Origin of the sequence: Gilliamella sp. CG25 (assembly GCF_046635705.1) — a bacterium.
GTDB lineage: Bacteria > Pseudomonadota > Gammaproteobacteria > Enterobacterales > Orbaceae > Gilliamella > Gilliamella apicola_I.
In genome coordinates this window covers 1-57,671 of record NZ_JBIDFJ010000005.1, presented here as the reverse complement: position 1 = coordinate 57,671, position 57,671 = coordinate 1, and the positions used below count along the sequence as shown (strand labels likewise).

Here is a 57,671-nt window from a genome sequence, read left to right as displayed (position 1 = left end):
CATTTGACCAACTACACATCCTCTATCTATGTTACGAGCTCTTAATAGCAGATCTGAAAGTTTATTATATGCATTTTTATCTGTATTTAGCACTGAAGCATTAAAACTTATTAGTTGATCTACGTTATATTTTATTGCATATAGGGACAGATCCTCTTTACCATTAAAATAATGGTAAAGGCTACCTTGACCGACTTCAGCACGAGTTAAAATATCTCTTGGGCTAGTAGCAGCTAGACCTTTTTCTAATAGAAGATCAGCCATAGCTTTAATTAGTTTATCTTTGGAATTTTGTTTATTATTCATTTTCACCATAAAAATCATACCATCAGTCGATAGTATGATTTTAATTAATTATTTATTTAATCTGTAAAATAGTATCCACTAAACGGTTTGAAAACCCCCATTCATTGTCATACCAACTAACAACTTTGAGTAGTTTTCCATCAATAACCTTAGTGAGTTTAGAGTCAAAAATAGATGAAGCTGAATTTTTAATAACATCTGATGATACAATTTCATCTTCTGTATAAACGAGAATACCATCTATTTTTTTAGAGCTGGTTGCTTGTTTAATGGTATCATTTACTAGTTGTTCTGTCACTTCTTTCTCTAGATTTAGAGTTAGATCTATCATTGATACTGTAATTACCGGAACCCGTACAGAACTACCATCTAATTTTCCATTCAACTCAGGGATGACAATACCAATTGATTGCGCAGCACCTGTTGATGTAGGAACAATATTTTGAGCAGCACTACGCGCTCGCCTCATATCACGGTGTGGAGCATCCTGTAGATTTTGATCTTGTGTATAAGCATGAATAGTTGTCATAAATCCCGATTTAATACCAAACTGCTCATGTAATACTTTAACTAACGGAGCTAAACAGTTTGTAGTACATGAGGCATTTGAAATAATGTGATGTTCATCTTTATTATACATGTGGTTGTTAACACCTTGAACAATAGTCAAATCAACATTTGATGCAGGCGCAGAGATGAGAACTTTTTTAGCCCCAGCTTTGATATGGGCTTGAGCTTTTTTTCCATCATTAAAGACACCTGTTGATTCTAGTACTATATCGATCTTGTGTTTCGCCCATGGGAGATTTTCAGGATTGCGCTCTTGATATACCACAATCTCATGACCATCAATCACCAAGCAACCTTTTTTTACTTCGATACTTTTAGCAAAACGTCCAAAAGCCGTATCATATTTTAAAAGATGTGCTAGTTGTTCAATCGAACCTAAATCATTGATCGCAACAATTTTGATATTATGCGAACTCTCATACAACGCACGCATAAAACTACGCCCAATACGACCAAAACCATTAATAGCTACATTTATCATAATTATCTCCGTTTATGTTTATATTACTTTTAATAAATACATATTAGTATGTATATTATGTAATAATATACCACGACATTTTAAAAGCAACAATTAGTTAAATTATTGTAAATATTAAAATATATTATTTTGTTTTATTTGTGTACAAGTTATTGTTTGTGTGATTTAATACATACCAGTATGTATGTTATTTTAAAAAAAGAGGGTAAAATGAGAAAAATATCTATACTGGATACAACGTTAAGAGATGGGGAACAAGCGCCACAAAATGCGATGAATCCAAAACAAAAACTTAATTTAGCTTTAGAGTTAGAGGCCTTGGGAGTTAATCATATTGAAACGGGGTTTCCTGCTTCATCTAAATTTGATTTTGAAGCTACAAAGTTGATTAGTCAGGAATTAACTTTATCAGGGATTGCAACATTTTCTCGAACGTTGGAAAAAGATGTACAACTTGCGTTTGATGCAGCTGGTAGAAGTAAAAACCATACTATTCAGATCGTGGCTACAGGTAGTGATATTCACTTAAGGAATAAACGTAATATTACTCGCGCACAATCTATTGATGAAATGATGAATACCGTTCGTTTTGTTTATCAAAATAGTGATTGTCGTATTTCTGTTGGTATTGAAGATGCTAGTCGTGCTAATTATGATTTTATGAAAGAAATGGCTCATGCCGCAGTAGATGCTGGTGCTAATCAGATTATTTTAGCTGATACCACTGGATTCTCTTCCCCCTTCGAATTTGGAAATCTTATCCGGTTTATTAAATCAGAAGTGGGGGAAAATATCAGTGTTTCAACTCATTGTCATAATGACTTGGGTCTTGCATTAGCGAATACTCTTGCTGGTATTGAAGCTGGTGCTGATGAAGTGCAGGTAACGCTAGGCGGTATCGGAGAACGAGCTGGAAACGCATCTTTAGAAACCGTTGCCTCAACGTTATTTTTTAAACGCGATATTTATCATGTTTATACCGATATCATATTAAGTAAACTATATAATGTATACCAATTGCTTTGTAGCACTATTTTTATGGATACAGCTCGAAATCAACCCATTTTTGGACCTTATGTATTTGGTACTGCTGCGGGAATACACCAACATGGTATTCTCGCTGATCCAAACACCTATGAGTTTGTTAAACCAAATATTTTTAATCGCCAACGTGAATTATTTGTTTCACGCCATTCAGGTAAGTCGATAATAAAACATTTACTCGATAAAAAGGGTATTGCAGCTAAGCCTAAGTTACTTGATGATCTTTATGAGAACTGTATTAATAATCGATTCGAAAATACTTGTTTAACGCTTTCTGAATTAGAAATAAAAGTTGAGAACTTTGTTTCTCAATACAGCAGGGACTAAATGATGACTAAAAAAGCTGTATTGGTTCTGGATGTTATTAATGAACTTGTTCATCCAGAAGGTAGTGTTGGACATGATGGGTTTTATGAGCAATCAAAAGAACGCAATATCATTAAAAATATTACAAGAGTATTAGATTTAGCAAGAAAATATAACATGATGATCATTTACGTAGTTTTTGGTTTTAGTAAAAATTATGCTGAGTGGTTACCTAACTCTAAACTATTTAAACATGTTAAAGGGCAAGAACAAGCAATCTTGGGCAGTTGGGCAACACAAATTTGTGATGAACTTTTGCCAAAAGAAGGAGAGTCAGTTATTACCAAGCATCAAATTGATCCATTTTTAAATACCAATTTAGATATGTTGCTTCGCCTGAATAATATTGAGGAAGTTATTTTAACAGGTGTTTCATCAGAGTTTGTAGTCCTTTCAACAGCGCTTTCTGCGCATGACAGAAATTATAATGTGCAAGTCCTTGAAGATTGTATTGCTTCATCGGATAAACATAGCCATGAATGTGCCGTCCACATTATTAGCAAAATTGCAAATATTGTTACCATTAATGAATTAACTTTTAAATAGGGAAATATGCATGAAATTAAATTTTACATTTGCACAGAGTGAAAAAGAACAGCTTGATCAACTTTTAACATTAAATACAAATAATCCCTATAGTGATTATCCTGCATTTAAGAAATATATTTCCACAATTATTGCTAAAGGTGTTGTGCCAGAAAGCTTGATATATGCCTGCAATGCAATCATAACTGATCGTACAGAGAAAGGTAATCATGTTCATATCTTGGGTAATTGCCCAATAGAGCATGAATTACCTGAGCTTAATTTAGATAATCCAACAGAACATAAATATCTAGCCAAAAATACATTCATTAGTGAAGGTTTCATGGAACTCATATCCCAACTTCTAAGCGCCCCTTTATTTTCATATCAAAGCCGTAATAATGGTGATTATTTTACCGATCTAGTTTCTTTCAATAAATTCAAAGGTAAAAAAACAGGTTTTACCGATGGTGACTTAATTTATCACTGCGATCGTTCTTATCATATGGTAAGAGCTGATTATGTATCTTTGTTAGGTTTACGTGTTAACGAATCTGAGCTTATTTATACTAACTACATCGATGCTAAAGAGTTAAAAAAACATTTGAGCGAAAAAACCATCTCAATATTATCTCAAAAAATATTTCAAACGGATGTCGATGACCGTTCTCGAGAAAGTAACAAAAATTGGCATAGTTCCACTATACATGCAATTTTACTTGAAAAAGATGAAATTCGTTATCAAGACACATTCACACGCCCTCAAGATCCTAATGATATTAGAGCAATTAAAGCTCTGCTGGAACTAAAAGATGCAATGAGTCAATCTGAAAAATTACGTCATATGATTAAAAAAGGAGAAATGTTAATTTTTGGTAATCAAACAGGCATCCATAATCGAGAGTGGATAGATGTCAACGATCCAGAACAAGGACGTAAACGTTGGTTACTAAAAACTTATAGTTTTTCTGATACGTCTAAAGTTCATGAATATTCAAACTGGGCAACAGTGAACGATCCAACTTGCTTTATCGATAATTGAGGTAAGGATAAATTATGACCTTACCATTCAAAATTGATCAGTTACCTGAAATTTTACCAAGGCTCCTAATTGGAACGCTCCGTGAAAGACTACGCAAAGAAGACATTAAGTTCGAACCTATTGTTACTAATGGGCGTGCAAATGCAGAAGTCCATTGGTTGTTTAAAGGTGAAGAATCAAATGGAGCCTCAGGAGCAATTATTCGTTATAACAAAGGTGGATATAGCCCTCTGCATTTACATACAGGGTTTGAGTTAATGTATATATTGGAGGGTGAAATGCATACATCAATGGGTACAGTGAAAAAAAATGATCTGATATTACTTAGACCTGGTTCTGTGCATGAGTCATGGGCATCAGATATTGGATGTATCAGCTTGATTATTTGGTTAGAACCCGTAAAAAAAATTGATTGAACTATATATTTAGGGGATATAAGCCCTAAATATAACCAACTATTTTTAATTGCAATTGACTATATTTAATTGAGGAAAAAATGAATAAAAAAGATAATTATCGTTGGTTTGTGCTTGGCGTTGGTGTGCTCGCACAAGCAACATTTGCAATGGGATTTGCTGGTATTCCTATAACAGGAATTTTAATGCGAGATGCTTATAATTTTTCATTATATGAACTTGGTTTTGTTTTAGGTGCTATGGGGCTGGGTGTTGCGGCTTCAGAGATAATTTGGGGAATCCTCACAGATAAGTTAGGGGACAAGACAGTTCTAACTCTAGGTTTATGGTCATCAGCAGGAGTATTTGTTGTAATAGCTGTATCACTTACTCCGGAGGCTTCGTATGATGGTGTTAAATATTTACACTTGGCAGGAACTTTAGCAATAGCAGGAATCTTTGGTGGTAGCATTAACTCATCATCAGGTAGAACGATAATGTCGTGGTTTGATGATAGTGAGCGTGGCTTTGCTATGAGTATACGCCAAACTGCAATCCCTGTTGGAGGCGCAATTGGAACAGGTTTGTTTCCTTGGTTAGCCTATACATATGGTTTTGAAGTGACTTTTATTGTATTAGCCACTATAGGTTTTATTGTCGGCCTTGTTGTTGTATTCTTTATCAATTCTAAGCATACCGAATTAAAATATACAGACAAATCAACTCTCTCAGTATCTTCACCATTAAAAAGTTTTGAAGTATGGAAAATTGTTATGTCTGCTGGTTTTCTAACTGTACCTCAAATGGCAGTACTTACATTCGGGGGAGTCTATATGCGAGATGTTCTAAATATAGATTTAGCATCGATTTCTATTATTCTCATTGGTGTTCAGATAGGTGGAGGAATACTTAGGATTTGGTCCGGTTACTACACTGACAGAAAAAAGAATCGTATTCCTTTGTTAAAGTATTTCGCTATCCTTGGTGGAATTACTTCTTTGGTGCTTTGTTTAATGGTAAGTAACACGTATATGGGAGTTGTATTTCTTGTGTTAACCGGCTTGTTTGGCCACGCCTGGCATGGTATTGCTTACACCGAAGCGGCTGTTAGAGCAGGCGTTAATCGTGCAGGTACTGCATTAGGTATGGTAGGCACCACTGTATTTATCTCATCGTTTCTAACCCCTATTCTAGTTTCCCGTGTCGCATATGTCTACGGATGGAGAGCTGTATGGGCAACTGTAGCTATTTTAACATTTTCGGCTTTATTATGTTTTATTTTATTTCCTAGAAATAAAGAGCCTTTAGCATCTATTGGTGAAGTCGATGAATCCTAAGACAATTGTTCAGAAAATTTGGCAATCACATATTGTTGACTCTTTAGGAGCGGGAGAAGTTCTTATCTATATAGATTTGCATCTTCTTCATGAAATTAATACTCCACCTGCGTTTGAAGGATTAAAAGAAAAAGGTATAAAGGTCCATAGACCCGATAGAACATTATCAACTGAAGATCATAATACACCTACAACGTCTGTTATTGATATGAATAAAGATTCTTTAACATGGACTCAAATTGACCTCTTACGAAGAAATTGTGAATTACACGGCATCAAGCATAATAAACTGGGTTCATACGAGCAAGGGATAACCCATGTTATTGCACCTGAGCAAGGCAGAGTGATACCTGGAATAACATTAGTCTGCTGTGATTCTCATACAACAACACACGGTGCATTTGGTGCTTTAGCATATGGTATTGGAACTAGCCAAGTAGAACATGTTTTAGCTACCCAAACGTTACGAGCAATCCCTTTTAAAACAATGTGTATACAAGTTGATGGCAAATTATCAGTGAATGTTGATGCTAAAGACTTAGCACTTTCGATCATTCGAAAAATAGGAACTGGAGGTGGGCAGGGTTATATTATTGAATATACAGGTAGTACAATCTCATCACTTTCGATGGAACAACGCATGACACTTTGTAATATGACCGTTGAGACTGGTGCAAGTGCAGGAATTATCTCTCCTGACGACACTACTATTAGCTATCTTCAAAAAGCTTTAGCAAAGCGTCAAATAAAAGTTTCTCAAGAAATGATTCAAGAATGGATGTCTTATGCCACTGATCGAGAAGCAAAATTCGATAAATATGTCCAAATTGATGCCGAACAAATTCAACCTATGATTACATGGGGGACAAATCCCTCTCAAGTAATATCACTAGGAGAAAAGATCCCTTTTATTGAAAAAATTGATGATCCAAGCGAGTGTCTAGCTGCTAGACAGGCTATTGAATACATGGGATTACATGAAGGAGAAACTGTTTCCATGTTACCAATCACTAATGTATTTATTGGGTCTTGTACCAATGGACGTATTGAGGATCTTAGAGTTGTAGCATCTCTTCTTAAATATCACGAAGTTCATTCTAATGTAAATATGTTGATTGTACCTGGTTCAATGGCTGTTTATAGACAAGCAGTGAAGGAAGGATTGGATAAAATTTTTGAAAGAGCAGGCGCCGACTTTCGCCGCCTTTCTGGATGCTCTCTTTGTGTAGGTTTGAATAGTGATAAATTAAAATCAGGTAAACGAGTTGTTTCAACCAGTAATAGAAATTTTGAGGGAAGACAAGGAATTGGAGTTAGGACACATATTACTTCCCCACGAATCGCAACACTTTCGGCAATCAAAGGCCACATTCCAACAGTAGATGATCTAGAGTTACTAAATAATGAATAGACAATTTTATCGCGGCAGAGGGATGCCACTGCTTAAAAACAATATTGATACAGACCAAATTATGCCTGCCAGATTTTGCTACAAACCTACTAGATTTGGGCATGAAAATTCGTTGTTTGCTGATTGGCGAGAAGATCCTAACTTCATTATGAATAATCCTAAATATCAACGTGCTACGATTTTAGTTGCAGGTCGTGAGTTTGCGACTGGTTCTTCGCGTGAGTTTGCTGTTTGGGGGCTGAAAGATTGGGGATTTAAAATCATTATAGCCCCAAGCTTTGGCGATATATTTTATAAAAATGCTTCGATTAATGATCTATTACCTTTAATTTTAAAAGAAGATGATATTGAAAGACTTTGGTCACAATTACTTAATGATCATTACATGGAAATCGGAATAGATCTAGTCAAAGAACAGGTCTCTACCAAAAACGAAATATTTCAATTAAAAATTGAGCCAATCGTTAAGAAACGTTATATAGATAATCTTGATGATGTAAAAGAAACCATGAAATCATTAAATAAAATAAAATTATTTGAATATAGGAATAAAAAATGACAATAAATACTATTACTATTATCGGGCTTGGTCCGCGTGGAATGTCTGTTCTTGAAAGACTAGTTGCTCGTCTTAATAAAATTAAATTAACAGAACAATTGAATATCATTGTAGTCGATGATCGGTGTATTGGACAGGGGCGAATTTGGGATAGTTCGCAAAGTAAAAGTTACATTATGAACACACTATCTACGGAAATTTCTGCATTTTCTGGCCATGGGCCTATTGAAGGAGCAGCACCCGGATGTGGTCCTTCTTTTGCCGAATGGTGGAAAAATGAATATAGCGACTTTGATGATTATCAGGGATTTGCCCCAAGAAAGTATTATGGTGAGTACTTATATTTTTTATATAAAACAATATTATCTAACCTTCCTAAAAATGTACAACTAATTGAATACAAGGATACTATTATTGATATTGAAAAGCAGAATGAAAGCTATCTTGTTGTATCAAAGCAACATGGTTCTTGGATTAACAGAGCGGTAGTAATAACTACTGGTCACTCTACTAACAAATATCAAGGATATTTTAAAAAGCTGGAAGACTTTGCAAAAACTGATAATAAAGTAACATTTTATGCCAGCGATTCAGCAAATGAAATGGATTTTACATCTATATATCCCCAAGAGAAGGTGGGTGTTATTGGTATAGGTCTTTCATTTTTTGATATTATCGCTGAATTAACAGAAGGGCGTGGTGGTAAATATATAGAATCTGATAATAATCAAATAATTTATTTTCCTTCAGGAAAAGAACCGATTTTATATTGTGGTTCGCGAAGTGGTTTACCCATTTTAGCTAGAGGACGCAATCAGAAACCAGCTGATTATAAATTCAGTGGTATCATTTTCACAATTGAGAAGATTGCGGTTTTACGTCAGAAAATGGCAGATAACTTAGATTTCAATTATGATGTTTGGCCTTTATTAGAAGCTGAAGTTAACTTAATTTATTTTCGACAACTTATTTTTAATCAACTCGGTCGGATAGCTGCAGATCAATTTATTACAATGATCCAAGAACAGCAAGTTGAAGATAGTGTTTTATTAGCATCAATTGCCTCGGAGATATTAAGTAAAAAAATTACACCGCTTGATCTCAAACGGCTAGCAAGACCTTTTGATGAGCAAATTTTCAATAGTGTTGAGGAATGGGAAAAAAACTTAATCGATTTATTATTGTCTGATTTATCAGAAGCTATCGATGGGAACGTAAATTCACCTTTAAAAAGTGCATTAGATGTATTGCGTTATTCTCGTGATAGTTTACGTGAGGCTATTGATTTTGGGGGATTGACTCCAGACACACATCAATCGTTCCTCCATGATTATGTTCCTATCATCACATTGCTTTCAGCTGGTCCACCTTTGTTTCGCATAAAACAACTTTTGGCACTGATTAAAGTTGGGATAGTTTCGATAGCACCGCCTAAAGCACGATTTGAAATAGGTGAACACTGCTATATTCTATTATCAGATATGCTTGAGCAGTATGAACAAAAAGTCACAACATTAATCGATGCTCGAGTTCCTATTGCTAATCTCCAGCAGGACAAAAACCCGCTAACTATTAAATTATATGAACGTGGAATTTACACTCCCTTCATAAATAGAGACGAAGAAGGCAATGTATTCGAAACGGGTGGCGTTAATGTAACTCCCTCCCCTTTTAATCCAATTGGTGCAGATGGGACAATTCATAACCATCTGTTTGTATTAGGTATTCCCACAGAGCATGTACGTTGGTTTATGCAATCAGGAAGTAGTCGTCCATCACACTGGATTGATTTTATGATTGATGCTGACTCGATTGCAAAGGCTGTGCTATCAATTTGCGTGAAAAATAAATAACGTATTGAAATAATCTAGGAACAATTAGTATGTTTTATATTGAAAATAAGATCACACTTGATCCCATAGCAGAGATTGCATCCCTAATCGCTAAAGATAATCGAGAGAATATAATGAATTTATGTCTTGGGTATTTTGAAAGTGAAATTAATAAAACAACGGGATTTACCGTCTTAAACAGTCCTAATGCTTCAATCATAGATGAAGAAAACATTGATTTCTCTATACTTGGCGAAAATACATTTCGTAGAGAAATTGCTTCTTTGTTGAGCATTCAAACATCCAACCAGTATTATCAATCTGTTGTTCAAACAATAGGAGCATCAGGAGGAATATGGTTAATTTTCTCTATTCTCAAACGATTTGAGCAGTGCCGTAGAGTATGGTTTAGCAGTCCTACTTGGGGTAACCATATTGAAATTGCCAAAAATACTAACTTAGATTTTTCCTATTATCACTATTCTCTGAATGAGAATGGGGAACTGGATTTCGAGCTAATGTTAAAATCTATTTCTCGAATGGAAAGTGGGGATATTCTTCTCATTCAAGGTTGTTGTCATAACCCTTTAGGCGTTGATTTAAGCTTAGAACAATGGGAAATTGTAGCAATTTTAGCAAAAGACAAAAAAGTGTCGGTTGTTGTGGATTTTGCCTATATGGGATTGGCTAATGGTATAGAACAAGATAAAAATGTTCTGTTGCCGTTGTATAAGCACTTAGATTATTTTTTTGTTGTTAATTCATTCTCGAAAAGCTTGGGACTTTATGGTGAGAGGCTGGGCACATTGACTTGTTTTGCTAAGGATAACAAAATTGTAGAGGGTTTTGAAATATATGCTAAACAGATTGTGCGTTCAACATACTCAATGCCTCCTCAGAATATCGCAAAGAAAGTTGCAAAAGTCATTGGAAGTAAAACATTAGCAACTATATGGTATGAAGAATTAACTCAATTATCTAATAGTTTACATTTACGTAAGAAAGCATTACTCGAGGCTCTTTTTGAAGTGGGATTAGATAAATTAGTGACAAATCAGAACAGTAATGGGATGTTTATCAATCTTAACCTTACAACCTTAGAAATTTCTGAATTAGCAAAAAAATACGCTATTTATATTCTTACTAATGGAAGGTTGAGCTTAGCTTGTCTTCAATTGGTTGATATCTCAAGGCTTGTTGAAGCATTGAAAATGATAAAATATTACCAAGAATAATTTTTTATGGATTCAAATATTGCTGATTGTAAAATGACTTCCATTTTTCGTTTAATTAAGTATTTATAGATAATAACAAGCGTTTAAAATGGATTTTGGCGTTGGTATTTTACAAGATAAAAAATGTAAAACATCAGACATGAAAGCGGTTAAACTTGCTGAGCATTAGATTAAAGCTTAAGAAAACTTAAAAGTTTATAAAGATTTTGTCGGAAATGGAGAATACAAAAATAGCGAAGGCATAGGCATGCAATGAATGTTTGTTTCTTTGTAGCCATGCTGAGCTCGGAATAGGACTAAGTCGTAGAATGCAAGTTTAAACGAATTTCGTAGGAGAGCTGATCCCATTCGTTTCAGTGGGTTTACCCTAACACATCACTGAGGTGTTCAAGAAATTTAGGGCTTGGGATTGTGCATTACATTAGCTAAGATGTGAAAGCTACCGCGAAGGCCATAAGGCTTAGTTATCCGTAATATAATACAACCTGAAGATTGGCTATCATGGTACATATTAATCATCATTTTTTGTTTTTCTGCAATTTTCTGTAAAATATAGTAAAGAATTTGCTACTAGATCAGGAAAAATAGTAAGGTTGTTATCGAAATAATATCAACTGTGATGTTATTTAGTTCATCCCCCTTTAGGCTTTCAGGCAATGTTAATTTAAATTTTATTGTTCTACTTGCTTGCTCAACAATTTTTTCTCTATAAATGAATCTTGTTTATTCTATTTTTTCTTTCAAGATCAGATTCATTAAAAATTCAATAAAATACTGGTCTTTATATGCTTATAGTTTTCTCAAAATAAATAGTTTAATTAAATTTGGTAGTATTTGATGGGATTAATAAAAATCACTTAAATATTAATAGTACCTACCAATTATGTGCCCTCATTTTAATGGACGTTTTAAGTAATATAACCTCGACTAATTTAAGTGCAATTTTGCAAAGGTAGTTTATATGCCAAATTAATATTTTTGACCAATAATTGCGTACTGGTTATTGCATTTAAACTGGGGAATTTTTCCTAAGTTTTATCCTAAGGTGATTTTGGGTAAGAATGAATTTGTTATTATTAATATAACATAATTTTATGGAATAGAAGTCATTGATGTTATAAGTTTATATGAAGAAATGGTATAGGTCTAACGTCCAATTAAAAAGAATTGAGGTAAATTCGATGTTGTTAAAAAATTTACTATATACAGATTCTAAAATTATTATGACTATTTAATAATTATTAACGATTTTAGCATGGATAGAAAAATGGGGAAATACTCGACGTTACTAAAAACTTCACCTTTTTCAATACATTGAATTGAAAAATGGCGGAAGCGCAGAGATTCGAACTCTGGGAGGGTCGCCCCTCGCCGGTTTTCAAGACCGGTGCTTTCAACCGCTCAGCCACACTTCCGCAATGGCTGTGAATATTAAAGGAGTCGGACTTATTTGTAAATAGCTATTTTTGAAAAAAAGCTTGTTTGCTTTAATTTTCGTCAATTTTAAGCATTATTGGCTCCATACTGTGACTTTAAACATCAAAATTAGTGTTGGATTGCATATAATTGAGTATAATATCCAGAAAATAAAACAGCGTACTAAAAAAATGTTAGAACAGATAAAAACAGATGATAACGGTTATTTAAAAAATTGGCAGGATTGGTCTGTTGAACTTGTGCCAGAACTGGCGTTACAAGAATCGATCGAATTAACTCAGGCGCACTGGGATGTTATCTTGTTTGTTCGTGATTTCTATTTGGAATATAAAACGTCACCTGCGATTCGAGCATTAGTCAAAGCATTAGAAAAAAAATTTGGACCAGAAAAAAGCAATAGCCGTTACTTATATAAATTATTCCCAGAAGGACCAGCAAAACAAGCAACGAAATTGGCTGGATTACCTAAACCAGTAAAATGTATCTAGATTAAAGGTAAAATTAAACGTATGAGGCAATGGAAAATAGTATTAATATTGCTGGTGTTACTTGGTTATCTGCAATACTCTTTATGGTTTGGAAAAAATAATGTCTATGATTATCAAGAAAATGTGCAAATGCTTGCAAGCTTGCATGAACAAAACAATAAACTTAAAGTCCGTAATGAACAGATGTTTGCCGAGATTAATGATTTGCAACGTGGTTCAGAAGCGATAGAAGAGCGAGCACGTAGCCATTTAGGCATGGTTAAGCCTAATGAATATTTTTACCGAATCATTATCGACTCAAATTCTCATCAATAATAAGGCATTATGTGAACAACACGAGTAATATTATTGCAATCGTTCCGGCAGCTGGGATTGGTAGCCGAATGAATAGCCAAACGCCTAAACAGTATCTTAAAATTGGTTCAATGACCATTTTAGAACATACATTACAAAAGTTACTATCTCATCCACGAATAGGCAAGATTATTGTTGCTATCCATGCTAAAGATCATCTTTTTGCAACTCTACCTATTGCAACTCATCCTCGAATTCATGTTGTCAAAGGTGGTTCAACTCGTGCTGATTCAGTCTTAGCTGGGCTACAGGTTTTAAATGATGAACAATGGGCTTTAGTGCATGATGCAGCCAGACCTTGTGTTGATCATAATGATATAAATCGTTTGATAAACACCGTGTTTGAAAAACAACAAGGTGCTATTTTAGCAACGCGTATCAGTGATACTGTCAAACGAGCTTACCAGACCAATGACAACGTTATCGAATCTTCAGAAGATCGTACGTATTTGTGGGGGGCTGCAACGCCTCAACTATTTAAGGTTGGTGAGTTGAAGTCTTGTTTACAACTTGCTTTAAATAATCATGTGCCAATTACTGATGAAGCCTCAGCGATTGAATATGCTGGTGGACATCCTCTATTAGTTGAGTGCCGTCGGGATAATATAAAAATTACACATCCAGAAGATTTAGCGCTGGCCTCATTTTATTTAACTAACCAAATGCAAAAAGGTGATTTATGCGAATAGGGCACGGATTTGATGTTCATAAATTTGGAGGGGAAGGGCCCATCACCTTAGCTGGTGTAAAAATACCCTATCAATATGGTTTGGTTGCACACTCTGATGGTGATGTTGTGTTACATGCGATTACTGATGCGCTAATTGGCGCATTAGCACTAGGCGATATTGGAAAACTTTTTCCTGATACTGATTCTAAATATAAAGGTATTGATAGTCGAATATTACTCAAAGAGGTCTATGGCATTGTTCAAGCAAAAGGTTACAAGTTGGTCAATTTAGATACCACTATTATTGCACAAGAACCCAAAATGCGTCCTCATGTTGATCAGATGCGAGTTAATATAGCTGAAGATCTCAATGTTCATTTTGATCAAATCAGTGTTAAAGCCACCACGACTGAACAACTAGGCTTTACTGGGCGCAAAGAAGGTATTGCATGTGAAGCGGTAGTATTACTCTCTCAAAAACGTTAAATTGATTCATTTACTTAATAGGCATTACACGTGTTAGCAGAACTTAATTTTTTATATGGAAAGCCGAAAACAACGGGACAATACAAGCAACAATATGAAGACTTTGTGGTAACAGAAGATCTTGGTTTTGAATTAACCGGCGAAGGTGAACATGTTTTAGTTTATCTTGAAAAAAAAGATTGTAATACTATTTTTGTTGCTGAACAGTTAGCTAAATATGTCGGTATTTCGCCAAAATTGGTGAGCTATGCAGGGCTTAAAGATCGACATGCAGTGACTCGGCAATGGTTCAGTTTACATATGCCAGGAAAGGAATCACCTGATTTTACTGATTTTGATTTGGCAGGCTGTCAAATTCTAAAGGTTACAAGGCATAATAAAAAATTAAAAATAGGTGCGTTAAAAGGTAATTATTTTAATATAAAACTCACTAACTTAAGTGATACTATTGAACTTGAATCAAAATTAGCTTCCATTAAGCAACATGGCGTACCCAATTATTTTGGCGAACAGCGCTTTGGTCGAGATGATAATAATATAATTCAAGCATTAAAATGGGCTAATGGTGAAATTACCGTTAAAGATCGTAAAAAAAGAAGTTTTTATCTTTCGGCAGCACGAAGTGCGATTTTTAATGATGTTGTCAGTAAACGTATCGAACAAGGTCTGCATCAAACCGTTTTAGAAGGTGATATTTTGCAATTAGCCCAACGAGGAAGTTGGTTTGTTGCGCAATCGAATGACCTGTCATTACTACAGTCACGCCTATTAAATGGTGAAATTAATATTACTGCACCTATGATTGGGGATTCTCAACTTGGTACTCAATCTTGTTCACTCGAATTTGAGCAAAAATGTTTAGCCAACTGGTCACAATTTACTGAATTATTTAAGAAAGAGCGGGTTGAAACCGCAAGGCGTTCAATATTATTGCACCCACAGCACCTTAATTGGCAATGGATAAATGATGATAGCATTGAAATTAACTTCTATTTAACATCAGGTTGTTATGCAACAAGTGTAATACGAGAATTGATTACAGGAAATGAGTAACTAACATGCAAAGTTTAAAAATGCAGTCTCTAATTCAATTATTGCGTCAGCAAGGAATTAAAGATGAACGTGTATTAGCCGCGATAGCCTCAACACCTCGAGAGCATTTTATTGATGAAGCCCTTTCTCATCAAGCTTATGATGATCGTTCTTTGCCCATTGGTAGTGGACAGACTATATCACAACCTTATATCGTTGCCCGAATGACTGAATTGTTAAAGCTTGAACCCGATTCAAAAGTTCTTGAAATAGGGACGGGTTCAGGTTATCAAACGGCGATTTTGGCAAAGTTAGTTGATCACGTTTGTTCGATCGAGAGAATCAAAAGTTTACAATGGAATACTAAACGTCGTTTAAAACAACTCGACATTCACAATATTGCTACTCGACATAGTAATGGTTGGTTAGGGTGGCCAGAGCGTGGTCCCTTTGATGGGATTATTGTTACCGCAGCCGCTTCTGAAGTACCAATTAATCTTGTTAAACAATTAGCAGATAAAGGTCGATTAGTGATACCCGTAGGGGTAAACCATCAAGTTTTACAATTAATTGAGCGTAGTGGCGATAGTTATATAACGAAAAATATGGGCGAAGTAAAATTTGTACCTTTGGTAAAAGGTGAAATTGAATAATGGCTGTTTATTTATGTTAATGCCAATATTTCGATAGGTTAACTTCAAAAATTAAAATATCAATTTAGGTTTATCTCATTGCTAGTCAAAAAAATAGAAAATAAGTTTATTATTTTCTATTTTTTGATTATTAAATTATCCATTTAATAGCAATCTGCTAATGATAAACAATATGTTAGGTCGTTTGTTTAGATTCAGATTGTTTCCATTCACAAATACCGTAAATGGCATTGAACAGGTAGATTAAGTATTGCGTTGCGATTACGATATTATTTGTATATATATTTAACCCAATCACTAACACATTTAATATCACCCATAAATACCAATTGAATGAATAACGCATCATTAATAGTAGTTGAGCTACAACGCCTAATCCGAAGATAAAACAGTTTGTAATTAATTGATAAACGGTATTTTCAACACCAATTGCGTTGGTTAAGTAGACGTTGAAAAATACTGCTGCGATTAAAAAAATCAGGGTATATAGAAAAGCATTTTCACTCAACGAACGCACTTTAACATTTTTATGTGAGTCTTGATTTTTTTCCCAAGTGATTAACCCAACAATATGCGATCCAAAATAGTAGAAAGTTGGCAAGCCTGCACCAATATTGTTACCCAAGTAGTTGGCATAACATTCAGCAACCACTGCCAGCATACCGATAACATTTCCCATATTTTTGCGTTTAGCCAATAAAATAACACATAGTAGCCCACAAAAAGCACCAACATAAGAGACAAAATAACGTAAATTCAAATGGGTAAAAGGATCAGTATATAAAAAGGCTAACGTAACACAAAGTACACAAAATAGAGGGTAAAATTTATTACGCCCAATAAATATAGCAAGATGACTTAATTTATTCATATTTAATACTCTTTATCATTAATAAGTTGATTAACCAATTCAATACAACGTAAATAGCGTTCTTCGTAATCAGGCGAATCAATTGGAATATATTTGATATTATTTTTTTCAAGAATTGAGATAAGTAATTGTTGAAAATCTTTACGTTGTTTTGGACTGCCTAGCGAACGTAGTCCGTCAGCAACCCATGGCGTGTTATTACCTAACAATATCACCAAATCAAAACGATAGTTGTTGATCATCGCCTGTAAAAAAGGGTGTTCTTTACCTTCATATTTTTTACAAAAAGCTTGAGTGGTGACAAAATCAGTGTCAATAAAAGAGACCTTATTGGCATGCTTTATTGCGAAATCAATATATTGTGCGTGACCTAATGCGATTTTATCGTAATCAGCATACTGTAAAGCACGTTCATCACCCCCAAGCTGTGAAAATACATAATCGCGACCATATTCCCATGCACTAGTCGTATTGAATACATTGGCGAGTTTATTAACCAGTGTTGATTTTCCACTGGATTCTCCGCCTAAAATAGCAACGGTTCTAACAAAAAATGGTCTTACTTCAGTCGGAATATATTGCCAATTTTGCAGCGGTGCTTGACGGATTTGAGTTCCACTGACTTGCATAAATTTCCGTTCTGGATCGATAAGTACTGTTTCTAAATCGAATAAATCTTTATACATAGCGACATCTTGAGGTTCACTCGAGTAGACACAATTGGGTTTTATGCCTTTTTCTCTAAATAGTTTTTTGACACGATCACTCCACTCAAGCCAACCGTTTGGATACGCAGGAATTCCATCTTCTTTTAATAATTCAATATGGATATTTTTTTGATATTTAAACGTTTGCAGTAACCAACGAATACGATCATTAATTGTTGGTTGGCGAGACATTGCACTTTGTTCAAACAGTGCCATATCACGGATAGTATCTGAACAGAGCACAACATAAAGTTCATCGACTTGACTAATGGCTCGTTGAATTAAATGAATATGACCAGTATGTAAAGGGTAGAATTTACCAAATATGACGCCGACTTTTTTATTTATCGTCGATTCCTCTATTTGTAAATAGTGATGAAGGGATTGTAATTTTTGTGCGCTAGGATTTTTAACCTTATCATTGATAAGTTGACTTAGATAACCTTTGGTCATTTTACAAGCATCGGCAACGGTTTGTAGGGATAAATTTTTTCGCTTAATTGCCTGTTTTAGATAGCTAAAATTACTCATAGCAACACCTCTCTTTTTTTTGTTTTATATCTGTAACATAATTTATATTAATTTTATGAAATGTTCAATGTATTAAACAAAAAAATAATATCAAAAAATATTAGATTTTTTTATTAATTAAGACAAAATAGTCATGTCCTCGGGAATAGTTCAATTAAATGAAAAATCTAAATTTATTATAAACAAAGGAAAAACAATGAAAAAATTATTATTATTAAGTGCGTTAATATCAAGCAACGTATTAGCCGCTAATGACGTGATACTCAATAAAGTAACGTTGTTTCTAAAAGGTGCTGAATTACAAGGTCAGTCAACTGTTTCATTAACCAAAGGTGAAAGTGAAATAGTATTAACAGGTATTGCTAATGAGGTTAAACCAAATACAATCAATGTAGGTTTTGGTAATAATAGTGATGTCCGAGTATTATCTACATCATTTAATGATAAATATCTGGCTAATATTCGTAACGCCGAAGATATTCAATCAATTATTGAAAAACAGAAACAATTACAAGAAAAGCGCGATACAGTAGACATCCAACTCAAAGCTGTTAAGGAACAAATTTTGCTTTTACAAGGTAACCGTTTAGATACTTTAGCTAAAAAAGGACCTGATGACTTAACAGCAATGAAAAATGTATTAGATTTTGTGAAAACTAATATGACCACAGCGTTAAATGAACAAAATCGATTACAAAAAGAAGTCGTTCAGTTAGACGAGCAGATAAGCGAATATCAAAAACAACTAGATGAAAAGCAAACTAACAATGGAAAACTACACAATGCCGTTATAGTCAAAGTCGCTTCTGACAAAGATATAACGCTACCTATCACGCTTTCATATATCACAACTAAAGCAGGTTGGGAACCAGCTTATGATGTGCGAGTAGCGGATATCAATTCGCCACTCCAATTAACATATAAAGCAGAAATCCACCAAAACACTGGTTTAGATTGGCAAAATGTTGATTTTAGTTTATCGACATCTAATCCGAGCAAAGATATTACTTCACCAGTTTTTAATCCATGGTATATTGACGTTTATAATGAAAAAAGCGGTTTATTTTTTTCCAGCTCTGAAAAACAAGAGTACTATGAACGTGACGCCAAATCGAAATTGGTTAATCCTAGTCAAATTGGCAATGTTAATACATTAGGTATCAATACCCAATTTGATATTAAATTACCTTATACAATCAAAAACGATAGTAAAAATAACATAATCACATTACAAACCAAAGATGTTAAAGCAAATTACCAATATGTTTCAATGCCTAAATTTAATAATAACGCATACTTACTAGCGCAAATAAATGATTGGGATAAGCTGAATTTATTATCAGGAAAAGCCAATATCTTTTTCAGTGGTAATTTTATGGGGGAAACGATGATTTCAACCAAAAATACTAAAGGCTCATTGGATTTTTCATTAGGGCGTGATAAAAATATCTTAGTTTCCAGAAATCGTAATATAAAAGAGACCTCGACGCCTACATTATTTGGTGATGATGTTTCAGAAAAATATGCTTATACTATTGAGGTCAAAAATACCAAAGCGTTGCCAATAAATATTATTGTGAAGGATCAACTACCTGTTATCTTAAATAAAGCGGTAACACTTAATGATACCAAATATGATGGCGCAAAATATGACAAACAAACCGGATTATTAACGTGGCAATTCACCTTAAACCCAAGTGAAAGTAAAAACCTTAATCTAAGTTTTAAAATCACTTATCCAGATGGTAAAGAACGAGATATATATGGTTTATAAACCGAATAAAACAAAGTATAAAGTATGTTAATTACATGGTTAGAACAATTTAAGCAAAATAGTCAGATCAGTTTATTAGATCTTCATTTGGCTCAATTTTTGGTTAATAAAATTGATTGTGAAGATGAAGTCATTGCTAAACGTTTTGCTTTTTTAGTTTTATCCTTAAGTATGGAAGTAAGAGCAGGGCACGTGTGCCTTGATCTTACTCGATTAGAAAATATTGAGCCACAAATCTGGTCAGAACTTAATTCACCGACGAATAACGATTGGGTTAATGTACTTAAGTTAGCGTCTAATAAACATGTTGTCAGTTTTGGCGATCAACTAGCACCTTTAGTTTTTATTGAAAACAAACTCTATTTTCAACGCATGTGGTTAGATGAACGTTTTGTTGCGCGCTATTTCAATCAAACTCAATTGGATATTACGCCAAACATCAATTTAAAAAAAATACTCGACCAACTATTTTCTCACAATAACGCAAGTATTGACTGGCAAAAGATTGCTGTTGCTGTTGCATTAACACGAAAAGTTGCCATCATCTCTGGTGGGCCGGGTACAGGTAAAACAACTACCGTAGCTAAAATTCTAGCTGGAATAGTATTAAACAACCCGGCAACACGAATCGTAGCAGCTGCGCCAACCGGCAAAGCAGCATCTCGATTAACAGAATCATTAGGGCGAGCAATTGAACAGCTATCTTTTGAATCATTAAATATTAAAACCGAAGCAGTAACACTTCATCGACTATTGGGCGCAAAAACTGATAATCGCTCGTTTAGTTATAACAAGAATAACCAATTACATATCGACGTTCTTGTAATTGATGAAGCCTCAATGGTTGATCTCAATATGATGGCGAGAATTATTGAAGCCCTACCTGCTTCTGCTCGACTAATTTTATTAGGTGACAAAGACCAACTTTCATCAGTTGAGGCCGGAGCGGTCTTTGGAGACTTATGTCACTTTATTTCAAATGGGTACAGCCAATCAAGAGCCGATGAGCTAAGCAAGTTAACCGGCTATACCATCCCAATTACGAACCAACCAGTAACAACAATTGCTGATAGCATCTGTTTACTGAAAAAAAGTTATCGATTTAACGAGTCATCCGGTATTGGATTGTTAGCAAATGCAGTAAAAGAAGAGCAGTATCATAATGTTAAAAAGCTACTTGCTGATAATACTTTGCAAGATGTTAGTTATTATGAACTTTCATCACGTCAAACCTACCAAGCGCTTTTAGAAGACTGTGTTGAACATTATAAAGATTACTTAAATGCCATTAGGCATCACTCAAATAATGATATAGCTGCTGTTTTGGCTAAATTTGCTCAATGCCGTTTATTATGTGCTGTACGTGAAGGAAAATTTGGCGTAGAAGGATTAAATAAACAAATTGAACTGCTATTAGCTAAACATAAATTGATTAATTTAAAGCAACGTGAACAATGGTATATCGGTCGACCAGTTATGATTTTACGTAACAGCACATCGTTAGGTTTATACAATGGTGATATAGGAATTACACTAAATGCAAAACATGATAGTTCTAAATTGCGAGTCTATTTTCCTTTTTCGGATGGCATAATTAAAGGCTTTTCACCTTATCGACTACCTGAACATGAAACAGCCTATGCAATGACAATACACAAATCACAAGGTTCTGAATTTGATCATGTAAATATAATACTACCTACTGAATTCTCACCGTTATTAAATCGCTCTTTACTTTATACTGCAATCACTAGGGCTAAAGAGTCAGTATCCATTTACGCTGATACAAAAATTTTAGAGCGGGTAGTTAAAAGTCAAATACATCGGGAAAGTGGATTAGTTAAACAAATAACAAATTATTCGCAAAAGTAAAAGAATTAAAAAGTAGATTAAGCAAGCACCAACTAATAATAGCTGGTGCTTTTTTATATATTAATGAATAATCTTCGCTAAAAAGTCTTTAGCACGATCTGATTCTGGGTTACTAAAGAATTGCTCTTTAGATGTATCTTCAATAATCTCGCCTGCATCCATAAAGATAACACGATGTGCCACTTTTCGAGCAAAGCCCATTTCATGGGTCACCACCATCATGGTCATGCCTTCATAAGCTAGTTCGACCATGACATCTAACACTTCATTAACCATTTCAGGATCAAGTGCTGAAGTCGGTTCGTCAAACAACATGACAATTGGATCCATACAGAGTGCACGTGCAATGGCAACACGCTGTTGTTGACCGCCAGAAAGTTGCGCAGGATATTTGTTGGCATGTGCAAGTAAACCAACACGATCTAACAATGATAATGCTTTTTCACGCGCTTCTTTTTCAGATCGTTTTAACACTTTGATTTGAGCTAACGTCAAATTCTTTAAAATCGTTAAATGTGGGAACAGTTCAAAATGCTGAAACACCATCCCGACTTTAGAGCGTAATTTTGCTAGATTAGTTGATTTGCTGGTCACTTCAGTGCCATCAATAATAATTTTACCCTTTTGTACGGGCTCTAAACCATTAACCGTTTTAATCAGCGTTGACTTACCTGATCCAGAAGGACCACAAACCACGACAACTTCACCTTTACCAACTCGTGTAGTACAGTTTTTTAATACCTGAAATTGTCCATACCATTTTGATACATTTTCTAAGGAGATCATCGACTTATCCCTTTTTTGAAATAATTAACTAAACATGAAGCAGTAAAACAAATTATAAAATAAATTGCTGCTGCAAAAATAATCATAGAATATTTGACTGTGCCGCCTTGCACACTACCAATTTGAGTGACACTTGCACCAAACAGATCAATTAAGCTCATTACATAAACCAAAGACGTATCCTGGAATAAAATAATTCCTTGAGTTAACAGTAATGGAATCATTGATCTGAATGCTTGAGGTAAAATAATCAAACGCATGGATTGGCTTTTTGTCATTCCTAAAGCATAAGCAGCATGATATTGACCTTTAGCAACAGCGCTAATTCCTGCTCGAATAATTTCAGAATAATAAGCGGCTTCAAAAAGCGCAAAAGCAATCATAGCCGAAGCAATACGCACATCTGCATAAGGAGGAAGATTAAACAAATGTTTAATAACCTGTGGTAGTGCCAAATAGAACCATAACAGCACTAATAAAAGTGGAATGGAACGGAATAAATTGACATAGCACTTGGCAAAAACATTCAATATTTTAATATTTGATAGACGCATTAACGCCAGTACCGTTCCCCAAACTATACCAAAAACAACGGCAATAAAAGTAATTTTGGTTGTTAACCATAATCCACTTAATAATAATGGATAATTTTCAATGACCAATGAAGGGATATCGGCAATCCAATTAATTAACTGCATATTATCCTCCTTGACTCATATTTGGTAAGCGCATGTGTTTTTCAACATTTCGCATAATGAAAAGAACCGCATAGTTTATCAACACGAAAGCAAGCGTAACGCCACATAACACTTCAATAATACAGTTTGTTGCATCATTGATACGTTCGATTTGTCCAATTAAGTCGATCAACCCAATTGTAGAAGCAACGGATGAATTTTTAATAATATTGGTCATCTCGGAAGTTAATGGCGGAATGATGCGCCGATAAGCATTCGGTAATAAAATATAACAATACGCTTGTCTGTTTGTTAAACCAAGAGCAATTGCCGCATATCGTTGACCTTTTGGCAATGTTTGAATACCTGTTCTTACCTGCTCAGCGATACGAGCAGAAGTAAATAATCCCAACGCAATTGCAGCGGTAATAAACGCACTGATATTTGGGGACAGTTCAGACATAAACCATGTTTTGAAACTTCCGCTTAATAATTCAGGAAATAACATATACCATAAAAACATTTGTACCAATAAAGGAATATTACGGAATAGCTGGACATAGCAAGCAGCAAACTTGTTTAACAGCTTGTTGTCTAATGTTCGGCAAATACCAACCAATGATCCTAGTATAAATGCAATGATCCATGCGGTGATTGCTAACGAAACTGTCACAAAAACGCCATCGAGTAGCCAGTTTAAGTAAATACCGTCTCCATAAGGTGTCGGTTCAAAAAATAGCATCCAATTAAAGCTCATTATGGAATCACAAAGATGTTTCCAAAAGGCTGTAAAAGGTTCCAAAGCTAGTATTCGATTAAAACTCATAATATATTTAATTCACATAAATTAGATTATGTACTAAATGTTTTCACATTTAGTACATGGGATTAGAAAGAGAAGAAAAGTGTTAATCTAATGCTTTATCATTAGGATTTGCAAATAACTCAACCATTTTTGGTGAAATTTCAAGTTCCATATTGGCCCCTTTTGGTGGCACAGGTTGAGTGAACCATTTGTTATATGATTCTAATGCTTTTCCGGATGTTTGAGCATCAGCAATTGCTTTATCCATTAATTGCTTAAATTGGACATCACCTTTTCTTAACATACAACCATAAGATTCATAAGAAAGCGGTTCGCCAATAATTTTCCATTCACTTGGATTAATGGCACGAGAACGCTCTCCTGCTAATAATGCATCATCCATTAAAAATGCTGCTGCTCGACCGGTTTCAAGCGCATTAAATGCATCACCATGATCTTTTGGTGTAATAATACGAATATTTAATTTTTCCTTATTGTTGATTTGATTTAAACGAATTTCTGACGTTGTTCCTGCCGTAGTTACAACGTTCTTACCTTTAAGGTCTTCAATACTATTGATATTGCTATCCGCTTTAACTAAAAAACGTGTACCAACAATAAAGATGCTATTTGAAAAACCAACCGTTTTTTGACGCTCAAGATTATTGGTTGTTGAACCACATTCAAAATCATATGTGTAGTTATTCAGTAATTGTATACGTGTCTTAGAGGTAACCGGTAAATATTTTACTTTAAGATCAGGCATATTTAACTCTTTTTTGACGGCGTCAACAATCAAGTTAGAGTAATCTTGTGAATAGCCAATCACTTCTTGGTTTTTACCATAGTAGGAAAATGGAATAGAAGATTCACGATGACCAACAACAATCACACCACTATCTTTAATTTTGGCTAATGTGCCAGTCAGTTCTTCAGCAACTGCTGAACCACTTATTAGACCTAACATTGCAAATGATAACACTAATTTGGTTAATTTTGTTTTTATGTTCATACTCATCTCCTACTGTTTAATTTGTATCATATTAAATATATTTAATATTTTTACAAAGGGCGTATATTATAACTTATTTTTTACTATAAAAGTACTTTTTACTGTTTATTTATATATCATTGGAGCTAGATGCGAACAATTGTGACCAAAATTTTGTCACAACTGAACGAAGTAATTTTAATCAGAATTAGTTAGATTTAAGCAATAATTATGCCAGTCTCAACATCACTTCCTTTTTTTTATAAAAAAAGGAAGTGTCATAAGAAGCATGATAATTAAATAAGGTCTGTTTCCCCATCTTGCATAAGGTGTTAAACCGATTGTAGGGGATAAGGTTTGAGATAACACTGATGTTTCAAATTGGGGTAATTGTTGGATGATTTTACCATGATGATCGATAATGGCTGTGATGCCATTATTGGTACTCCTTATCAAAGGACGACCAAACTCTAATGCTCTGGCTTGTGCCATTTGAAGATGTTGCTTAGGCCCAATACTGTTACCAAACCAAGCATCATTAGAAACGGTCAGTAAAAAGTCAGTATCAGCTGAAAAATTTTGCCACATTAAATTAGACAAAATCACTTCATAACAAATCACAGTAGTAAATTTAAACCCTTTCATTATTAATGGTGCTTGCTTTATGTCACCTGATTGCATCGATGACATGGGAATACCCAATAGATTCGTAATCGGTTTAAGTACGGCTTCCAATGGAGTGAATTCACCAAATGGCACTAAGTGGTGTTTTTGATACCGATTATTGGTTGGATATTCATAAGGTGTTTTATCACCTAATACCAGTAGCGTATTATAAACATTACCGTCATCATCATATCTTCCTCCATTGAAACGATAATCGATGATACCAACGGCGATTTCTGTCTCATTTGCTCTGGCTTGATTATCAAGATACTGCAATAATGATTGTTGATTTATTTCAAAATCTGTAATACTGGCTTCTGACCAGATAATGATTTTATCTTTTCCAAAGTTTGCTTTGGTTAATTTGGTATAGGTATCAATAGTTTGATTTAGTTGTTGATGAGTCCACCTTAATGATTGTGCTATATTACCTTGTATTAACGCAAAATTAGCTACTCGGTGATTATCTACCTTAGTCCAATTGATCTGATTGAATAAAAATGGTGCAATCGAGATCGTAAAAAGTGCAATTAATGCACCAAAAAAGTGCTTTGTGAAAGCTTTTTGTTTAAGTATAAACAAACAATACGTTATTAAACCACATAAAATGGTGGTTAATAATGTCACACCATTTATACCAATAAGGGGAAAATAAGCTCGTAATGGGCTGTCAAGTTGACTGTAACCTAACTCAAGCCATGAAAAACCAGTTAAAATATAACCACGTAAAAATTCAGTTAATTGCCAAAAAATAGGAGCAGCAAAGACTAGCTGTTTCAATGAAAACGGCGGTGCAAATCGTTTTAAGCAGCTAAGTAATAGCGCAAAAAGCATTGGATATAGTGACAGGTAAAGGATCAAAAATCCTAAAATAATTAATGCCACAGATGATGGCAATTCGCCGTACTGTTTGATACTAATATAAATCCAATGCACACCGGCTATAAAATAGCCGATTCCCCAGCAAAATCCTATCAGCGTCGCTTGCTTTTTAGACTTATCAGCTAGAAGCCATAACAGTCCTGCAAAGGATATAAATGCTAAAGGCCAAATATGAAAAGGAGCATAGCTAAAAACAGCGATACTCCCGAAAATTATAGCTAATGCCAGATGTTTAAGCATTTTCAGATAACTCTAGATTAGGAACGGTTGCCCCTTCAGGAATAGTGACATGAAGCTGAATGATCCGTCGACGATCGGCAATGGTCACTTTAAATTGATAACCATCAATAGTGATACTTTCGCCTCGTAAGGGTAAACGTCCAAAATGTTGCATGACTAACCCCCCAATGGTATCCATTTCTTCATCACTAAAATCGGTTTTAAAAACATCGTTGAAGTCTTCAACAGGTGTCAGTGCTCGAACAGTATAGACTTGAGGGGATAAGCGACGAATATCACGATCTTCAATCTCATCAAATTCATCTTCGATATCACCAACAATCAACTCTAAAATATCTTCAATGGTGACTAAGCCCGAAACACCACCAAATTCATCGATAGCTATAGCCATATGATAGCGTTCCATTCGAAACTCTTTCAACATATGATCAACACGTTTGCTTTCTGGCACAACAACAGTAGGGCGTAAAATTTTTTTCAGATCAAAATTATCCACACCTTGACGAATAAACATAAGAAGATCTTTAGCTAACAAAATACCTTCAATGTGATCTCTATCTTCACTTATGACAGGATAACGAGAGTGTCCATGTTCAGAAATAATATTCAAACACTCATCAAGCGTGTAATTATCTTTAATTGTTACAATTTGAGAACGAGGAATCATAATATCGCGAACACGCTGTTCTGCAATATCCATTACTCCTTCGATCATGTCGAGAGTATCAGGATCAATCAGTTCGTTTTCTTCGGCTTCACGAATTACTTCAATCAGTTCTTCTTTATCTTTGGGCTCTGAATTGAATAACTGACTTAACCATAAAGTAAACCCTTTTTTAGGGCTCCGGTGATTATCATCACTCATTTGCTTGATTCCTTAGTTATTTTGCATGATGTAAATTATTCTTATACTCAGCTTAATTAATGTGAATTATAAATTGAATGAGAATAGTGTAATGATTTGTTTTAATTAGTCAATGGGTTGATAAGGATCATCAAATCCTAACTGTGTCATAATATCAATTTCGATACTTTCCATTTCTTCCGCTTCTTCGTCAACAATATGATCATAACCGAGTAAATGCAAACAGCCATGCACTATCATGTGAGCCCAATGCGAAATTAATAATTTATGTTGTTCTTGTGCTTCTTTTTCGACGACTTGTTTACAAATAATGAGATCACCTAAAAGTGGCACTTCAATATCAATTGGCGACTCAAAAGGAAAAGATAACACATTGGTCGGTTTATTTTTTTGTCGATAGGTATGATTTAATTGTTGGCTTTCAGCTTCATCAACAATACGAATCGTTATTTCTGCTTGATCCATAAATTGAGGCAGAATAACGTTTAACCACTGCATGATTTGTTGTTCAGTGGGAAGGCGATCAGTTTGCGTTGTTGCTATTTGCAGATCTAAGATAATTTCACTCATGATAAACTCTGTCATTATTCACGATGATAAGGATGATTAGTGGTTAAACTCCAGGCTCGATACAGGCTTTCAGCCACAATAACTCGAACAAGAGGATGAGGTAAGGTAAGGGGGGATAATGACCAGCTTTGTTCTGCTGCTGCTTTGCAAGCTGGTGAAAGTCCTTCAGGCCCACCAATTAATAAACTGACATCACGTCCATCAGTCTTCCAACGTTCCAATTGCTCGGCTAAATTATAAGTAGTATAGGGTTTACCGGGAATGTCTAGCGTGACAATACGGTTACCTTTGCCACAAGCACTAAGCATCGATTCGCCTTCTTTATCTAAAATACGAACGATATCGGCATTTTTAGTACGTTTTCCTGCCGGTATTTCGATTAATTCTAAAGGCATATCCTTCGGAAAACGAAAGCGATAATCATCAAAAGCTGTTGTGACCCAATTAGGCATTTTAGTGCCTACAGCAATGAGCTGTATTTTCACCTAATTAACCCCAAAGTTTTTCAAGTTCGTAAAGTTGACGACTTTCTTCTTGCATGATGTGCACAATCACAGAATCCATATCGACAACAACCCAGTCAGCATCACTTTGTCCTTCACTACCTAAAACAAGATACCCATGCTTTTTAGCTTCATCAATTAAATGCCCTGCAATTGAAGACACGTGACGATTTGATGTACCGGTGCAAATGATCATATAATCAGTAATACTTGATTTACCTTTCACATCAAGAATAACAATATCCTTGCCTTTTAAATCATCAATTTTATCTGTAATGAAATCCTGTAATGACTGTTGCAAAATAAACTCTCTATCAATCAAAATAAAGCACTAGTATAACATATTTTTAAAAATTGCAGTGTAGATAAGCTATCGGCAAAAGTCATCTTACAAAATATTTAAATATCTTAATTGGTTTATCGCTTATTGAGGTTTGACTGTTTAACACTTTAAACAGTCAAAATATAAGACATTCGCTAGACTAGAGCGAAATTACTCGATCAAATAACGGATTATCAATTAAACGATGTGTTACCATAAGTAAAGTTTTACCTTTACAGGATTGTTGGATAAGTTTAATGATCTGCTGTTCCGTTTGTTGATCCAAGCTTTCGGTCGGTTCATCCATTAAAATCAAGGGTGAATGATGCAGTAATGCTCGAGCAATCCCAATACGGCGAATTTCACCACCCGATAACGCACGCCCACCTTGCCCAATAAGTAAATCGAGACCTTTTTCCGTGATGAGTAATTTATCCAGCTCAACTTGATGTAAAACATCTATCAATTGCTGATCGGTAGCCTGCTCATTACTAATCAGCAAATTTTGCCGTAACGTATCGCTAAAAATGGTAATAACTTGCGGAACGACAGCAATAGCTTGGCGAAGTGTTTTTTCATCCAACTGGTTAATAGGGGTATCATTCAAATAGATTGACCCCGAATTGGGTTCCCAAATGCGATTAATCAGATTGAGCAGTGTTGATTTACCAGAGCCGGTTTTACCAATCAACCCAATATGCTCACCAGATTCAACCGTTAACGAAAAATCCTTTAATATGATAAAAGGTTGATTTGGATAACTAAAATTAACTTTATCAAATTGTAATTTAGCCATTGTCAAATCAAGTGTTTTACCTTCTTTCACAAAGGTAATTTCAGGTGTTTGACTAAAAATAGCCGTTATACGGGATGCCGATGCGATGACTTGCCCTAAAAATATAAAGGCATTAGGAATGGGCATTAAAATTTCTGCACTGGCAAGACAAACAAAGACAAATAAGGCAACTAATGGCGAAAGTGTATATTGAGTGATCAGCCATAATACCAGCAGTGTTAAAAAACCTGAGATTAATAAAATTAATGCACTCGATAGCGCCATTAACGTTGATTGACGTTGTTGATTACTAAGCCACTGTGATTCAAGTTCATCAAGTTTATCACGATACTTTGCTTGGGCATTAAATAAAGTGAGTTCAGCTTGTCCTTGTAAATAGCTAATCAGTTGTGAACGATAATCGCTTTGCTGTTTTGCCAATGTCTCGCCTAATTGTTTACCGGCATAATAAAAAATTACAGGTACAGTAAGCAAAGTCAGCGTGAGAATAATGGTAATGATGAGCGCAATAGGTAGATTAATGTAACTTAATCCGATAAATAAAATTGCGATCATTATCAATGCAGTTACAATGGGTGAAAAAAGTTTTAAATAAAGGTGATCAAGCGCATCAATATCGACAATAAATCGATTAAGCAGATCCGCTTTTTGATATTGTGCTAATTGATTGGCACTTAATGGTAATAGTTTGCGAAAAGCTAATGTCCTTAAGTAAGCAAGAATTTTGAAGGTTGTATTATGATCAACTAAACGCTCCATATAGCGTGCTGCCGTTCGGGTAATCGCTGCTGCCCGAACCCCAGCAGCAGGAAGCATATAATTGAAAGAATACAAACCAGCTACCCCCACAAAAGCGGTTGACGCTAAAAACCAGCCAGATAAAGAGAGCAAAAACACACTTGCAAACAGGGTGAGAATCGATAAAGATAATCCAATTAAGATTTGCCAAAAATAGTGTTTATACAGAGCAATGTATGGACGCAAAATTGCTAGCATGTGATCTCCTTAACGTTACAATTTAATTGACCATGAGCCAGTTGCCAAACTTGATCTGCGTACTGCATATCGTCCGACTGATGGGTAATTGTAATCGTATTAGGGGCAATATTATGTCGTTCTAAATGATTAATTGTTTCTTGATCTAAGCTTGCTGTAGGTTCATCTAAAATCAATAATTGGCAAGACTTTAGCATCGCTCTGGCTAAAGCCACGCGCTGTGCTTGTCCAATCGATAAACGGATAGCATCTTCGCCAATAAGGGTATCTAATCCTTCGGGCAGTTTAGCTACAACGTCAATAAGCTGTGCTTTACAAATGACGGCTTGAAGTTCTTCATTACTGGCAAGCGGATTACCAAGTAAAATATTATCTCGTACAGAACTATTTAAAAGATAGGGATGTTGACCAATCCAACTGACTTGTTTTTGCCAATCAGTGATATTTAACTGATTAAACTCAATCCCATTGATTTTTAATGAACCTTGATAAGGCAAAAAACCAAGTAAAACTTGCATTAACGAACTTTTCCCCTCGCCACTGGTTCCTATTAATGCTAATTTAAAAGGCGCCTTTAGCGAAAATGATAAAGGGCCAACAATAGGATGTCGCTCATTGGATAACACGATTAAGTTATCTGCTTCAATAGATTTTAATGGCTCATTAAAGGGAATCGATTTTACTTGATGTTCAGCATTTATTGATGAATTTTCATCATTTAAAAAAGATTCAATATTATCAGCGGCAGCAATAGCTTCGGCTTTCGCATGATAGTAAGTGCCTAAATCACGTAAAGGCTGAAAAAATTCTGGCGCCAAAATTAACGCAAAAAAACCAGCGAAAAGCGTGACTGTGCCATTATAAGAACCAAAATCAAACTCGCCTAAATAAGAAAATCCAAAATATACCGCCACAATGGCGATTGAAATCGAGGTGAAAAACTCTAAAACGGCAGAAGACAAAAAAGCGACTTTTAAAACTTGCATCGTTTTAACGCGAAAATCTTCGGATGCACGCTTAATCTCTTGAGCTTGTTTTTCGCCTTGATTAAACAGCCGAATGGTATTTAGACCTTTTAATCGATCTAAAAAATGACCGCTTAGATAACTCAATGCTTTAAAGTGGCGACGATTAATATCCGCAGCACCCATACCCACTAAAATCATAAAAATCGGAATTAATGGGGCTGTAGCGAGTAAAATCAGTGCAGCAGCCCAATTAAAAGGGAAAATTGCGATACAAATTAAAATAGGTACCATACTCACTAAACGCATTTGCGGTAAATAGCGGGCAAAAAAATCTTGGAGATTATCAACTTGTTCAATAATTAATGTACTCCATGCACCGGTGGTGCTTCGATTTAGATAGGCAGGGCCCAATTTTTCAAGCTGATTGATTAATTGATGACGAATCTGTTTTCTAACTTTTTTGCCTAAAATAAAATTAATTTTCTCTCGTAAATAAAGTAAACCAGCGCGGACAAGAAACACAATAACCAAACAACCAAAATAAGGCAAAATGTCAAAAAATCTGTGTTGCTCAATAATTAACTTTTGTAAGATCGTCGCTAACAAAGCCGCTTGAAAGATCACAAAAATGGTTAACAAAAAGCCGGTTAAAGTCGAGGCACGCAAGTCAGATTTATATCCTTTTGCATGCTGCTTTAGCCAATTTAATAAATAAGTTTGACGTTGTTTATCTAATGACATGAATATCAATATTTTTCTATTTTAAATTGTCTAAATAGTGTTCTGCATCCAATGCCGCCATACAACCCGTACCTGCCGAAGTAATGGCTTGCCGATAAATGTGATCCATCACATCGCCTGCTGCAAAAATTCCTTCGACACTGGTTTGTGTTGCTCGACCTTCTGTACCGGATTTGACTTTAATATATCCATCTTTTAACTCAAGCTGTCCTTCGAAAATAGTGGTATTCGGTTTATGACCTATGGCGATAAAAACGCCCATTACAGCGACTTCTTCACTGATATTCGGATCTTGTGTACTGAGTAGTCTTACACTCGTTACGCCCATATTGTCGCCCAAAATTTCATCAACAATGCGATGAGTATGTAAAATCACTTTTCCCTGTTGTACCTTTTCGTGCAATCTATTCATTAATATTTTTTCTGCTCTAAAGGTATCACGACGATGAATTAAGTGAACTTCACTTGCAATGTTAGCTAAGTAAAGTGCTTCTTCGACAGCTGTATTACCGCCACCGACGACAGCCACTTTCTGATTACGATAGAAAAATCCATCACAAGTCGCACAAGCTGATACCCCTTTACTTTTAAAAGCTTCTTCAGAAGGCAAGCCTAGATATTGGGCAGACGCACCCGTTGCAATAATCAATGTATCACAATGATATTCTGTTTCACTGCCATAAAGCTTATAAGGCTTACTGCTAAAATCGACACGATCAATTTGATCGAAAATAATCTCTGTATTAAATCGTTCGGCATGTTCTCGCATTTTGACCATTAATTCAGGGCCTGTTAAATCAGGTGCACCTGCTGGCCAATTTTCGAGTTCTGTTGTAGTGGTAAGCTGTCCGCCTTGCTGTAATCCGGTAATTAAGGTAGGGGAAAGGTTAGCACGTGCGGCATACACCGCTGCGGTATATCCAGCTGGACCAGAACCCAGTATTAACAAACGTACATGTTTAGTCTTCATCTTTAAAATCCTTACTTATTTTTGTTCTGGCATCTTATTGTCAATTTTCGTGCAGAAAATTTTTTAATTACTGACAGCCAACAAACAGTCTACCAATTGATATTAACGATATTTCTGGCTCACAAGTCTATCATTATCGATCTCATTCTGGCAAAAAAATTGATTATTGTAGCGATAGGTAGACACAATATATTTATTTAATTGGTTAAAATGCGATTATCTTTTTCTTTTCGGTTTTTTTAATTGAATTTAAGTTTTTTAAAACAACATTTGTTTTATTTTTATCTTTTTTGCCTTTAAAATGTGTTTTTTTCTTATTCAAAACCTGTTACTTATTTTGATAACTATTATTCATTATTTTTAAAGATGAAATCCTAGCAAGATGGAGGGAAATGAAAGTGAATAATCCTTCAAAAGAAAACGTAGAAGCCGTACTACGAAAAATCAATTGGGCGCAAGAAATATTAACGTCATTACAACAAAATATTACCGATCCACAAATTGGCAATATTTTATCTGGCGTGGTGTTTATTATGGATTCGGCATCAACAGATGCCGAAACCTTATACCAATCGGTTAAATAAATTCGGTGTTGTTTTTTTCATTTTGTTCCTTCCGTCGCCATTAGGCACGGAAGTTTTTTTTAATTTTATAAATACGTTGTAAGATCTTTTAGTGGCCAGCGAATTTTTGCTGTTGGCTCTTTTAATCGATAACCAAACGCTAAACCAAGTCCAATACCATAAGATTCAGCACTAAATTGCGGCATGTATTTTTCAAGTATTTGCACAATTTTGTCGTATTCAAATCCCCCAATAGCACACGAATCAATACTTCGATACGCTGCCGCTGTTAGCATATTGGCACAAGCAAGATAATCTTGCATTTCTGACCAATGATTAACGGTTAATCCATTTGCTAAACCATGCTCATAAAAATTGATGAAATATTGACATGCCGTATCGATTGCAGTTTGATCATTAGCATTCGGTAATCCACGGGCGACAGTACGACGCAAATATTCACTTTGTAATGTAAAATTATTGGCTTTACGATAAAGCACAATGACAAAATGTGAACAACTAGTTACCTGTTCTTGATTGTAACAAGCAGCACGTAATTCCGTTTTGATTTTATCATCATCCACCACGACAAAATGCCAAGGCTCAATACCAAAAGAAGACGGTGATAATCGACCCGCTTCTAAAATGTATTCCATATCGGCCTGAGCGATTTTTTTCGTGTCATCAAACTTTTTACATGCATGCCGAAAATTCAATGCTTGAGTTAATTGATCCATATTCTCTCCTAAGTTTTTTTATTCCATGGCGCAACTACAAAAAGTAATAACATTCCTGGTATAGCAAGAAAAAAGCACAACCAAAAAAAATTAGTCCAGCCTAAATAAGAGGTTAAAAAGCCAGACATAGAATTGATTAATGTTCTCGGTATAGCTGAAAAACCTGTTAATAAAGCAAATTGGGTTGCTGTGAATAGTGGGCTTGTATTTTTAGAAATATAGGTAACCAATGCTGTTGCACCCATACCCACTCCTATTGATTCGCAACTGATTACAATCCCCAACATAATTAATTGTTTATAGGTTATTGATTGAAAAGGTCCTTCACAAGATAAATAAACAAAACCTAAAATTGAAAACATCTGAACAAAACCAGATATCCATAACGAACGATTCAATCCAAATTTTGATATAAATACACCACCAATTAATGCCCCCAAAAGGCTAGGCCATACGACAGCATTTTTAGCTATAGTACCAATATGCCTCATTTCAAACTTCATATCCAAATAGAAAGGTGTCGCTAAAGATGTTGCAAGACTGTCCCCGAGTTTGTACAGAGCCACAAAAGATAATACAAATAAAACTTTTGGGAACGATATACGCTTAATAAATTCAATTATGGATTGCACGAAAACGGATTTATCCGATGGAATGTAATTATTATGCATTGGTTCCTTTAACATCATTGTAATAACTAGCATTGGAACAATGAAAGCTGCAGTGAAAGCAAAAACTTCAATCCAAGATAAATAATCAGCAAGAATTAGAGATAAACCACCAGGAATAAATCCAGCAATTCGATAAACGTTAATATGTATGCTATTTCCGTTACCAAGTTCATTATCACTTAAAATTTCTCTTCGATATGCATCGATAGCAACATCTTGTGTTGCTGAAATAAATGCAGTCAGTAAACTAAGGAACACAATGATATCAATATTGTTTTTCGGTGTCAGAAAACCGTAAATAGGTATGATGAACAATAAGCTTAATTGTGTTAAAAGCAACCATCCTTTGCGATATCCAAGCGAAAAAGGTGAAATACGATCTAATAATGGTGCCCAAAGAAATTTTAATAAATACGGTATTTGTGTTAGTGTAAAAGCGCCAATTGTTTTAATATCGACACCACCAACTTTTAACCAAGCCGGAATTAATTGAATTATAAAGAAAAATGGTAATCCAGAACAAAAGCCTGTATAAACACAAAGCAACATTTTTCTATTTAAAAATGTACCAGTTAATTTCTTATTCATTATTTAACATTATTGGTTAGTTTTTTAGCAAAGTGCTATCATAACATATCATTGTCAAAATAATCACTAAGGTCAAAGCAAACAATTCATTCATTTTGGTATTTGGCTGAAATTATTTTATTTAGGTTTACAATGTCTGTATAGTTTTAATAAAACTATAAAAAACAGAGACAACTAAACATGCGTTAATCACCATGAACAGAGGTGCAAAAAAATGAAACATTCAATCAAAATTGCGGTTTTCAGTAGTAAACACTATGACAAAGAACATTTAGAGATTGCCAATAAAAAATTTGGTTTTAATATCGAATATTATGATCATAAACTCAGTCATAAAACAGCAGTCACAGCACAAGGTTATGATGCCGTTTGTGTATTTGTTAATGATGAAGTTGATAAAACCGTTTTACAAAAACTTGCGCATTGTGGGGTAAAAATCTTAGCGTTACGGTGTGCCGGATTTGATAATGTTGACATTGCTGAAGCCAAAAAATTAGGCATTACGGTTGTTCGTGTACCAGCTTACTCACCTGAAGCAGTAGCCGAACATGCCGTTGCACTCATGATGACGCTTAATCGACGTACTCACAAAGCCTACCAACGGACTCGCGATGCGAATTTTGCCCTTGATGGCTTAACTGGATTTAACATGCATAATCGTACCGCAGGCGTGATTGGTACTGGTAAAATTGGACAAGCAGTGATCCGAATCCTAAAAGGTTTTGGTATGAATATTTTAGCTTATGATCCTTTTCCAAATGATATTGCAGTCGAATTAGGTGCGCAATATGTCCAACTTGATGAACTCTATGCAAAATCCGATGTGATTACGCTTCACTGTCCAATGAGCCCTGAAAACTATCATCTACTTAATAAAGATTCATTTAAAAAAATGAAAAATGGCGTCATGATTATTAACACCAGTCGTGGTGGATTACTTGATGCGACAGCCGCAATCGATGCCTTAAAGCAAACCAAAATTGGCGCATTAGGAATGGATGTTTATGAAAATGAACGAGACCTCTTTTTTGAAGATAAATCGAATGATGTTATTTTAGATGACGTGTTCCGTCGATTATCATCGTGTCATAATGTGATTTTTACAGGGCATCAAGCTTTTCTAACGCAAGAAGCCTTATTGAATATCTCCGAAACCACATTAACCAATATCAAGCAAATTTCTCAAGGGCAACCTTGTCAAAACATTGTTGAATAGCATGAAATACATTATTATGCTGTTTATTATTTAACTCTTTAAATGTGGATGGGTTATGCAACGTATTGTCATTTTATTCAGTATGGTATGGTTACTTGTTGCTTGCCAAAGTAACAACTCGACAACATCGCCGATGCAACAACATCGAGGTCAATCAAATGTATCGGGTGGTGTTTATCTTGAAAAAGAGCATGATCTTGTCATTGTCAACGATGCGCCATTGGCTATTGAACAAGAAAAGTTTATCGATAAAATGGTCAATAAACATGGCTTTGATCGGGAACAACTTCGAGAAGTACTAGCACAAACCACAAAACTTGATTGGGTTATAAATTTAATGGACAAACAAGCACCACAGTCGGGACCTTCGACTGGCCCTAATGGTGCTTGGATCCGCTATAAAAATAAATTTATCACGCCTAGCAATCTGCCAAGAGGAGTAGAGTTCTGGCATAAATATGAAAAAGAGTTAGCGCAAGCTTATAAAGAGTATGGTGTTCCACCTGAAATTATTGTCGGTATTATTGGTGTTGAAACAGGGTGGGGTAGAGTCATGGGAAAAACAAAAATTATTGACGCACTCTCGACACTTGCTTTTTATTACCCAAGACGCTCGGCCTATTTTGCTAAAGAGTTAGAAGATTACTTAATTATGTGTCGAGATGAAGGTGTTGATCCTTTTGATTTAAATGGATCATTTGCTGGGGCAATGGGGTACGGTCAATTTATGCCATCAGCATTTAGAAATCATGCGGTGGATTTTAATCATGACGGTCATGTTGATTTGTGGGATCCCGTAGATGCAATTGGCAGCGTTGCCAACTATTTTAAAGCCTATGGTTGGCAAAAAGGGAAAAAAGTGGCTGTAAAAGCCGATGGACAGGCATTATCGCTTGAAACAGGGTTTAGTACCAAATATTCGATCGAAAGATTGGCCAAAGCAGGATTGAAACCACAAAGCACATTAGATGGCAATAAACAGGTTAGCTTGTTAAGGCTTGATATGGGGAATCATTATCAATACTGGTATGGATTACCTAATTTTTATGTCATTACCCGTTATAATCACAGTAGCTATTATGCAATGGCAGTATGGCAGTTAGGCTTAGCCGTAAAAGCGGCAAAATAAGATTTCAACATAAAATGTTTTCTATGTTCAGGTCACCAAAGGGTGACCTTTTTAATTGGTAAAGAAAGCCAAGAATGAAAATATGATTAGACTTATCAAGAATTATTTAAGAATTTGCGTGAAGTATTCCTTAAATTTATTGTTATCAAACAATTATCATCAGTATTAGTCTGGCACAAAAATTTATTAAACTTAACATATTCATTTGTCAATTATGGTCAGTTGATATATAATGCCCCGTCGATTTCAACCGCCAAATTTTCATGTTCCTTGCTTTCAATGGGTTGCGGTTGCCCCGACAGAAAGCTGATTAATCCGTAGGGAGCGATAATGCGTCATTACGAAATTGTTTTTATGGTTCACCCAGATCAAAGTGAACAAGTACCGGGTATGATCGAACGTTATACTGGTACATTAACGACTGACGGTGGAAAAATTCATCGTTTAGAAGATTGGGGTCGTCGTCAATTAGCCTATCCTATCGAAAAACTGCACAAAGCACATTATGTGTTAATGAATGTTGAAGCGACTCAAGAAGCTGTTAACGAGCTTGAAGATAACTTCCGTTTCAATGATGCAGTCATTCGCAGTTTAATTATGCGTACTAAACATGCTGTAACTGAAACTTCACCAATGTTAAAAGCTAAAGATGAGCGTCGTAACGCTGAAGAAGATTTTAGCGAAGTAAACATGGACGATGATTCCGAAGAATAATCGTTTGGTGTTATCGGGTATTGTTACCAAGACCCCGATAAGAAAAATCAGTCCAAGTGGAGTGTCACACTGCCAATTTTATTTAGAACATGTTTCTGAACAAATTGAAGCAGAACTCACAAGGCAAGCATGGTGTATAATGCCCGTTATTGCCAGCGGACAACAAGAGTTAAGTTACATAAAAAAAGGCAGCAAAGTATTAGTGAGTGGCTTTATTAGTACACACACTAAACGTAATCAAACAAGTCAACTTGTGTTACATGCTGACCAAATTAAACTATTAGGAGAATAGCCAAATGGCACGTTATTTCCGTCGTCGCAAATTCTGCCGTTTTACTGCAGAAGGCGTTAAAGAAATTGATTATAAAGATGTTTCTTTATTAAAAAGCTATATCACTGAAAGTGGTAAAATCGTACCAAGTCGTATTACTGGTACTAGCGCAAAATATCAACGTCAATTAGCTCGCGCTATCAAACGCGCTCGTTACTTGGCATTATTACCATATACTGACAACCATCAGTAATTAGCAACAGAGGGAACATATAATGCAAATTATTCTACTCGATAAAGTTGCTAATTTAGGCAGCTTAGGTGATCAAGTTAATGTTAAAGCGGGTTATGCGCGTAACTTTTTGATTCCACAAGGTAAAGCAGTACCTGCGACTAAAAAGAATATCGAATTCTTTGAAGCGCGTCGTGCTGAATTAGAAGCAAAACTTGCTGAGACATTAAAAGCCGCAGAAGAGCGCGTTGCTGAAATTAATGCACTTGGTAAAGTGACTATTACTTCTAAAGCTGGTGATGAAGGTCGTTTATTTGGTTCTATCGGTACACGTGATATCGCTGATGCGGTTAAAGCTCGTGGTATTGAAGTATCAAAAAGCGAAGTTCGCTTACCAAATGGTGTATTACGTAACACAGGTGAGTTTGAAGTGTTATTCCAAGTACACAGCGAAGCTTTTGCTAAAGTTATTGTTGAAATTATTGCAGAATAATTATCTTCAAATCGCGATAAAAAGCCCGTCTCATTGACGGGCTTTTTATTTACTTTTTACCATACTTATCTAGAAAAAATCTAAGTGTAATCCTAATTATTGATAGCACAATTTACCCAACACATTGATTCTTTATGTAATCTTAAATTTATCCTCTAATTGACGATAATCGCTTGACCTCTTCCACGGATATCTGACACGGCTTCTGGTTTATTATTATGAATTTTAATCACTTGAATATCTCCGCTAAAATCTTGTTGCACGAAGCGATACCCCATGTTTTCTAACTCTTTTTTAAACAAATTCGGTACAGTTGTTTGAAACCGCTCAACAAAAATCACATTGTTCGGCAATAATTGGTGGTGATAACGTACCGCATCCACTGCATCTTTTAATGACATCTTATTATCATAAACATTAGCCACGACTTGAAAAATAGAGGTAAAGATGCGCGAACCACCAGGGGTACCTATCACCATTTCTACATTATTATTTTTGATAAATAGGGTTGGAGACATGGATGACAATGGACGTTTATTGGGTTCAATGGCATTTGCATCATTACCGACCACACCGAATTGATTAGCAATACCGGGCTTGCTACTAAAATCATCCATTTCATTATTAAGTAAAATACCTGTACCCTTGACAATAATAGCCGAACCAAACCAACCATTTAACGTATAAGTATTTGATACTGCATTTCCCCACTTATCAACAATTGAAAAATGCGTTGTTTGTAACTTTTCATGTTGCCAGTCTAAACCCGGTTTCACTTGCTCAGTTTTCGAAATCGTAATAGGATTAACTTGTTTGGCACGTTCAACTAAATATTGTTGATCGATAAGTTTTGCAACGGGGACACTGATAAAATCAGGATCGCCCATGTATTCGGCGCGATCAGCAAAAACACGTTTTTCAATTTCTGCTAATAAATGGATATATTGCGCAGAATTGGGCTTAATATCCTTAAACATATCAGCTAATACTTGCTTCATTAATAATAGTTGAACCAGCCCAATGCCACCGGAACTTGGTGGGGGAGCGGTAACGATTTGCATATCATGCCAATTGGCAATCAAAGGATCACGCCATTTAATCTGATAATTTGCTAAATCACATTCAGTAATAAAACCATTATTGTTTTTCATTTGTTGGGCGATCAGTTTGGCTGTTTCCCCTTTATAAAATCCGTCACGACCAAACTGCGCTATTTTATTTAAGACGTTACCTAATTCAGGTTGTTTAAATAGTTTATTGGTTTTCATATTACCAAAATATTGCTTAAAATAACCGTTGTTTGGCGCAGTCACAACCGCTTCTTTATAACGTTCAATAAGTTGCGGTGGGACAATAAAACCCTCATTAGCAAGGCGGATTGCTGGCGCCATCACTTCTTGCCAGGTTAATTGACCAAAGCGTTGATGAACAGCCCACATACCGGCAACCGTACCCGGTACACCAGAAGCTTGATGAGAATAAAGACTTAAATCAGGGCTCACTTCATTATTACTATCTAAAAACATGGTTTTATAGGCATTATGGGGGGCAACTTCACGATAATCGATAAAATAAGGTTTTCCATCCATCCAAAGTGTCATAAATCCACCACCGCCAATATTGCCAGCCTCAGGATAGGTCACGGCAAGGGTAAATGCAGTAGCCACGGCGGCATCGGCTGCATTTCCACCTTTTTCAAGTATTTCCTTCGCTGCCATAGCACCATAATTATCCGGTGAAGCAACTGCACCTGCTTCTAATTTTAGTTGATGAGTTTCAACAGCAAGCACTTGCTGAGATACCAATAAAAACAAAGCAAAACAGCAATACTTAATGAACAGATTTTTCAAATAGGACATACAACACCTCCTGCTAAATACATGATAACTTCCCCCACTTTTGTCGCTAGGCATCGTTATTATTAATGTGAAAAGCGAGTCAAAAATTGAAATGGAGGAATAGATGAATATAGCATAGAAGATTCATGCATTGAGTAAATTATGTTCAGTGATTGTTAATGGACGTATTGATAATTCAACACAATTTTTAGTTTGCAAAAACTCATCAAAAAAAATCACGATTGATGAATGATTAATCGTGACTTAAATTAACACTTATAAATTGATAAAACGGTTATACTTGTTTATTTTTAATCGGCTTCGCCAACTTCTTGAACATCATCAACTGGTTTGCCTTGCTCTTCTTTAAATAATTTATTGTCATAAAGTTTAACAAACGGAAGATAAATAAACAGAGCTAAAATAGCAGACAGTATCGCAACAATGGCCGCCTTATAATCTCCACCTGTCCCGATAAAGGCGCCTAATCCCATTGGTGACGGCCAAGGAACTAAAGCAATGATTGGATTCATAATACCCGAACTAACAGCAAAGTAACCTAATGTTCCACATGCCATTGGCGCTAAAAAGAAAGGTAAAGCTAAATAGGGATTATAAACAATCGGCATACCAAAAATAATCGGCTCATTAATATTAAATATGGCAGGAACAGCGGACGCACGACCTAAAATTTTTAACTGGCTTGATTTAGCAAAAAAAGCAATAAAAAACGTCATTAACAGTGTCGAACCTGAGCCACCTAAAATGACTAATGAATTATTAAATTCACCCGCGAATGGAATATGTGCACCTGCGGTATTTTCGGTCATATTGGCTAACATAATTGGCGTAATAAATGCCCCAATAATGCTTGCCCCGTGAATACCTACAACCCATAATGCATGGATTAAAAAAAGAATAACCATAATCCCTAACCAACTTTTGGTTAAGTTAGTCACAAACGTAAACGGAATACTGACAATATCAAAGATATCTGTCCCCATAAACACTAAAAAGCCATTTAAAATAATGATACAAAAAGCAATAACAAACGTTGGAATCAACGCCGTAAAGGAGCGTGAAACACCTAGTGGTACGGTTTCGGGCATTTTAACAACCCAATTTCGTCTGACACATAAAAAATAAAGATGCGTGGCGACTATTGCCATGACAATAGCAATAAAGATCCCCGATGTGCCTAAGCGAAACACAAAAGGGGTTAAACGTAGACCATTAAACACAAGATTACTTTGATCACTGAATAATGTAATCACCCCATTTTGCATGACTAATTCCGGTAAAGTCATAAAAAATGCAAAAGCCGATAACATTGCACCGTTAAGGGCATTCACTTTTAAGCCTGTCTCCTCAGCTTCAATTTTGGTTAATTCATAGCCCACAACAAAATTAAAATAGAGCGCTAAAATACCGATTGTAGCGGTATTGGCAATCATATACAGATCACTGACCCGAAAAAACGTATTTTCAAAAAAACCTTCTAACCCCGTGAATGTCATTGGCAAGGTATTAAAAACTAAAAACATAGAGCCAACAATTGAAAAAGGTACTGATGCCATACCGGCAGCCATTACCGCGCGCACAATTTTAAATTGTGATATTTTTGCCATTGGTGTCATTAAATACTTTTGTAAAAACACAAATCCGGTATTCATTTTGTTTTCCTCATCTAATTAATAATTTCTTCATAAGCTTGGATTCGTTTAAAATGTTTATCCTCGTTACGTTGAATTTTTGCCAATCTTTTAAGCATTAAAAAAGCCATTACACCACTCCCAATTAGTAGCCCCATGATCGTATTTAAAACAGATTGCGAATCTTTTAAAAATGGAAAAAAGATATGAAATAAAGATGTATAAAGGGTGATAACTAACACGCCACACATTAAAAGCATCATTTGAAAAAATAACTTAGCAAATGGCAGAAAGTTATCATGATTGCGATAAAGCTTTACTTGTTCAAAGGTGGTTAATGCACCCAAAATAAAAAGCGTAATAGGCAAAATAGCGGTGTAGGACTTCGAGCCAAGCAAAAAAACAGCCCAGTAAAGATTCAAAAATAGCAAAAAAGCAGTCGAGTAGCGAATCGCTAAAAAACGATTAAAATAAAGATTGGTTAAACTCAATTTTTTAGACTTATCTAATTGGGCGTTTATCATCGTTGCTTAACCTCTTTAGTTAGCCGATAGCTGATCATATTTTTGATATAAAAATGACATCTCAATTGCAATTTCACGCATTGTCATGGTTGTCATTAAATGGTCTTGAGCATGTACCATAATAATTTCCATTTCGATTTGCATACCATTGGCATAAGATTGCAGTAATTCGGTTTGAGATTGATGGGCTGCTAAAATTTCATGATTAGCCTCTTCAAGAAGTTGATTAGCCTGGTCAAACTTGGCTGTTCGCATTGCCTGAAAGGCTTCATGGATTTTGGTTTTGGCATTGCCGCTATGCAAAATAATATTAAAAGCGACTAGTTGAATATCTTCTGAGCTCATTTTTTGAATCATTGTTACGCTCCCTTTTCTATAAGTTTAATAAACAGTGATTTAAATTCGGAAAAAGTTTGGCATTGTAATAATTGATGTTGCATCGCTGAATCATCAATCAAATTGACGATTGCTTTTGTCATCATTGCTAAAGAAGGATTTTGATAAACAGACGGTGAAATAAGAAAAATAAAGCGAATATCAGGGTAGTTTTTATCCCAATAGACCCCATGAGGAATCAGCGCAATCCCCATTTTAGATAATCTTCCGACAGGAACAGCAGGATGCGGTACCACAATGTTAGGACTAAAAAAGATATCTCCTAACACCATTCGTTTAGCCATTTGCTTAATCATCTTTGATTTATAACAACAGGCTTCATTGACCGCTAAACGCTCCAATAAAAGATCTAAAATATCGTCTTTCGTTAATGGACATTGACAATAATAAAAGTAATCAGCAGTTAGCTCTTCAACGACTTGCTCAAGATAGGACAAATGGCTTTTTTCATTGACGATATGAGCCGATGACATCGTGTTCAGATTGGATGAAGTTATGACATGACGTGAAGAAAGATAACGCCGAATTTTTTGCACATCTTCTTCAGTAAAAAAAACAGAAACATGAAAAACCGGAATTTTAAAGACTTTGGCAGAAAGATCGACTGAAGAGATAATAAAATCCACTTCGTTTAACATGTCGGGTTCAATTTCATAATAGCCTCGGGTATCAATAATTTTAATACGCTCATCAAATTCACACTCGACCCGATTTTTTAAAAGCTGAGCGCTACCCAATCCGGTTGCACAGATAATTAATACTCTCATTTTTTGCGCATTTTTCAGTTTTTCAACGGAAGCCAAAAAGTGCAGGGCTAAATAACCCCATTCATCATCAGAAACAGTTAACTTAGTTAGATTAGGGAGTTGTTTAAAATAGTGCTTAACTAAGTCAAATAATTCGGGCGAGCAGGTTTTGATCTCATTAAGTAATGGATTTTCAAGTTTGATATTTTGCGCTAACCTTACTAACATCGGTTTTAAATGTTGAACCAAGCCATTTTTTAATTGCTCATCTTTCAAAAATTGATAGCCTGTTTCAAGCTGAATCTTAAGTAATAAATCGGTTAACATTAAGCTCAATTGCGCATCTAAATCTTGTTGGATAAAGTTAGATTTACTCATCAAATGCAAGGTTAAATACATCTGTTCTTCTTTTGGAAAAGCAAAACCAATTACTGTCTCAATGCGATCAATTATTTTTTTCGCAACGTGAAATTCCAATGAGCTTTTAGTTGTTTCTGGCATATCCAGATTTTGAATGGTCAGACCAGATTGTAAACGTTTAATGCTTAAAGAAAGATGCAACACAATATTTTGCATCATCACATCGGACAATTTTATGTTTGCTTCACGACACTCATCTAAAATAATAATGGTTAACGTGTCAAAACTGATTGCATCACTAAACTTATTTAAATAAGTTAAACGCTGCAAAAAGTTCATGGATTCCTCGTGAAAAAAATAGCTCATAATAAAATGACGTTTGGCTTTTTCTGCACCGTCCACATAAAACAGCTGTTTATTTTTCTTTAAAGTCAGTTCGAAGGGGTGAAGCTGAGTTTTTATTTCCAGCATATCTTTATTGAGTTGTGATGAACTAATAAATAACTGTTCGGATAATGCTTCAATATCGATTTTTTGACATTCCAGTAATAGCAGATTAAGAATGTAGTGTTTGCGGTGACAGACTTCTCGTATATTGGCTTGTTCTTCATGCCGATCTAATAAATGATGTTCAATCAAAAACGAATTAAACACCGTTCTATCCAAGATTTGCAATTGATAACCATAGCCTTGTTTACTGACAATTTTGGCGCCATTACATTCAATCAATGCTTTCAAATCGTTAAGATAAGTACGAACAGTTCTATCGGATAATGATAACTCAGTTGCCAGCAACGCACTGCTTTTAAACTGATTTTTTGAGCCGACTAATAGGCTAATAAGATCGCGTTGTTTATTTTTAATCATTATCATCCACACCTATAACAGCTAAAAAGATAAAGAATAGTGTGGTTGCTTTAGTTTGCTAATCAGACACACTCTAAGCAACATCGCTGGGCGCCGACCCTAAAACGGTCAAAAACGGCGCCCAATACTGAAAACAGCAATGATCTAAAATTATTGGATCTTTTCCTCAATCAATTTTGCTAATTGTTCAATACCCGAAGGGGTAGGGATATAAGCTTGAAAAGGAATACTGACAACAGGCTTACCGACTTCATCGCCCAATTTTTTGAATTTATCTAACATCATCATCGTTTGTGGACTAATTAAAAACAGGGAAAAATCACTATTTTTAATCATACTACTGCCTTCGGTTGCTGAAACAGCATCAACTGAAATCGCCTTATTTTTATTGGTAAAATATTCGGTTGCTTTTTTTGCCATTAACGATGAAGACATACCCGCAGCACAAATAATTAACGCTTTTTTCATAGCTTCTCCTAAAAAGTTGTTATCCATAAAATGGGTTATAAATCAGAATTTTTATAAAACTTCACCATTTGACTCAATCACTTTTTTGTACCATGCAAATGAATCTTTGCGACTACGTTTTAACGTGCCATTCCCTTTGTTGTCCTTATCGACATAAATAAAACCATAACGTTTTTCCATTTCGCCCGTGCCTGCCGAAACTAAATCGATACAGCCCCAAGGGGTATAGCCCATTAAGTCAACACCGTCTTGCAAAACAGCCAGCTTCATTTGCTTAATGTGTTCACGCAAATATTCAATACGATAATGATCATGTACTGCACCATTAGCCTCGACTTTGTCATAAGCCCCAAAACCATTTTCCACGATAAATAACGGCAAATGATACATATCCGTAAACCAATTTAATGCGTATCGCAATCCTTCAGGATCGATTTGCCAACCCCAATCCGATTTTTTGACGTATTGATTTCCGATCAAATCGGTTTTTTCATTAAATTCATAACGATCGTTGCCTGCTTTATGTCTGATGGCATTGGACATATAATAACTAAAGCCAATATAATCGACGGTGCCGTTTGCCAGTACCTCTAAGTCTTGGCTGGTTACATCTAACTTAAAGCCTTTATGCTGCCAATATTTGATAATATGATTTGGATATTGACCATGGACATGCACATCGGCAAAAAAGTATTTACGTTCCATGACTTTTTGCGCCATTAATATATCACTCGGCTTACAGGTTTCGGGGTAGATAGGTACAAAAGCAATCATACAACCGATTTGAAAATCGGGATTGATCGCATGACCAATTTGCACGGCTTTAGCACTGGCAACTAACTCATAATGAGCCGCTTGATACATAATTTCTTCACGATTATCGCCTGCTTGATAATAAATCCCTGAGTTGGTAAATGGCGCAAAATCCTCATCAAAGTTGGCTTGATTATTAATTTCATTAAACGTCATCCAATATTTGACTTTATCTTTATAACGATCAAAACACACTTCGGCAAAACGAACGAAAAAATCGATTAATTTTCGATTACGAAATCCACCATATTCGGTGACTAAATAATAAGGCAATTCAAAATGTGAAAGGGTGACAACTGGCTCAATATTATATTTTAAACATTCATCGAAAAGATCATCATAAAACTTCAAGCCTTCTTCATTTGGCGCAAGCTCATCACCTTTAGGAAAGATCCGTGTCCAAGCAATCGACGTTCTAAAACATTTAAAGCCCATTTCGGCAAAAAGTTTAATGTCGTCTTTATAATGATGATAAAAGTCGATGGCTTCATGATTAGGATAATACTCACCTTCAATAATTCCTTCGGTAATTTTACGATAACTTTTTGGCGAACCAACGGTCATGACATCGGCAACACTTATTCCTTTTCCACCCGCTTGCCAAGCCCCTTCTAATTGATGAGCAGCAACGGCTCCTCCCCATAAAAAATCTTTTGGTAAACCTTTATTATTCATAATCAAGCACCTATGTTTATTGACGATTCAAATTTAGTATAAAAGGAAAAATAAAGAATTACTAACCAACATTTTCCGTATTGATAAGGAAAATATCAGTGCAATATGGCAGGTTTAGCAAAACAGCAAATACAAGAAAGGAGAAAATAAAGCATGAGGAAAATAAATTAATTATAGTTGCCAGATATCAACCAAAACGCTAAAAGAAATTCACACTATATATTGATCATCACAATAGAAATCGGTATTAACCATAAAAGAGTCTATTTGACTGAGTAAGAGCTTCAGATTTGACAAAATATCACACTAGATTGAACATATGAATAAGCCAACTATCATAGTTGGCTTTAGTATTGTTCTAATACTCAATCATATTGATAATATTATTTAGCGACCCATTTGCCGTTTTCATCTTTATGATAAAGTTTTTCAACTGCCGACCAAGCAACACGAAAGGCAACTTGCTCAGGCGGACTATTGTCTCGGCGTTTTTTCGGATCTTGGTATTCCTTAATCGCACTATTAAATGCCTCTTTAAAGATATCTTGAGCATGTTCTGGCAGTACATGACGTACGGATTCAGGTAAATCATTGCGTGTTTTGTATGGCATATCACATCCCCTTTAAAAATGAATTATACATAATTGCAAAATTAATGGTGGGTAAATAGCGTCTGAAAAAGATTACTGAACTTTAAAGTTTTACACATTCAATACAATAAGGAATTAACAAAAAATAATCAATCATAATCTCTAAACCGATGTATGAAAATATTCAAATATGTTTCTATTGACAATAAAACCACAAATTACATCGATACTACACAATGTTAACAACACAGTTTTCCCCAAAAATTAGGTTTAGTTAAATACCGATATCTCACCTAATTAAATTTTAAATAACGACTAATAAGTAAAATTTACTAAGTAACAACATTAACGTGTAATGTAAATTTACAATAACAATGTACAAATTGATTGAAAAATTAAGTAATCAATCAATGAAACCACTAATCTATATTATTAATTTATTGGTTGATTTATCACTAAAAAAAAGGTAATTTATAAACTTATTGATTACTCATTAATCTTTTTTGCATTTAATAACTTTAATAAATATTTACAAACATTATTTTGTATGGGATATGCTTTGTAAGGGAATACTCGGATGTCAATTTCAAATCAGTCTTTGCTTAATCTAGTTTCTGCCGGTCTTAATGCCTTTAAAGGTAGTGACACCCCCCAAAATCGTTATATTCTTAAACTTGATAAATCCAGCGAATTAGATGATATTTCCATTTATTCGGTCGACCTTCAAGAACAGCTCGATAACCTGTGGCAATATACCATTATATTTACGACCGCTAACCGCTCACTGTCAACCGATGCAATCTTAAAACAACCGGCATCGTTTTCGTTTTTACCGGCGTCAATGAATGCGCTGGTTGGTGGGATAAGTTCACTGGATAAACGACCGTCAACCCGCACCGTTCATGGCGTGGTAACCGAGTTTAGTTTACTGTCGACCAGTAAAGATGAAGCCCGCTATCAAATCGTGTTACAACCTAAATTAGCCCTATTAAAAAACAATATAGGTTGTGCCATATATCAAAATCAAAGTGTTGTTAGTGTGGTGGAATCAATCTTACGCCAACATGGTTTTACCGGCATAGACTACCGCTTAGAATTAACGCAAACCTACCCGATAAGAGAGCTGATAACGCAGTGGAAAGAAAGTGATTTAAACTTTATCTTGCGCTTACTGGCAGATGTCGGGATATGGCTACGTTTTGAAACGCATGCTGAACATCATTGTGGGGTGATTGTACTGGGGGATGAACAACAAGCCTTTACCAAACATGGTAGCATACTATACCAGACCCCAAGCGGAATGGGAGACCGCAGTTGTGACAGCATATGGGCATTATCGCAAACCACACACACTACATTACAAACCGTCACAGTAAACGATTACAATTATCGTCAGGCAAAAGATAACATGCTATCGACTGCCAACACGGCTGTCAATTCAACCACGACATATGGTAACGATTACCGATACGATGAACATTACAAAAACCGACGACAAGACAAAGAAGAAAATGTTGTAGAAAGTGGGGAATGGTATGCCAAAATCCGGCATCAGCAGGCAATCAGCCACCAACAGATTATTTATGGATATTGTAATGATTTTACGCTGACACCGGGGCAACAGGTGTTTATCGAAAACAGTCCTTTAGATAACATTCAAGACGGCGTAATCATCTTAACCACACGGGGCAGGGGAGACCGCAGTCAACCTTATCAAATCGAATTTACGGCAATACCATTTAATGTATTAATCCCTTACCGCCCACAAGTGTTACCTTTTCCGGAAATAAAAGGGACACTACCGGCCAGAGTGACCAGTCCTGACAATGATACGTATGGTTACATTGATATACACGGTCGTTATCGGGTCAAGTTTAACTTCGACTTAGCACAGTGGCGCAGTGGTGAAGAAAGTTTATGGGTTAGACTGGCCCGAAGTTATGCCGGCAATCAATATGGCTTCCATTTTCCGCTGATTGACGGCACAGAAGTTGCCATCGCCTTTACTAACGGTAATCCCGACCGCCCATATATTGCCCATGCCCTGCATGACAGTGCGCACCCCGACCATGTGACGACAATAAACAAACACCGTAATGTGATTCGTACCCCAACCAATAACAAGTTACGCATGGATGACAAACGGGGGCAAGAGCATATCAAGCTGGCGACCGAATACGGTAAAACACAACTCAATATTGGGCATCTTGTTAACAACAACAAAGAGCAACGGGGTGAAGGGTTTGAACTGCGTACCGATGAATGGGGGGCGATTGCGGCGAATCGAGGATTGTATTTGACCAGTCAGACCGAGCCGAAAGCGCAAGGCAAGCAACTGGACATGCAAGGGGCAATTGCCGAACTGGAAAATGCGTTATCGATAGCTAAGGCACTCCAAAATGCGGCGGAACAAGCGCAAAGTCATGCGCCTGATGTTGATTCACAACAACAATTACAAAGTGCAGTAACCAATATATCACAACCTGGCATTCTTGCTTATGCCCAACAAGGCATAGCGTTAACCAGTCCTGAAAATATCCAGCTTACCAGTGCCAACAGTGTAACGGTCACAACGTCAAACCAGACGGATATCACGGCGTTAAAAAATATTACCATATCCACATCAGAAGCGATTAGCTTACTGGCACAAAAATCGGGGATGAAAGTGTTTGCCAATCAAGGTGATATCGATGTACAAGCCCAAACCGACCAACTAGCCTTGGCGGCAAAACAAGATATACAAATAAACAGTGTCGACAGCAAAGTAGGCTTTACCGCAGCGCAAGACATGACGTTTGTTTGTGGAGGCTCGTACATCAAAATCAGCAAGGCAGGGATTGAACTCGGCTCGCCAGATAATGTTTATCTTAAATGTAATGCAATGCAAAAAATGTCACCTGCGACCCTAAACAAAAAAATTCAACTAAAATCAAGCGAGTTAGATGTTAAACTCTGTACCGAAATGGATTAAATATGCTTAGAGAATTAAATAAAAGAGCCAGTTTCAACAAATATCGCTATCTTTTAGTTGATAATAAAATCGCACTTAATTCGGTCAGTCCATTATCACGTAGAGGATTACAGAGTTTATATGGTGAAGATAAATCATTTGGCGAAAAAAAACTTACAACGGTTTTACGCACTGATTTAGATTATGATCCAAGCGTATGCCCAACATTAGTTATGCTTGCTGAACCTTATCAATTTTTAGAACAAGCAATCATTGATAAAATCACGATGCAAGCCTCGGTTGAATGTTTTTGGTCAAAACGGTATATCTGTGCATTTATTGTCACCGATCTTAAACCGTCAATATTGGCAAAACAAATTATTAATATTGGAAATCACATCGCGAAAACATTGCGACAACATTATTATCCCTTTTTTGAACCTTTCCGGATGCAATTTTTACATGAACTTGGTTCAGACCAAGACAACGCATGGCTCAAAGCGCAATTTTCACAAATTGAAAACTATTATTATCCGTCAATTCACAATGGCGAATTTATTCCTTATATAAATAAAGACGAATCAACAATAGAACAAGGGTGGAGTATTGAATACTGTGAGCGTTTAAAAAAATTAAGGGTCATTCGTACGCTTGTTAATGCATGGGCAAATAACCGCACACGATTTGAGGAACAAAAAAATGTGCCACTTGAAAAGCAGGTAATTATACAGGCAACACAACTAATTGAACAAGCTGACAAATTGGGCTTAACCGATGCTGCTGATATCCTGTTTTGGGGATTAAATGGATTACGGTATCAACATCTATTTACTACACATTCACAAGTACTTGAACAGATACCTAAAGCACAACTGGCACCCGGTACATTCTCTAAACATGTCATTAACGCCAAGATTAACCTTGAAAGTCAAATCCATTTATTAACAGAATAAAGAAAAAGAAAGAATTAAAGAGTATACGATGAATAAAGCAGAAAACATTGTCATAGAAAATAAAAACGAAGCCTGTGGTAATTGCCTGGCGTGTGGTCGTACTGGAATTCCGGTATTTTTATTGCGTCAGGCGGTGATAAAAATGAAACCACATAAAACGGTTGGGGCGGATCCCGATTATCAAGAGTTGGCAAATTATACAAAAAATTTAAATTTTAAATCACGAATGCCCGATGAAGAATTAAACGAATACGGTTATATTTTACGAACTTTGCGAGACGGTTACATCTATGTAATGCAACAACAAGGTGAAGATATAAACAGTCGAATAATCCATACATATGAATGTATTGAAGGGGCGTTAAGATTAAAAAACAACTACGAACTCGCTTGTACCGAACCAAGACCATTATCAAAAGCCTGTAAAAACCACTGTCACACTATTCCGGCAGCATTTATTCATCTACAACAAGACTATACTCAAGCATGGGTAGCATACAGTGCGCAACCTTGGAGTACAACAGCCGTTGAAGATTATCTAAAAGAGCAAGACAATCAAGTATTATCTCGTTTTACCAAAATAGATATTACTAATTTAGCTCAGTCTCCGGCAGAAGCAACCGGTAACCGGGCTGTCCCGTTTACCGATATCTTTGGTCAGGTAAATAATACCGAAACCCCAAGCAAAGTATTGGAGTTTCGTTTTGATGATAATAAATTACCTTTCTTTGAATCGGCGCATCCCTTTAACAGTTTTAAACAGCAAAAACAACAATTTGCAACGCATGCTAGCCAGTTATACAAAGGATCGAAACCAATATCTTGTGGTGTTGTATTAGAAGATACCTTTGGCATTGCCGAAGAACTCAACACACAGCGCATTGTGCATCTGCATATATTTAATGAACAGCCACTGACTGACGATGAAATCAATTTAGCAGAAGAAACAATAAACGGTTTTGACGATATTGATAATTTGAATAAAATTTATGAACAACGTGCGAAAAACATGTTCAAAACCATTAATCCTAAGTTACAGCGACAATTTAACTATTATAAACCGGTTATGTTCAAAAAACGCATGATATTGCAATTAATTGAACAATACCGATCTTCTATTATATCTGTTTATGATCAACAAATTGCAAAAGTAGAAGAAGAGATTGAAAATTTTAAAAATTCGGGTCTGGACACTGTAGGCTATAATGGCATTCCCGAATCGACAAGAATGCTTACTCGTGTAAGCCGTTTATATGCAGAAAAAAGAGAAAAGCTTAAGGATTTTGATGATTACATCGATCAAGGTGAAATTGAAAAATTCAATATTGAATTAGAAAAAGCATATAAAGAAGTAGTGAACTACCATAAAGAGTGGTCATTAGACTATTTTACGTATGCTCGTTGGTTATTTGGCAAAGATGGCTTTACCTCAGCTTTTACTGAAACAAAACCACTTAACGTCAATACCAACCATTTTTGGCAACGTGAATTTGATTTTAGCAGTCAAGACACGCAACTAGTCTATCTATCGCAAGTGACAAATATGTTACTCGATACCACCCATTCCGAAATAAAATTGGATGAAGACAGCGCATTATGGGACGAACTACTCAGTAATCCTGAAAGTATTTACTATATCAGTGAATACGATAACCCTAAAGGGATCGATCAAGATAAAGAACTCTATGTTGATCTGACCGATAATAGTCTGTTAAAACCCCTTGAACTGATATCAAATGCGACTAAAATTTTTTCGGTTATTAATCGTTATACAGAAGAAAAACATAATAACGAGTTAGAAAATAAATTAATAGTTTTACGTGAAAATAAGAAACAAGCAGAAGCTGAAATTAAGCAAAACCAACAAAAAATAGCCGAACTGGAAAAGCAAAAGCAAAACATTCCAGCCAGTGATCCCGCTGCACAAGAACAGCTTAGAAAGCAAAAAAAAGGTTATGAGATCCAAATTCAGCAACTTAACAAAGAACTTAAAGCCATTGAACAACAGCTATCTAATCTTACCCAAACCGCCGAAACAGCCGTTACACTAGAAAGCAAACCGCTAGCAAATACAGCACTAAAAAAGCAGGCAATTTTGGCGAAAGATACCTTACGTTTTCCAATTAAAAGCGAGTGGATGCGGTTAAATGCGTTTGATCAACTTGCTAAACTTGGGGCTTTGCCGGTTGAAATTAATGTAGAAGTGAGACCCGCAAATATTGCTAAAATTCAGAACTTATTCACCCAAATGCACCGGTCTTTTTTTAATAGAGGCATTTATCACCCACACGAACTTGCCTTTCTCGACAATTTTGATATTGATGAAAAGCCAGTCAAAACGGGAGCGGGCAAAGTGCAAAAGGTTAAATTTACGTTATGTTTTCCTGATATACATACTAAAACTTTATTTGTTAACTTTATAAACAGCATCAACGGCAAATTGAGCCCTTATAATTTAAAACAATTTATGGAGCAAGCCTATAAAGATTATTTCAAATTAAAATATCAACAAAAAATACGTCTTGAAAGCTTAGAACATGCTAATCGAGGCAAAACAACCACGACCCAAATATTAAACGAAACCAGTGATAAAAATACAAACCGAGCCAAAACTAAAATTGATGACAAAATTGGAAAAGTGAAAGATGTTGTCGTGTTCAATGAGAATCAAAAAAATCAGAGTAACATTCGAATTAAGATAGAGGATGCTGAAAATCAAATCAAAAAAGGAAAATTTACCTTTAAAGTCAATCTTGCAGTTAGTGGGGTATTAGGATGTATTAATTTAATGAATATTAACGATATGCTGAAAGATTGGGATAAGGTTAAAGAAGGTAATGGCACTCAACAAGCCCAACAACAGCTATTTAAAGAATTGTTATCATTAGGACTGATTGCTGTTGATATCACCAGTCAATATCAATATATCAAACTGAATAGGCAACTGAAAGATGCGCTCTATGCAGGTAAAAATGTGAATATGCTCAATGCAAAAATCAACCTTAATAGTATGATATCTACCACGGTCAATAAAGTATTTGGGGTAATGTCTATCATCGAGGCTGGTGGGGAGTTTATTAGTGCATTTGGTCTGCTAAATATGGAAGATAAAACTTACTTTATACTACGTTCAGGTGGTGCTTTATTATCAGGAATTGGTTCTTTCGTGCTTATAGTAGCAGGGGGCTGGATGATTATACTTATTGGTGCCATTTTAGCGATTTCAGGTGCAATTATGATTATGTTTAGTAAAAAATATGATAATTTAACCCCTATTCAACATTGGTTAAACCGCTGCTGTTTTGGCACACAGAAAGAGCTTGATTATTTGGGCTATAGTGCCTATCAAGAAGAAGATTACAATGATCACAGCGGTTTTGGAGCGGCACTCAATGACTATGCGGTTATGGTCTCTAATATCCAGACTTTTATTCGTTTATTACCACCTTATCTTAAAGTCTGGTATTCATCACATAGACCGGGTGGTCACAATCCAAATCGACGTCATGTTTATTTTTATTTGGATATTCCCGATTTTAGCAAATATAATCAAAATGAATCTGCAACAGCACTTATACGCATATTTATCACCCATTTTAACGATAAAATAGCATTTGACCCCGTTCCTGAAAGATATATTGATCTAAAATGTCGTATAACGACAGAAAATATAGAGGTATTAGAAGTCATAAAGTACAATGATAATATAGAAAAATTTGCCAGAACGGATAAAAATGCCTACTTTGAAAAATACGAAAGAGAATATGATCCAATCACCGGCAAACCTTTGCCTGATGATAACAAAATTATTGAGCCTGCTGAATTTACGTTAATCACATCCGCAAATAATATACAAACTGAAACACACACCAATGTTGATGAACCTATAAAAAACGGTTTAATTATCAATAAATGGATTGCAGGCACAATTGGTGAAGCCAGTATCGAAAAATATCATATTATGATTCAGTACAATAAGTATGATGACGTACCGTTAATCATTAATAAAAAAAGTAAAATCTAATTAAAACAAGAGGAACAAAAATGCCGTCAAAATACCGCCCACAAATACCTGGTTGTATTGGCGATTTAAATAAAGGCCCCACATATTTAATGGGTGCCGATAATCGACTACTTTATACTAATGATAATTATTGTGTTTTCATTCGAAAACCGAAAATAGAACAAATTGGTCATACATTGGGTTATTTATTAGCGTTTATTTGTTTGATTCCAGCAACTGTTTTAGTATCACTTTTAGTCTTTGTATATAATACTTCACATGATGTGAAAATCGAAATTGTAAGTATATCCGCTTTGATAGGTTGTTTTTTAGGGTTTTATGCGATTTTACCTGAATTATACCAAAACTTATTTACTTGCCGAGGTGCTCCAATCATTTTTAACCGTAAAACAGGTAAAGTTTATGTCAACGAAAGCTATTTTTATAATTTTAAATTTCTAAAAAA

General features: G+C 35.4%; 54 protein-coding genes and 1 tRNA gene (1 of these 55 running past the window's edge). 28 read left to right on the top strand and 27 right to left on the bottom strand.

The genetic code is table 11. From position 1 onward, the window contains the following. Both ACGH6P_RS05415 and gap read right to left on the bottom strand, forming a co-directional pair. A protein-coding gene (locus ACGH6P_RS05415) for a TetR/AcrR family transcriptional regulator (protein WP_267351595.1) crosses the window boundary here: on the bottom strand, positions 1–306 show its 5' portion. 261 nt of this gene lie to the left of the window's left edge; the window shows 306 of its 567 coding nt (coding positions 1–306); it begins with the start codon at positions 304–306; its stop codon lies beyond the left edge, outside the window. 52 nt (positions 307–358) lie between these two features. Continuing rightward, on the bottom strand, positions 359–1,360 hold the full coding sequence (gap, locus tag ACGH6P_RS05410) for a type I glyceraldehyde-3-phosphate dehydrogenase (RefSeq protein ID WP_411596970.1): 1,002 nt from the start codon (positions 1,358–1,360) through the stop codon (positions 359–361). A 207-nt stretch (positions 1,361–1,567) separates the two neighbouring features. Here gap and ACGH6P_RS05405 point away from each other — a divergent pair, with 207 nt between their 5' ends. From ACGH6P_RS05405 to ACGH6P_RS05365, 9 genes are all read left to right on the top strand, one after another. Beyond that, positions 1,568–2,728: a LeuA family protein gene (locus ACGH6P_RS05405; protein WP_411596913.1), complete on the top strand. Its 1,161-nt coding sequence runs from the start codon at positions 1,568–1,570 to the stop codon at positions 2,726–2,728. 3 nt (positions 2,729–2,731) lie between these two features. Further along, positions 2,732–3,313, top strand: coding sequence for a cysteine hydrolase family protein (locus ACGH6P_RS05400; protein ID WP_411596912.1), 582 nt, complete (start codon positions 2,732–2,734; stop codon positions 3,311–3,313). 10 nt (positions 3,314–3,323) lie between these two features. Next, positions 3,324–4,334, top strand: a complete 1,011-nt coding sequence (locus ACGH6P_RS05395) for a TauD/TfdA family dioxygenase (RefSeq protein ID WP_267359152.1) — start codon at positions 3,324–3,326, stop codon at positions 4,332–4,334. A 14-nt stretch (positions 4,335–4,348) separates the two neighbouring features. After that, complete coding sequence (locus ACGH6P_RS05390; RefSeq protein ID WP_267378004.1) at positions 4,349–4,750, top strand: cupin domain-containing protein; 402 nt, start codon at positions 4,349–4,351, stop codon at positions 4,748–4,750. An 80-nt stretch (positions 4,751–4,830) separates the two neighbouring features. After that, positions 4,831–6,066: an MFS transporter gene (locus tag ACGH6P_RS05385; RefSeq protein ID WP_267359156.1), complete on the top strand. Its 1,236-nt coding sequence runs from the start codon at positions 4,831–4,833 to the stop codon at positions 6,064–6,066. Next, a complete protein-coding gene (gene leuC / locus ACGH6P_RS05380; RefSeq protein WP_411596911.1) occupies positions 6,056–7,477 on the top strand; it encodes a 3-isopropylmalate dehydratase large subunit in 1,422 nt (473 codons plus the stop codon). Before ACGH6P_RS05385 ends, leuC begins: the two co-directional genes overlap by 11 nt. Further along, positions 7,470–8,036 carry a 3-isopropylmalate dehydratase small subunit gene (leuD, locus tag ACGH6P_RS05375; RefSeq protein ID WP_267359160.1) on the top strand — a complete coding sequence of 189 codons (567 nt, stop codon included), beginning with the start codon at positions 7,470–7,472 and terminating at the stop codon, positions 8,034–8,036. Before leuC ends, leuD begins: the two co-directional genes overlap by 8 nt. Further along, positions 8,033–9,889, top strand: a complete 1,857-nt coding sequence (locus tag ACGH6P_RS05370; protein WP_267359162.1) for an FAD/NAD(P)-binding protein — start codon at positions 8,033–8,035, stop codon at positions 9,887–9,889. The genes leuD and ACGH6P_RS05370 overlap by 4 nt, the downstream gene beginning before the upstream one ends. A gap of 29 nt (positions 9,890–9,918) precedes the next feature. Next, on the top strand, positions 9,919–11,103 hold the full coding sequence (locus tag ACGH6P_RS05365; RefSeq protein WP_267359164.1) for an aminotransferase class I/II-fold pyridoxal phosphate-dependent enzyme: 1,185 nt from the start codon (positions 9,919–9,921) through the stop codon (positions 11,101–11,103). A gap of 1,327 nt (positions 11,104–12,430) precedes the next feature. On the opposite strand, the gene ACGH6P_RS05360 is transcribed toward ACGH6P_RS05365, so the two are convergent. Then, positions 12,431–12,518 (bottom strand) — tRNA-Ser (locus ACGH6P_RS05360). A 192-nt stretch (positions 12,519–12,710) separates the two neighbouring features. Between ACGH6P_RS05360 and ACGH6P_RS05355 the strand changes: the two genes are divergently transcribed. The 6 genes from ACGH6P_RS05355 to ACGH6P_RS05330 are packed head-to-tail and all read left to right on the top strand — an operon-like array spanning position 12,711 to position 16,223. Next, entirely contained in the window at positions 12,711–13,028 is a 318-nt protein-coding gene (locus tag ACGH6P_RS05355) for a TusE/DsrC/DsvC family sulfur relay protein (protein WP_065559132.1), read from the top strand. Positions 13,029–13,049: 21 nt separating this feature from the next. Further along, positions 13,050–13,343 carry a cell division protein FtsB gene (gene ftsB / locus ACGH6P_RS05350; protein ID WP_267351592.1) on the top strand — a complete coding sequence of 98 codons (294 nt, stop codon included), beginning with the start codon at positions 13,050–13,052 and terminating at the stop codon, positions 13,341–13,343. An 11-nt stretch (positions 13,344–13,354) separates the two neighbouring features. Further along, on the top strand, positions 13,355–14,071 hold the full coding sequence (gene ispD / locus ACGH6P_RS05345; protein WP_411596910.1) for a 2-C-methyl-D-erythritol 4-phosphate cytidylyltransferase: 717 nt from the start codon (positions 13,355–13,357) through the stop codon (positions 14,069–14,071). Then, positions 14,062–14,538, top strand: coding sequence for a 2-C-methyl-D-erythritol 2,4-cyclodiphosphate synthase (gene ispF / locus ACGH6P_RS05340; protein ID WP_411596909.1), 477 nt, complete (start codon positions 14,062–14,064; stop codon positions 14,536–14,538). The genes ispD and ispF overlap by 10 nt, the downstream gene beginning before the upstream one ends. 30 nt (positions 14,539–14,568) lie before the next feature. Continuing rightward, entirely contained in the window at positions 14,569–15,591 is a 1,023-nt protein-coding gene (gene truD, locus ACGH6P_RS05335; protein WP_411596908.1) for a tRNA pseudouridine(13) synthase TruD, read from the top strand. A 5-nt stretch (positions 15,592–15,596) separates the two neighbouring features. Beyond that, a complete protein-coding gene (locus ACGH6P_RS05330) occupies positions 15,597–16,223 on the top strand; it encodes a protein-L-isoaspartate(D-aspartate) O-methyltransferase (RefSeq protein WP_267351587.1) in 627 nt (208 codons plus the stop codon). 175 nt (positions 16,224–16,398) lie between these two features. Here the strand turns inward: ACGH6P_RS05330 and pnuC are convergent, their stop codons facing one another. Both pnuC and nadR read right to left on the bottom strand, forming a co-directional pair. Further along, complete coding sequence (gene pnuC / locus ACGH6P_RS05325) at positions 16,399–17,094, bottom strand: nicotinamide riboside transporter PnuC (protein ID WP_267351585.1); 696 nt, start codon at positions 17,092–17,094, stop codon at positions 16,399–16,401. A 2-nt stretch (positions 17,095–17,096) separates the two neighbouring features. Then, positions 17,097–18,332, bottom strand: coding sequence for a multifunctional transcriptional regulator/nicotinamide-nucleotide adenylyltransferase/ribosylnicotinamide kinase NadR (gene nadR / locus ACGH6P_RS05320; protein WP_267378015.1), 1,236 nt, complete (start codon positions 18,330–18,332; stop codon positions 17,097–17,099). A 196-nt stretch (positions 18,333–18,528) separates the two neighbouring features. On the opposite strand from nadR, the gene ACGH6P_RS05315 reads away from it, so the two are divergent. Further along, a complete protein-coding gene (locus tag ACGH6P_RS05315; RefSeq protein ID WP_411596907.1) occupies positions 18,529–20,106 on the top strand; it encodes a mucoidy inhibitor MuiA family protein in 1,578 nt (525 codons plus the stop codon). A 24-nt stretch (positions 20,107–20,130) separates the two neighbouring features. After that, a complete protein-coding gene (gene recD, locus ACGH6P_RS05310; RefSeq protein WP_267351581.1) occupies positions 20,131–21,978 on the top strand; it encodes an exodeoxyribonuclease V subunit alpha in 1,848 nt (615 codons plus the stop codon). A gap of 60 nt (positions 21,979–22,038) precedes the next feature. Here the strand turns inward: recD and ACGH6P_RS05305 are convergent, their stop codons facing one another. The 12 genes from ACGH6P_RS05305 to trxB form a co-directional block, all read right to left on the bottom strand. After that, a complete protein-coding gene (locus tag ACGH6P_RS05305; protein WP_065559141.1) occupies positions 22,039–22,764 on the bottom strand; it encodes an amino acid ABC transporter ATP-binding protein in 726 nt (241 codons plus the stop codon). Continuing rightward, a complete protein-coding gene (locus tag ACGH6P_RS05300) occupies positions 22,761–23,462 on the bottom strand; it encodes an ABC transporter permease subunit (RefSeq protein WP_267351580.1) in 702 nt (233 codons plus the stop codon). Before ACGH6P_RS05300 ends, ACGH6P_RS05305 begins: the two co-directional genes overlap by 4 nt. A 1-nt stretch (position 23,463) precedes the next feature. Further along, positions 23,464–24,198 carry an amino acid ABC transporter permease gene (locus ACGH6P_RS05295; protein WP_065559143.1) on the bottom strand — a complete coding sequence of 245 codons (735 nt, stop codon included), beginning with the start codon at positions 24,196–24,198 and terminating at the stop codon, positions 23,464–23,466. Between the two features lie 151 nt (positions 24,199–24,349). After that, entirely contained in the window at positions 24,350–25,258 is a 909-nt protein-coding gene (locus ACGH6P_RS05290; RefSeq protein WP_267351577.1) for a glutamate/aspartate ABC transporter substrate-binding protein, read from the bottom strand. Between the two features lie 225 nt (positions 25,259–25,483). After that, entirely contained in the window at positions 25,484–27,025 is a 1,542-nt protein-coding gene (gene lnt, locus ACGH6P_RS05285) for an apolipoprotein N-acyltransferase (protein WP_411596906.1), read from the bottom strand. After that, on the bottom strand, positions 27,018–27,890 hold the full coding sequence (corC, locus tag ACGH6P_RS05280) for a CNNM family magnesium/cobalt transport protein CorC (RefSeq protein WP_267351574.1): 873 nt from the start codon (positions 27,888–27,890) through the stop codon (positions 27,018–27,020). The genes lnt and corC overlap by 8 nt, the downstream gene beginning before the upstream one ends. A 105-nt stretch (positions 27,891–27,995) precedes the next feature. After that, positions 27,996–28,460 (bottom strand): rRNA maturation RNase YbeY, encoded by a 465-nt coding sequence (gene ybeY / locus ACGH6P_RS05275; RefSeq protein WP_411596905.1) that lies wholly within the window; start codon positions 28,458–28,460, stop codon positions 27,996–27,998. 14 nt (positions 28,461–28,474) lie between these two features. Then, positions 28,475–28,945 carry a 23S rRNA (pseudouridine(1915)-N(3))-methyltransferase RlmH gene (gene rlmH / locus ACGH6P_RS05270; RefSeq protein WP_411596904.1) on the bottom strand — a complete coding sequence of 157 codons (471 nt, stop codon included), beginning with the start codon at positions 28,943–28,945 and terminating at the stop codon, positions 28,475–28,477. Positions 28,946–28,949: 4 nt separating this feature from the next. Further along, the gene (gene rsfS / locus ACGH6P_RS05265) at positions 28,950–29,267 is read right to left on the bottom strand and encodes a ribosome silencing factor (protein ID WP_411596969.1); all 318 of its coding nucleotides are present in this window, start codon (positions 29,265–29,267) and stop codon (positions 28,950–28,952) included. 178 nt (positions 29,268–29,445) lie between these two features. After that, a complete protein-coding gene (gene cydC / locus ACGH6P_RS05260; protein WP_411596903.1) occupies positions 29,446–31,077 on the bottom strand; it encodes a heme ABC transporter ATP-binding protein/permease CydC in 1,632 nt (543 codons plus the stop codon). Further along, entirely contained in the window at positions 31,071–32,786 is a 1,716-nt protein-coding gene (cydD, locus tag ACGH6P_RS05255) for a heme ABC transporter permease/ATP-binding protein CydD (RefSeq protein ID WP_267359184.1), read from the bottom strand. The genes cydC and cydD overlap by 7 nt, the downstream gene beginning before the upstream one ends. 16 nt (positions 32,787–32,802) lie before the next feature. Then, on the bottom strand, positions 32,803–33,756 hold the full coding sequence (gene trxB / locus ACGH6P_RS05250; RefSeq protein WP_411596902.1) for a thioredoxin-disulfide reductase: 954 nt from the start codon (positions 33,754–33,756) through the stop codon (positions 32,803–32,805). Positions 33,757–34,148: 392 nt separating this feature from the next. Here trxB and ACGH6P_RS05245 point away from each other — a divergent pair, with 392 nt between their 5' ends. Beyond that, the gene (locus tag ACGH6P_RS05245) at positions 34,149–34,340 is read left to right on the top strand and encodes a hypothetical protein (RefSeq protein ID WP_267351562.1); all 192 of its coding nucleotides are present in this window, start codon (positions 34,149–34,151) and stop codon (positions 34,338–34,340) included. 65 nt (positions 34,341–34,405) lie between these two features. Here ACGH6P_RS05245 and ACGH6P_RS05240 read toward each other — a convergent pair whose 3' ends face one another. Then, positions 34,406–35,056, bottom strand: a complete 651-nt coding sequence (locus ACGH6P_RS05240; RefSeq protein ID WP_411596901.1) for an NAD(P)H-dependent oxidoreductase — start codon at positions 35,054–35,056, stop codon at positions 34,406–34,408. Positions 35,057–35,064: 8 nt separating this feature from the next. Further along, on the bottom strand, positions 35,065–36,315 hold the full coding sequence (locus tag ACGH6P_RS05235) for an AmpG family muropeptide MFS transporter (RefSeq protein ID WP_220216675.1): 1,251 nt from the start codon (positions 36,313–36,315) through the stop codon (positions 35,065–35,067). 226 nt (positions 36,316–36,541) lie between these two features. On the opposite strand from ACGH6P_RS05235, the gene ACGH6P_RS05230 reads away from it, so the two are divergent. The 6 genes from ACGH6P_RS05230 to rplI all read left to right on the top strand — a co-directional run bounded on the left by ACGH6P_RS05230 (position 36,542) and on the right by rplI (position 40,370). Next, positions 36,542–37,531, top strand: a complete 990-nt coding sequence (locus ACGH6P_RS05230) for a 2-hydroxyacid dehydrogenase (RefSeq protein ID WP_267351759.1) — start codon at positions 36,542–36,544, stop codon at positions 37,529–37,531. A 55-nt stretch (positions 37,532–37,586) separates the two neighbouring features. After that, entirely contained in the window at positions 37,587–38,660 is a 1,074-nt protein-coding gene (gene mltB / locus ACGH6P_RS05225) for a lytic murein transglycosylase B (RefSeq protein WP_411596900.1), read from the top strand. Between the two features lie 330 nt (positions 38,661–38,990). Next, a complete protein-coding gene (rpsF, locus tag ACGH6P_RS05220; RefSeq protein ID WP_065559156.1) occupies positions 38,991–39,374 on the top strand; it encodes a 30S ribosomal protein S6 in 384 nt (127 codons plus the stop codon). Next, positions 39,361–39,666, top strand: a complete 306-nt coding sequence (gene priB, locus ACGH6P_RS05215) for a primosomal replication protein N (RefSeq protein WP_411596968.1) — start codon at positions 39,361–39,363, stop codon at positions 39,664–39,666. Before rpsF ends, priB begins: the two co-directional genes overlap by 14 nt. A 4-nt stretch (positions 39,667–39,670) precedes the next feature. Beyond that, complete coding sequence (rpsR, locus tag ACGH6P_RS05210) at positions 39,671–39,898, top strand: 30S ribosomal protein S18 (RefSeq protein WP_025314965.1); 228 nt, start codon at positions 39,671–39,673, stop codon at positions 39,896–39,898. Between the two features lie 22 nt (positions 39,899–39,920). Continuing rightward, positions 39,921–40,370: a 50S ribosomal protein L9 gene (rplI, locus tag ACGH6P_RS05205; protein WP_267351555.1), complete on the top strand. Its 450-nt coding sequence runs from the start codon at positions 39,921–39,923 to the stop codon at positions 40,368–40,370. 155 nt (positions 40,371–40,525) lie between these two features. On the opposite strand, the gene ggt is transcribed toward rplI, so the two are convergent. The 8 genes from ggt to ACGH6P_RS05165 form a co-directional block, all read right to left on the bottom strand. Then, a complete protein-coding gene (ggt, locus tag ACGH6P_RS05200; RefSeq protein WP_411596899.1) occupies positions 40,526–42,229 on the bottom strand; it encodes a gamma-glutamyltransferase in 1,704 nt (567 codons plus the stop codon). A 290-nt stretch (positions 42,230–42,519) separates the two neighbouring features. Further along, positions 42,520–43,881 (bottom strand): PTS cellobiose transporter subunit IIC, encoded by a 1,362-nt coding sequence (gene celB, locus ACGH6P_RS05195; RefSeq protein ID WP_411596898.1) that lies wholly within the window; start codon positions 43,879–43,881, stop codon positions 42,520–42,522. A 14-nt stretch (positions 43,882–43,895) separates the two neighbouring features. Continuing rightward, positions 43,896–44,384 (bottom strand): hypothetical protein, encoded by a 489-nt coding sequence (locus tag ACGH6P_RS05190; protein WP_411596897.1) that lies wholly within the window; start codon positions 44,382–44,384, stop codon positions 43,896–43,898. A 15-nt stretch (positions 44,385–44,399) separates the two neighbouring features. Next, on the bottom strand, positions 44,400–44,741 hold the full coding sequence (locus tag ACGH6P_RS05185; RefSeq protein ID WP_411596896.1) for a PTS cellobiose transporter subunit IIA: 342 nt from the start codon (positions 44,739–44,741) through the stop codon (positions 44,400–44,402). Positions 44,742–44,743: 2 nt separating this feature from the next. After that, complete coding sequence (locus ACGH6P_RS05180) at positions 44,744–46,753, bottom strand: BglG family transcription antiterminator (protein ID WP_411596895.1); 2,010 nt, start codon at positions 46,751–46,753, stop codon at positions 44,744–44,746. A gap of 150 nt (positions 46,754–46,903) precedes the next feature. Continuing rightward, a complete protein-coding gene (locus ACGH6P_RS05175; protein ID WP_411596894.1) occupies positions 46,904–47,221 on the bottom strand; it encodes a PTS cellobiose transporter subunit IIB in 318 nt (105 codons plus the stop codon). 51 nt (positions 47,222–47,272) lie between these two features. Continuing rightward, positions 47,273–48,709, bottom strand: coding sequence for a 6-phospho-beta-glucosidase (locus tag ACGH6P_RS05170; protein ID WP_267359201.1), 1,437 nt, complete (start codon positions 48,707–48,709; stop codon positions 47,273–47,275). Positions 48,710–49,092: 383 nt separating this feature from the next. Further along, positions 49,093–49,320, bottom strand: coding sequence for a ChaB family protein (locus tag ACGH6P_RS05165; RefSeq protein WP_220216686.1), 228 nt, complete (start codon positions 49,318–49,320; stop codon positions 49,093–49,095). A gap of 556 nt (positions 49,321–49,876) precedes the next feature. On the opposite strand from ACGH6P_RS05165, the gene ACGH6P_RS05160 reads away from it, so the two are divergent. The 4 genes from ACGH6P_RS05160 to ACGH6P_RS05145 form a co-directional block, all read left to right on the top strand. Continuing rightward, positions 49,877–52,270 (top strand): type VI secretion system Vgr family protein, encoded by a 2,394-nt coding sequence (locus ACGH6P_RS05160; RefSeq protein ID WP_411596893.1) that lies wholly within the window; start codon positions 49,877–49,879, stop codon positions 52,268–52,270. 2 nt (positions 52,271–52,272) lie between these two features. Continuing rightward, positions 52,273–53,202, top strand: coding sequence for a hypothetical protein (locus ACGH6P_RS05155; protein ID WP_411596892.1), 930 nt, complete (start codon positions 52,273–52,275; stop codon positions 53,200–53,202). 28 nt (positions 53,203–53,230) lie between these two features. Beyond that, positions 53,231–57,226, top strand: a complete 3,996-nt coding sequence (locus ACGH6P_RS05150) for a toxin VasX (protein ID WP_411596891.1) — start codon at positions 53,231–53,233, stop codon at positions 57,224–57,226. Positions 57,227–57,246: 20 nt separating this feature from the next. Next, positions 57,247–57,671, top strand: a 425-nt coding sequence (locus tag ACGH6P_RS05145; RefSeq protein WP_411596890.1) for a DUF6708 domain-containing protein, incomplete at its 3' end; no start/stop codon positions are given.

Excerpts from the sequence above, each read along its gene's own strand:
- ACGH6P_RS05405 (WP_411596913.1), top strand. The coding sequence starts at position 1,568 with ATGAGAAAAATATCTATACTGGATACAACGTTAAGAGATGGGGAACAA.
- ACGH6P_RS05400 (WP_411596912.1), top strand. The coding sequence starts at position 2,732 with ATGACTAAAAAAGCTGTATTGGTTCTGGATGTTATTAATGAACTTGTT.
- ACGH6P_RS05395 (WP_267359152.1), top strand. The coding sequence starts at position 3,324 with ATGAAATTAAATTTTACATTTGCACAGAGTGAAAAAGAACAGCTTGAT.
- ACGH6P_RS05390 (WP_267378004.1), top strand. The coding sequence starts at position 4,349 with ATGACCTTACCATTCAAAATTGATCAGTTACCTGAAATTTTACCAAGG.
- ACGH6P_RS05385 (WP_267359156.1), top strand. The coding sequence starts at position 4,831 with ATGAATAAAAAAGATAATTATCGTTGGTTTGTGCTTGGCGTTGGTGTG.
- leuC (WP_411596911.1), top strand. The coding sequence starts at position 6,056 with ATGAATCCTAAGACAATTGTTCAGAAAATTTGGCAATCACATATTGTT.
- leuD (WP_267359160.1), top strand. The coding sequence starts at position 7,470 with ATGAATAGACAATTTTATCGCGGCAGAGGGATGCCACTGCTTAAAAAC.
- ACGH6P_RS05370 (WP_267359162.1), top strand. The coding sequence starts at position 8,033 with ATGACAATAAATACTATTACTATTATCGGGCTTGGTCCGCGTGGAATG.
- ACGH6P_RS05365 (WP_267359164.1), top strand. The coding sequence starts at position 9,919 with ATGTTTTATATTGAAAATAAGATCACACTTGATCCCATAGCAGAGATT.
- ACGH6P_RS05355 (WP_065559132.1), top strand. The coding sequence starts at position 12,711 with ATGTTAGAACAGATAAAAACAGATGATAACGGTTATTTAAAAAATTGG.
- ftsB (WP_267351592.1), top strand. The coding sequence starts at position 13,050 with ATGAGGCAATGGAAAATAGTATTAATATTGCTGGTGTTACTTGGTTAT.
- ispF (WP_411596909.1), top strand. The coding sequence starts at position 14,062 with ATGCGAATAGGGCACGGATTTGATGTTCATAAATTTGGAGGGGAAGGG.
- ACGH6P_RS05330 (WP_267351587.1), top strand. The coding sequence starts at position 15,597 with ATGCAAAGTTTAAAAATGCAGTCTCTAATTCAATTATTGCGTCAGCAA.
- pnuC (WP_267351585.1), bottom strand. The coding sequence starts at position 17,094 with ATGAATAAATTAAGTCATCTTGCTATATTTATTGGGCGTAATAAATTT.
- nadR (WP_267378015.1), bottom strand. The coding sequence starts at position 18,332 with ATGAGTAATTTTAGCTATCTAAAACAGGCAATTAAGCGAAAAAATTTA.
- ACGH6P_RS05315 (WP_411596907.1), top strand. The coding sequence starts at position 18,529 with ATGAAAAAATTATTATTATTAAGTGCGTTAATATCAAGCAACGTATTA.
- recD (WP_267351581.1), top strand. The coding sequence starts at position 20,131 with ATGTTAATTACATGGTTAGAACAATTTAAGCAAAATAGTCAGATCAGT.
- ACGH6P_RS05305 (WP_065559141.1), bottom strand. The coding sequence starts at position 22,764 with ATGATCTCCTTAGAAAATGTATCAAAATGGTATGGACAATTTCAGGTA.
- ACGH6P_RS05300 (WP_267351580.1), bottom strand. The coding sequence starts at position 23,462 with ATGCAGTTAATTAATTGGATTGCCGATATCCCTTCATTGGTCATTGAA.
- ACGH6P_RS05295 (WP_065559143.1), bottom strand. The coding sequence starts at position 24,198 with ATGAGCTTTAATTGGATGCTATTTTTTGAACCGACACCTTATGGAGAC.
- ACGH6P_RS05290 (WP_267351577.1), bottom strand. The coding sequence starts at position 25,258 with ATGAACATAAAAACAAAATTAACCAAATTAGTGTTATCATTTGCAATG.
- lnt (WP_411596906.1), bottom strand. The coding sequence starts at position 27,025 with ATGCTTAAACATCTGGCATTAGCTATAATTTTCGGGAGTATCGCTGTT.
- corC (WP_267351574.1), bottom strand. The coding sequence starts at position 27,890 with ATGAGTGATGATAATCACCGGAGCCCTAAAAAAGGGTTTACTTTATGG.
- ybeY (WP_411596905.1), bottom strand. The coding sequence starts at position 28,460 with ATGAGTGAAATTATCTTAGATCTGCAAATAGCAACAACGCAAACTGAT.
- cydC (WP_411596903.1), bottom strand. The coding sequence starts at position 31,077 with ATGCTAGCAATTTTGCGTCCATACATTGCTCTGTATAAACACTATTTT.
- cydD (WP_267359184.1), bottom strand. The coding sequence starts at position 32,786 with ATGTCATTAGATAAACAACGTCAAACTTATTTATTAAATTGGCTAAAG.
- trxB (WP_411596902.1), bottom strand. The coding sequence starts at position 33,756 with ATGAAGACTAAACATGTACGTTTGTTAATACTGGGTTCTGGTCCAGCT.
- ACGH6P_RS05245 (WP_267351562.1), top strand. The coding sequence starts at position 34,149 with ATGAAAGTGAATAATCCTTCAAAAGAAAACGTAGAAGCCGTACTACGA.
- ACGH6P_RS05240 (WP_411596901.1), bottom strand. The coding sequence starts at position 35,056 with ATGGATCAATTAACTCAAGCATTGAATTTTCGGCATGCATGTAAAAAG.
- ACGH6P_RS05235 (WP_220216675.1), bottom strand. The coding sequence starts at position 36,315 with ATGAATAAGAAATTAACTGGTACATTTTTAAATAGAAAAATGTTGCTT.
- mltB (WP_411596900.1), top strand. The coding sequence starts at position 37,587 with ATGCAACGTATTGTCATTTTATTCAGTATGGTATGGTTACTTGTTGCT.
- rpsF (WP_065559156.1), top strand. The coding sequence starts at position 38,991 with ATGCGTCATTACGAAATTGTTTTTATGGTTCACCCAGATCAAAGTGAA.
- rpsR (WP_025314965.1), top strand. The coding sequence starts at position 39,671 with ATGGCACGTTATTTCCGTCGTCGCAAATTCTGCCGTTTTACTGCAGAA.
- rplI (WP_267351555.1), top strand. The coding sequence starts at position 39,921 with ATGCAAATTATTCTACTCGATAAAGTTGCTAATTTAGGCAGCTTAGGT.
- ggt (WP_411596899.1), bottom strand. The coding sequence starts at position 42,229 with ATGTCCTATTTGAAAAATCTGTTCATTAAGTATTGCTGTTTTGCTTTG.
- celB (WP_411596898.1), bottom strand. The coding sequence starts at position 43,881 with ATGAATACCGGATTTGTGTTTTTACAAAAGTATTTAATGACACCAATG.
- ACGH6P_RS05190 (WP_411596897.1), bottom strand. The coding sequence starts at position 44,384 with ATGATAAACGCCCAATTAGATAAGTCTAAAAAATTGAGTTTAACCAAT.
- ACGH6P_RS05185 (WP_411596896.1), bottom strand. The coding sequence starts at position 44,741 with ATGATTCAAAAAATGAGCTCAGAAGATATTCAACTAGTCGCTTTTAAT.
- ACGH6P_RS05180 (WP_411596895.1), bottom strand. The coding sequence starts at position 46,753 with ATGATTAAAAATAAACAACGCGATCTTATTAGCCTATTAGTCGGCTCA.
- ACGH6P_RS05175 (WP_411596894.1), bottom strand. The coding sequence starts at position 47,221 with ATGAAAAAAGCGTTAATTATTTGTGCTGCGGGTATGTCTTCATCGTTA.
- ACGH6P_RS05170 (WP_267359201.1), bottom strand. The coding sequence starts at position 48,709 with ATGAATAATAAAGGTTTACCAAAAGATTTTTTATGGGGAGGAGCCGTT.
- ACGH6P_RS05165 (WP_220216686.1), bottom strand. The coding sequence starts at position 49,320 with ATGCCATACAAAACACGCAATGATTTACCTGAATCCGTACGTCATGTA.
- ACGH6P_RS05160 (WP_411596893.1), top strand. The coding sequence starts at position 49,877 with ATGTCAATTTCAAATCAGTCTTTGCTTAATCTAGTTTCTGCCGGTCTT.
- ACGH6P_RS05155 (WP_411596892.1), top strand. The coding sequence starts at position 52,273 with ATGCTTAGAGAATTAAATAAAAGAGCCAGTTTCAACAAATATCGCTAT.
- ACGH6P_RS05150 (WP_411596891.1), top strand. The coding sequence starts at position 53,231 with ATGAATAAAGCAGAAAACATTGTCATAGAAAATAAAAACGAAGCCTGT.